The 57671-nt window shown below is 38.6% G+C and carries 45 protein-coding genes and 15 pseudogenes (1 of these 60 running past the window's edge); 50 read left to right on the top strand and 10 right to left on the bottom strand.

All coding sequences use genetic code 11. The features are described from left to right. Nucleotides 1-412: 412 nt before the first annotated feature. Entirely contained in the window at nucleotides 413-1483 is a 1071-nt protein-coding gene (locus JCM21531_RS03670) for a branched-chain amino acid aminotransferase (RefSeq protein WP_038287485.1), read from the bottom strand. A 297-nt stretch (nucleotides 1484-1780) separates the two neighbouring features. Between JCM21531_RS03670 and JCM21531_RS03675 the strand changes: the two genes are divergently transcribed. The 31 genes and pseudogenes from JCM21531_RS03675 (at nucleotide 1781) to JCM21531_RS03830 (ending at nucleotide 28310) form a co-directional block, all read left to right on the top strand. Further along, nucleotides 1781-2227 carry a YqeG family HAD IIIA-type phosphatase gene (locus JCM21531_RS03675; RefSeq protein WP_243467158.1) on the top strand — a complete coding sequence of 149 codons (447 nt, stop codon included), beginning with the start codon at nucleotides 1781-1783 and terminating at the stop codon, nucleotides 2225-2227. A 107-nt stretch (nucleotides 2228-2334) separates the two neighbouring features. After that, nucleotides 2335-3231, top strand: a complete 897-nt coding sequence (locus JCM21531_RS03680) for a shikimate dehydrogenase (RefSeq protein ID WP_038287488.1) — start codon at nucleotides 2335-2337, stop codon at nucleotides 3229-3231. A gap of 50 nt (nucleotides 3232-3281) precedes the next feature. Continuing rightward, nucleotides 3282-4817: a GspE/PulE family protein gene (locus tag JCM21531_RS03685; RefSeq protein ID WP_243467159.1), complete on the top strand. Its 1536-nt coding sequence runs from the start codon at nucleotides 3282-3284 to the stop codon at nucleotides 4815-4817. Nucleotides 4818-5041: 224 nt separating this feature from the next. After that, nucleotides 5042-5893, top strand: coding sequence for a prepilin peptidase (locus tag JCM21531_RS03690; RefSeq protein ID WP_054846989.1), 852 nt, complete (start codon nucleotides 5042-5044; stop codon nucleotides 5891-5893). An 85-nt stretch (nucleotides 5894-5978) separates the two neighbouring features. Beyond that, nucleotides 5979-6244 (top strand): annotated as a pseudogene (locus tag JCM21531_RS03695) (late competence development ComFB family protein). Nucleotides 6245-6402: 158 nt separating this feature from the next. Further along, nucleotides 6403-7260, top strand: a complete 858-nt coding sequence (locus tag JCM21531_RS03700; protein ID WP_038287492.1) for a TIM barrel protein — start codon at nucleotides 6403-6405, stop codon at nucleotides 7258-7260. 1 nt (nucleotide 7261) lies between these two features. Next, a pseudogene (locus tag JCM21531_RS03705) lies at nucleotides 7262-7617 on the top strand (type II 3-dehydroquinate dehydratase); the annotation flags it as partial. Nucleotides 7618-7735: 118 nt separating this feature from the next. After that, nucleotides 7736-8815 carry an aminopeptidase P family protein gene (locus tag JCM21531_RS03710; RefSeq protein WP_038287584.1) on the top strand — a complete coding sequence of 360 codons (1080 nt, stop codon included), beginning with the start codon at nucleotides 7736-7738 and terminating at the stop codon, nucleotides 8813-8815. Between the two features lie 213 nt (nucleotides 8816-9028). Beyond that, the gene (efp, locus tag JCM21531_RS03715) at nucleotides 9029-9586 is read left to right on the top strand and encodes an elongation factor P (RefSeq protein WP_038287495.1); all 558 of its coding nucleotides are present in this window, start codon (nucleotides 9029-9031) and stop codon (nucleotides 9584-9586) included. Nucleotides 9587-9721: 135 nt separating this feature from the next. Beyond that, nucleotides 9722-10138, top strand: a complete 417-nt coding sequence (locus JCM21531_RS03720; protein WP_038287498.1) for a CD1247 N-terminal domain-containing protein — start codon at nucleotides 9722-9724, stop codon at nucleotides 10136-10138. Between the two features lie 212 nt (nucleotides 10139-10350). After that, entirely contained in the window at nucleotides 10351-11361 is a 1011-nt protein-coding gene (spoIIIAA, locus tag JCM21531_RS03725) for a stage III sporulation protein AA (RefSeq protein ID WP_038287502.1), read from the top strand. Between the two features lie 2 nt (nucleotides 11362-11363). Beyond that, nucleotides 11364-11885 carry a stage III sporulation protein SpoIIIAB gene (gene spoIIIAB / locus JCM21531_RS03730; RefSeq protein WP_038287504.1) on the top strand — a complete coding sequence of 174 codons (522 nt, stop codon included), beginning with the start codon at nucleotides 11364-11366 and terminating at the stop codon, nucleotides 11883-11885. 106 nt (nucleotides 11886-11991) lie between these two features. Continuing rightward, on the top strand, nucleotides 11992-12186 hold the full coding sequence (spoIIIAC, locus tag JCM21531_RS03735) for a stage III sporulation protein AC (RefSeq protein WP_003518775.1): 195 nt from the start codon (nucleotides 11992-11994) through the stop codon (nucleotides 12184-12186). A 24-nt stretch (nucleotides 12187-12210) separates the two neighbouring features. Beyond that, the gene (spoIIIAD, locus tag JCM21531_RS03740; protein WP_038287509.1) at nucleotides 12211-12597 is read left to right on the top strand and encodes a stage III sporulation protein AD; all 387 of its coding nucleotides are present in this window, start codon (nucleotides 12211-12213) and stop codon (nucleotides 12595-12597) included. A gap of 203 nt (nucleotides 12598-12800) precedes the next feature. After that, nucleotides 12801-13881: pseudogene (spoIIIAE, locus tag JCM21531_RS03745) on the top strand (stage III sporulation protein AE). Nucleotides 13882-13903: 22 nt separating this feature from the next. Then, nucleotides 13904-14530 (top strand): stage III sporulation protein AF, encoded by a 627-nt coding sequence (gene spoIIIAF / locus JCM21531_RS03750; RefSeq protein ID WP_038287512.1) that lies wholly within the window; start codon nucleotides 13904-13906, stop codon nucleotides 14528-14530. A 10-nt stretch (nucleotides 14531-14540) separates the two neighbouring features. Further along, the gene (locus JCM21531_RS03755) at nucleotides 14541-15164 is read left to right on the top strand and encodes a SpoIIIAG-related protein (protein ID WP_038287515.1); all 624 of its coding nucleotides are present in this window, start codon (nucleotides 14541-14543) and stop codon (nucleotides 15162-15164) included. A gap of 106 nt (nucleotides 15165-15270) precedes the next feature. After that, complete coding sequence (locus tag JCM21531_RS03760; RefSeq protein ID WP_038287518.1) at nucleotides 15271-15918, top strand: SpoIIIAH-like family protein; 648 nt, start codon at nucleotides 15271-15273, stop codon at nucleotides 15916-15918. A gap of 102 nt (nucleotides 15919-16020) precedes the next feature. After that, nucleotides 16021-16424, top strand: a pseudogene (locus JCM21531_RS03765) (Asp23/Gls24 family envelope stress response protein). A 180-nt stretch (nucleotides 16425-16604) separates the two neighbouring features. Next, nucleotides 16605-17151 (top strand): annotated as a pseudogene (gene amaP, locus JCM21531_RS24760) (alkaline shock response membrane anchor protein AmaP). Nucleotides 17152-17164: 13 nt separating this feature from the next. Next, nucleotides 17165-17398 carry a DUF2273 domain-containing protein gene (locus JCM21531_RS03775; protein WP_038287521.1) on the top strand — a complete coding sequence of 78 codons (234 nt, stop codon included), beginning with the start codon at nucleotides 17165-17167 and terminating at the stop codon, nucleotides 17396-17398. A gap of 43 nt (nucleotides 17399-17441) precedes the next feature. Next, nucleotides 17442-17873, top strand: coding sequence for a transcription antitermination factor NusB (gene nusB, locus JCM21531_RS03780; protein ID WP_038287524.1), 432 nt, complete (start codon nucleotides 17442-17444; stop codon nucleotides 17871-17873). A 45-nt stretch (nucleotides 17874-17918) separates the two neighbouring features. Continuing rightward, complete coding sequence (gene xseA, locus JCM21531_RS03785; RefSeq protein WP_038287527.1) at nucleotides 17919-19151, top strand: exodeoxyribonuclease VII large subunit; 1233 nt, start codon at nucleotides 17919-17921, stop codon at nucleotides 19149-19151. 32 nt (nucleotides 19152-19183) lie between these two features. Continuing rightward, nucleotides 19184-19426 (top strand): exodeoxyribonuclease VII small subunit, encoded by a 243-nt coding sequence (locus JCM21531_RS03790; protein WP_038287531.1) that lies wholly within the window; start codon nucleotides 19184-19186, stop codon nucleotides 19424-19426. Then, on the top strand, nucleotides 19407-20303 hold the full coding sequence (locus JCM21531_RS03795; protein WP_038287534.1) for a polyprenyl synthetase family protein: 897 nt from the start codon (nucleotides 19407-19409) through the stop codon (nucleotides 20301-20303). Before JCM21531_RS03790 ends, JCM21531_RS03795 begins: the two co-directional genes overlap by 20 nt. 37 nt (nucleotides 20304-20340) lie before the next feature. After that, nucleotides 20341-20787: a divergent PAP2 family protein gene (locus JCM21531_RS03800; RefSeq protein ID WP_038287537.1), complete on the top strand. Its 447-nt coding sequence runs from the start codon at nucleotides 20341-20343 to the stop codon at nucleotides 20785-20787. An 877-nt stretch (nucleotides 20788-21664) separates the two neighbouring features. Further along, complete coding sequence (locus JCM21531_RS03805; RefSeq protein WP_054846990.1) at nucleotides 21665-22342, top strand: hypothetical protein; 678 nt, start codon at nucleotides 21665-21667, stop codon at nucleotides 22340-22342. A gap of 92 nt (nucleotides 22343-22434) precedes the next feature. Then, nucleotides 22435-24297, top strand: coding sequence for a 1-deoxy-D-xylulose-5-phosphate synthase (dxs, locus tag JCM21531_RS03810; protein ID WP_054846993.1), 1863 nt, complete (start codon nucleotides 22435-22437; stop codon nucleotides 24295-24297). A gap of 52 nt (nucleotides 24298-24349) precedes the next feature. After that, nucleotides 24350-25160: pseudogene (locus JCM21531_RS03815) on the top strand (TlyA family RNA methyltransferase). 56 nt (nucleotides 25161-25216) lie between these two features. Continuing rightward, nucleotides 25217-26002, top strand: a complete 786-nt coding sequence (locus JCM21531_RS03825; RefSeq protein WP_038287542.1) for a hypothetical protein — start codon at nucleotides 25217-25219, stop codon at nucleotides 26000-26002. A gap of 365 nt (nucleotides 26003-26367) precedes the next feature. Then, a pseudogene (locus tag JCM21531_RS03830) lies at nucleotides 26368-28310 on the top strand (glycoside hydrolase family 9 protein). 168 nt (nucleotides 28311-28478) lie between these two features. Here the strand turns inward: JCM21531_RS03830 and JCM21531_RS20380 are convergent. Together JCM21531_RS20380 and JCM21531_RS03835 are read right to left on the bottom strand one after the other, a co-directional pair. Further along, on the bottom strand, nucleotides 28479-28871 hold the full coding sequence (locus JCM21531_RS20380; RefSeq protein ID WP_243467162.1) for a hypothetical protein: 393 nt from the start codon (nucleotides 28869-28871) through the stop codon (nucleotides 28479-28481). 149 nt (nucleotides 28872-29020) lie between these two features. After that, nucleotides 29021-30244 carry a copper amine oxidase N-terminal domain-containing protein gene (locus JCM21531_RS03835; RefSeq protein WP_243467163.1) on the bottom strand — a complete coding sequence of 408 codons (1224 nt, stop codon included), beginning with the start codon at nucleotides 30242-30244 and terminating at the stop codon, nucleotides 29021-29023. Between the two features lie 487 nt (nucleotides 30245-30731). On the opposite strand from JCM21531_RS03835, the gene JCM21531_RS20385 reads away from it, so the two are divergent. Genes JCM21531_RS20385 through JCM21531_RS20400 form a run of 4 tightly spaced genes read left to right on the top strand, consistent with a single transcriptional unit; the run spans nucleotide 30732 to nucleotide 32405 of the window. Further along, complete coding sequence (locus JCM21531_RS20385) at nucleotides 30732-31418, top strand: cellulase family glycosylhydrolase (protein WP_243467164.1); 687 nt, start codon at nucleotides 30732-30734, stop codon at nucleotides 31416-31418. Further along, complete coding sequence (locus JCM21531_RS20390) at nucleotides 31376-32071, top strand: discoidin domain-containing protein (RefSeq protein ID WP_243467165.1); 696 nt, start codon at nucleotides 31376-31378, stop codon at nucleotides 32069-32071. Before JCM21531_RS20385 ends, JCM21531_RS20390 begins: the two co-directional genes overlap by 43 nt. Next, a complete protein-coding gene (locus JCM21531_RS23505) occupies nucleotides 31993-32316 on the top strand; it encodes a dockerin type I repeat-containing protein (protein WP_279378973.1) in 324 nt (107 codons plus the stop codon). The genes JCM21531_RS20390 and JCM21531_RS23505 overlap by 79 nt, the downstream gene beginning before the upstream one ends. Further along, nucleotides 32280-32405, top strand: coding sequence for a dockerin type I domain-containing protein (locus JCM21531_RS20400; protein WP_243467180.1), 126 nt, complete (start codon nucleotides 32280-32282; stop codon nucleotides 32403-32405). Before JCM21531_RS23505 ends, JCM21531_RS20400 begins: the two co-directional genes overlap by 37 nt. Before the next feature lie 91 nt (nucleotides 32406-32496). Here JCM21531_RS20400 and JCM21531_RS20405 read toward each other — a convergent pair whose 3' ends face one another. The 4 genes and pseudogenes from JCM21531_RS20405 to JCM21531_RS20420 form a co-directional block, all read right to left on the bottom strand. Further along, nucleotides 32497-35151, bottom strand: coding sequence for a GGDEF domain-containing protein (locus JCM21531_RS20405; RefSeq protein WP_243467166.1), 2655 nt, complete (start codon nucleotides 35149-35151; stop codon nucleotides 32497-32499). Nucleotides 35152-35226: 75 nt separating this feature from the next. Then, nucleotides 35227-35346: pseudogene (locus JCM21531_RS20410) on the bottom strand (hypothetical protein); the annotation flags it as partial. Then, on the bottom strand, nucleotides 35328-35936 hold the full coding sequence (locus JCM21531_RS20415; protein ID WP_243467167.1) for a tetratricopeptide repeat protein: 609 nt from the start codon (nucleotides 35934-35936) through the stop codon (nucleotides 35328-35330). The gene JCM21531_RS20415 and the pseudogene JCM21531_RS20410, both read right to left, overlap by 19 nt. Further along, nucleotides 35912-37870 (bottom strand): AAA family ATPase, encoded by a 1959-nt coding sequence (locus JCM21531_RS20420; protein ID WP_243467168.1) that lies wholly within the window; start codon nucleotides 37868-37870, stop codon nucleotides 35912-35914. The genes JCM21531_RS20415 and JCM21531_RS20420 overlap by 25 nt, the downstream gene beginning before the upstream one ends. 459 nt (nucleotides 37871-38329) lie before the next feature. Between JCM21531_RS20420 and JCM21531_RS03850 the strand changes: the two are divergent. The 6 genes and pseudogenes from JCM21531_RS03850 to spo0A all read left to right on the top strand — a co-directional run bounded on the left by JCM21531_RS03850 (nucleotide 38330) and on the right by spo0A (nucleotide 44299). Continuing rightward, nucleotides 38330-39198 (top strand): annotated as a pseudogene (locus JCM21531_RS03850) (NAD(+)/NADH kinase). Between the two features lies 1 nt (nucleotide 39199). Beyond that, nucleotides 39200-39660 (top strand): annotated as a pseudogene (locus JCM21531_RS03855) (arginine repressor). A gap of 58 nt (nucleotides 39661-39718) precedes the next feature. Beyond that, nucleotides 39719-41430 (top strand): annotated as a pseudogene (recN, locus tag JCM21531_RS03860) (DNA repair protein RecN). Between the two features lie 369 nt (nucleotides 41431-41799). Then, nucleotides 41800-43139: pseudogene (spoIVB, locus tag JCM21531_RS03865) on the top strand (SpoIVB peptidase). 351 nt (nucleotides 43140-43490) lie between these two features. Next, on the top strand, nucleotides 43491-43631 hold the full coding sequence (locus JCM21531_RS24765; protein ID WP_439644276.1) for a hypothetical protein: 141 nt from the start codon (nucleotides 43491-43493) through the stop codon (nucleotides 43629-43631). A 23-nt stretch (nucleotides 43632-43654) separates the two neighbouring features. Continuing rightward, nucleotides 43655-44299 (top strand): sporulation transcription factor Spo0A, encoded by a 645-nt coding sequence (spo0A, locus tag JCM21531_RS03870; protein WP_439644277.1) that lies wholly within the window; start codon nucleotides 43655-43657, stop codon nucleotides 44297-44299. 66 nt (nucleotides 44300-44365) lie between these two features. On the opposite strand, the gene JCM21531_RS03875 is transcribed toward spo0A, so the two are convergent. Next, nucleotides 44366-45070: an MBL fold metallo-hydrolase gene (locus JCM21531_RS03875; RefSeq protein WP_038287544.1), complete on the bottom strand. Its 705-nt coding sequence runs from the start codon at nucleotides 45068-45070 to the stop codon at nucleotides 44366-44368. Nucleotides 45071-45372: 302 nt separating this feature from the next. Here JCM21531_RS03875 and JCM21531_RS03880 point away from each other — a divergent pair, with 302 nt between their 5' ends. The 7 genes and pseudogenes from JCM21531_RS03880 to JCM21531_RS03910 all read left to right on the top strand — a co-directional run bounded on the left by JCM21531_RS03880 (nucleotide 45373) and on the right by JCM21531_RS03910 (nucleotide 53477). After that, complete coding sequence (locus JCM21531_RS03880; protein WP_038287547.1) at nucleotides 45373-45726, top strand: response regulator; 354 nt, start codon at nucleotides 45373-45375, stop codon at nucleotides 45724-45726. Between the two features lie 44 nt (nucleotides 45727-45770). Further along, nucleotides 45771-47910 (top strand): annotated as a pseudogene (locus tag JCM21531_RS03885) (chemotaxis protein CheW). 14 nt (nucleotides 47911-47924) lie between these two features. Next, on the top strand, nucleotides 47925-48416 hold the full coding sequence (locus JCM21531_RS03890; RefSeq protein WP_038287550.1) for a chemotaxis protein CheW: 492 nt from the start codon (nucleotides 47925-47927) through the stop codon (nucleotides 48414-48416). Between the two features lie 25 nt (nucleotides 48417-48441). Beyond that, a complete protein-coding gene (locus tag JCM21531_RS03895; protein WP_038287552.1) occupies nucleotides 48442-49260 on the top strand; it encodes a CheR family methyltransferase in 819 nt (272 codons plus the stop codon). Nucleotides 49261-49276: 16 nt separating this feature from the next. Then, entirely contained in the window at nucleotides 49277-50308 is a 1032-nt protein-coding gene (locus JCM21531_RS03900; RefSeq protein WP_038287589.1) for a protein-glutamate methylesterase/protein-glutamine glutaminase, read from the top strand. 51 nt (nucleotides 50309-50359) lie between these two features. After that, entirely contained in the window at nucleotides 50360-53020 is a 2661-nt protein-coding gene (locus tag JCM21531_RS03905; protein WP_243467169.1) for a PAS domain S-box protein, read from the top strand. A 46-nt stretch (nucleotides 53021-53066) separates the two neighbouring features. Further along, nucleotides 53067-53477 carry a response regulator gene (locus tag JCM21531_RS03910; RefSeq protein WP_038287554.1) on the top strand — a complete coding sequence of 137 codons (411 nt, stop codon included), beginning with the start codon at nucleotides 53067-53069 and terminating at the stop codon, nucleotides 53475-53477. A 128-nt stretch (nucleotides 53478-53605) separates the two neighbouring features. Here JCM21531_RS03910 and JCM21531_RS24280 read toward each other — a convergent pair. Both JCM21531_RS24280 and JCM21531_RS24770 read right to left on the bottom strand, forming a co-directional pair. After that, nucleotides 53606-54180: pseudogene (locus JCM21531_RS24280) on the bottom strand (MerR family transcriptional regulator). Between the two features lie 206 nt (nucleotides 54181-54386). Next, nucleotides 54387-55339 (bottom strand): annotated as a pseudogene (locus tag JCM21531_RS24770) (RluA family pseudouridine synthase). Between the two features lie 156 nt (nucleotides 55340-55495). On the opposite strand from JCM21531_RS24770, the gene JCM21531_RS03925 reads away from it, so the two are divergent. Together JCM21531_RS03925 and JCM21531_RS03930 are read left to right on the top strand one after the other, a co-directional pair. Continuing rightward, nucleotides 55496-56971: an extracellular solute-binding protein gene (locus JCM21531_RS03925; protein ID WP_054846991.1), complete on the top strand. Its 1476-nt coding sequence runs from the start codon at nucleotides 55496-55498 to the stop codon at nucleotides 56969-56971. Nucleotides 56972-57002: 31 nt separating this feature from the next. After that, a protein-coding gene (locus JCM21531_RS03930) for a cache domain-containing protein (protein ID WP_038287557.1) crosses the window boundary here: on the top strand, nucleotides 57003-57671 show its 5' portion. 171 nt of this gene lie beyond the right edge of the window; 669 of the gene's 840 nt are visible here — the first part of the coding sequence; its start codon is at nucleotides 57003-57005; its stop codon lies beyond the right edge, outside the window.

The following is a 57671-nucleotide window of genomic DNA, read 5'->3' on the forward strand; positions in this document are numbered from 1 at the left end:
TCAGCTTATGCTTTTGCTTTGCTATTTTATTGGTAATACAATTTATTACTTTTTAATGCACAACACTAATATTACTAGTCTGTACATATTATCACGTTATCACGCGCTGTCAAAGCATTGCTGGTTTTGCCGCAGTGTGTCCCATAATATAAAATAAGGGTTCCCCATTACTGATTCTTTCTTCTCATGAAAACAAGCGATGTTTCCCGTATCGCGGAACCCTCGTTTTCAGCTTTTCAAGCAAAGAAAACTTTAATTCTTGCGGAACTCTTGCTGGCAAGTACGGCCAAGCTTCGTCTGGTGCACTGAATAGCAAACAACTTTCCCAATACAACAAAAGCTTGAATATAGAGAACCAAAACTAAAAAGCAGATGAGAAAATCACCTGCTTTTGAAAAATTTTATATGGTTGTTATTTTACTTCCTCAATCCATCCGAAGGTGTCTTCTTTCTTTCCGCTTTGAATACCCGTGATAGTATCGTAAACGAACGTAGATGTTTCTCCGATTTTTCCGTCATTTATTTTTATTATATTACCGTTCCAGTTTAGTTCACCGATAGGAGAAATTACTGCTGCAGTTCCGGTACCGAAAGCTTCCTGAAGAGTTCCTGCGGCGTGGGCATCGTATATTTCCTGTATGCTTATTTTTCTTTCGGTTACTTTTACTCCTGATGCTCTAAGAAGCTCAATTGTAGATTGGCGGGTTATTCCTGCGAGGATACTGCCTTCGAGGGAAGGTGTGATAACTTCATCGTTAATTTTGAAGAATACATTCATGGTACCGACTTCTTCAATGTACTTTTTCTCAACTCCGTCAAGCCAGAGAACCTGTGTATAACCCAGTTCCTTTGCTTTAACCTGTGCAATAAGGCTTGCGGCATAGTTGCCGGGAGTTTTTGAATAACCTATACCACCCTTTACGGCGCGGACATATTCGGTTTCAACATATATTTTTACAGGATTGATTCCTTCTTTATAGTAAGCACCTACCGGTGAAAGAATGATCATGAATTTGTAAGTCCATGAAGGTCTGACTCCAAGGTATGGGTCAGTTGCGATTATAAACGGACGGATATAAAGAGAAGTACCTTCAGCTTCGGGAATCCAGTCCCTTTCGACATTTACAAGAGTTTTGCATGCTTCTACGGCAAAATCAACGTCTATATGAGGTATACACATCCTGTCGTTCGAAACATTGATTCTCTCCATGTTCTTTTTAGGTCTGAAAAGAAGGATTCTTCCTTCAGGTGTTTTGTAAGCTTTTAAGCCTTCAAAGACTGCTTGGCCATAATGGAATACCATTGTACTGGGATCTAAAGAAAGAGGGCCGTACGGAACAATTCTCGGATCGTGCCAGCCTTTCCCTTCAGTATAATCCATTATAAACATATGGTCTGTGAAGATCTGGCCAAAGCCCAAATTATTTTGGTCAGGTTTGCTTTTAGGATTTTGTGTTTTTTGAATACTGATTTGGTAGGACATATTTATTTAACCCCTTTCAATAATAACATTTAACTAAAAATTTTCGGAATATGAATATTCCTGTATTTCTTTGTACATATGATATAATGAATTGATTCTTTAACCAGGAATCTTATATTCTATTATGCTACTTTTTTTTAAAAATCCAGTACTTTTAAATGTTGAGAAAAAAATAATTCGCCATAACTCAACGTTTTTATTGCTATGCTGTTACATTATTGCTATTATAGTTATAGCTTGTTGAATAATATATGAATAATATATATGAATTGTATTATAGTGACTTGGAGGAGTAAAATGCTGGAAAAATTTTATCCGGATTTGCAAGCAGACAGAGTACAGGATATTGATCTGGATTTTTTGGTTAAAAACAATATAAAAGGTCTCATTCTTGACATAGACAATACACTTGTACCTGAACATGTAGAAGAGGCAGATGAAAATACAATAGCTTGGATTGACAAGGTTAGAAAAATGGGGTTTAGGGTTTGCATTGTGTCAAATGCTTCGGAAAAACGTGTGATTAAATTTAATAACAAGCTCAATGTTGATTTCATCCACAGGGCTTCAAAGCCCAGTTGCAAGTCATTTGTCAAGGCTATGGAAATAATGAATACCAAAGCTTCGGAAACAGCTGTAATTGGAGATCAGATTTTTACCGATATATATGGGGGAAACAAGGTTGATATGTTTACGATACTGGTTACTCCCATAGACAAAAGAGAGTATTTTTTGTCAGATTGAAAAGAATAGCTGAAAAGTTTGTCCTTGCAAAAATGAAAAATAAAAGATAGTCATAGATAGACATAGATAATAAAAAAATAAGCTGAATGATGGAGAGAGGAAAAACTATGGATATTGATGTTAGGGTAACAGGAAAGACAAGGTTGTTGGGGCTTGTTGGAAATCCGGTTGAGCATTCCATATCACCCGAGCTTCATAATTCATTGAGTACGCTCCTTGGGCTAGATATAGTTTATGTTCCTCTGGCGGTTAGGAAAGAGGATCTTGAGGCAGTGGTAAAAGGCCTCAAGTCTTTGGATTTTATAGGTTTCAACGTTACAATTCCTTACAAGAGGGATATAATGAAGTATCTTGATGAAAACTCGAAGGAAGCAATACTGATGGGAGCTGTAAATACGGTAAAAAAGATTGAGGGCCGCCTATATGGCTATAATACCGATGCGGAAGGTTTTTTGAGGTCATTTAGGGAAGAAGCGGGAGTGGGCTTTAAAGGCAAAAAGGTTGTGATTATTGGAGCCGGAGGAGTGGCTCGTGCAATTGCCGTTAAGATTGCCGGCGAGAATGCGGAAAAAATCAGTCTTGTAAACCGTACCCCCGAGAGATCCATTGAGCTTGCCGATGTTGTAAATGAAAATGTAAAAGAGATAGTTCAGGTGTACAATTTTGAAGACAGGATTTTCAGGATGGCTTTTGAGGAAAGTGACATTATTATTAACACTACGTCGGTGGGTATGTCTCCTAAAACTCGGGAAACTCCGATTAAATTTACTGAATGTTTTAACAAAAATCAGATCGTGTATGATGTAATTTACAATCCTGAGAAGACGAAATTTTTAAAAGATGCCGAAAAAATGGGGGCAAAGACCGTTAACGGACTTGGAATGCTCTTTTATCAAGGAATAAGCGCCTATGAAATTTGGACAGGTGTCAAGTTTACTGAGGATAAATTAAAGGATATCTATGATTCTTTCAAGAAATATTTAAAAGTAAAGTCGTCGAAATAATTTACATAAAATCTCGAAGTCTCGGGAATTAAAGTCCAGGGAGTGAGTTTATGTACAAGCAGAGGAGAAAGAGGCTTGGCGACCTTTTAATGGAAGCCGGGCTTATTTCAAAAGAACAACTGGATAAAGCTCTAGAGCTTCAAAAAACTACCGGCAAGAAGCTTGGAGTTTTGCTGGCTTCTGAAGGAATTGTAGCCCAGGAAGATATAGTGCGGGTTTTGGAGGGTATGATGGGTATTTCTCATGTGGCACTGGAGGAATACAACATTGATCCTGCTATTTGCAATTTAATTCCCGAAAAACTTGCCAGAAGATATGAGTTGATTCCTATAGACCAAAAAGACGGTGTGCTTACAGTTGCCATGAGCGATCCTTTAAATGTGTTTGCAATTGATGATGTTGAAGTTTATACAGGTATGGAGGTTTTGCCTGTAATTGCTTTCTCCCCGTCAATAAAAAATGCCATAGAAAAGTACTTCAAAACACAACATATTTTGGTTGAGCCGGTTAAGGAAAAGGGGATTTTATTTAAAATTGATGAGGAAACTATAGAGCTTGAAAGCATTGAGGCTGACGATGAACCGGCTTCAATGCTTGTAAATTCCATAATAGAGCAGGCCATAAGAAGTCAAGCGAGCGATATACATATAGAACCTTTCCAAAATGTATTGAAAATAAGGTTTAGAACCGATGGACAGATGCACGAGGTCATGAGAACGGGAGTGGATATGCTAAAGGGCGTAGCATCAAGGGTAAAGGCCATATGCGGTATGAATATAAACGAAAAGGCGGCGCCGCAAGATGGCAGAGTTGTTGTAAGCGCTGATGAAAGAGATTATTATCTCAAAGTATCTATTCTTCCCACCGTTTTCGGTGAGAAAATAGCAATCCATATTGTGGATAAAAAGACTTCCGTCATTCCTAAAGACCGGCTGGGAATGACTAAGGAAGACCTTGTGAAATTTGATAAAATAATAAGAAGTCCGCAGGGCATGGTTTTGGTAACAGGGCCGGCAGGAAGCGGAAAAACCACGACTCTTTACACCGCCATAAATGAGATTAACAGTCCGAATATCCATATAATTACTATCGAAGACCCTGTTGAATACGTTATTGAAGGAGTAAACCATGTTCAGGTGAACAGCAAGACGGGCTTAACTTATGAAAAGGGTCTTGTTTCGATTTTAGAACAAGGACCGGATGTAATCATGATTGGTGATATAAAAGATGCAAAAATTGCTGAGATAGCTGTAAAAGCCGCTATCGAGGGACAGCTTGTTCTGGGAGCTTTTCATGCCAATGATGCCTTGGACGCGATCATAAGGCTTGTAGAAATGGGAATAGAGCCGTTTTTTATTGCATCATCTCTGGTGGGAGTAATCTCCCAAAGGCTTGTACGCAGAATTTGCCCAAAATGCAGGAAAAAGCGTGCTGCAACGGGTGAAGAGCTTTCGCTTCTTGAGTTGGATGCTCCTGTGAAGCTGTATTCGGGAAGAGGATGTGAGGAGTGCTCGGGTACCGGATACAAAGGAAGATTGGGAGTCTTTGAAGTAATGGATGTGGCAAAAGCCTTAAAGAGCTCATAAAGGAGAGCAGAACGAAGGAAGAATTGAAGAAACTTGCTGTTTTAAAGGGCATGAAAACTCTGAAGGAGAATTTAAAACAGCTTGTTCTTGAAGGAAAAACCACTGCTTCCGAGATGTCAAGAATACTGTTTTTTACAGAAGAATTATAAAATACTTTAAAATTGTCTTATCTTGCTATATAATAATTATATTAAAATTTTACAAATGCAGAAGAGGTATAGAAAATGGGGACTTCATTGAATCTTGGACAGTTGTCTGAAACCGGTTTTATGATTTTTTGCTACCTTTCAGTGGCTCTTCTTGGGCTGTTTGTCGGTTCGTTTTTAAATGTTTGCATTTACAGGATACCAAACAATGAATCTATCGTAAGGCCTCGATCCCACTGTATGAAATGCGGGCACAAACTTGGTGTGCCGGACCTTGTACCTGTTTTCAGCTATGTATTTTTAAGGGGCAAGTGCAGATACTGCGGTCAAAAGATTTCTCCGAGATATGCTCTAGTTGAGCTGCTGACAGCCGTTGTTTATTTGCTTTTGCTTTACAAGTACGGGTTGTCTGTGGATTTTTTGGCATCGGCTTATCTTATGGCCATACTCATAGCCGTGTTCTTTATTGATCTGGATCATATGATAATTCCCAATGGGCTTGTAATAGCGGCTTTGATTGGAGGAGCTCTGCCTTTTGTTTATAATATTTTCAGACCTATGGATATTTATGCGGACCGTAAATGGTGGAATCCTTTATTGGGTGCTTTTATAGGATTTGGCTTCCTGTTATTGGTGGCAATTTTGGGTTATGTAGTTTACAAGACCGACGAGGCGATGGGTGGCGGTGATATCAAGCTGTTTGCTCCGATAGGCCTTTTCCTCGGATGGAAGATGACTATAATGACGCTGTTTATATCCTTTGTGTCAGCAGGAGTTATCAGCATTATACTGCTTTTGCTTAAAAAGAAGGATAGAAAGAGTACTTTCGTTTTTGGCCCCTTTATTGTAATCGGTACTTTTTGCACCTACCTTTTCGGATGGGAACTTTTGAATTGGTACTTGGGTACTTTGGCTATATACCAGGGATAAATGGACTAAAGTAATTGTTCGTATGTCCGATATTTATTGTGATATAAAGCTTAAAAAAGTGTAATTATTGAGGGAGGAAATCAAAATGAGTCAAATAAAAAACTATATGGAAGAGGTAGTTTTTCGCTGATGAAGGAAGTACTTTGTGATATTAACGTATGCAGCTGTGAAAAATGTAAAATGGATATAGCAGCCATAGCGCTCAATGATTTGCCTCCAAAATATATTGTGACCGATAAAGGGGAGCTGTATTCAAAAGTAAATTCTTTGAAGCAGCAGTTTGAAGTTGATGTTATATCTGCTTTGACCAAGGCTGCGGTGATGGTAAAGAGAAATCCAAGGCATGATTGAAATAGACCGCTATATTAATATAAGTTGTGTCATATATTATTATAAAATAATCGATGATAGAATGAATATTGGTTTTAAAACGGTTAATCATTAGTTATAATAATATTATGCTTTAATCTTTTTGATTGGAGCATAATATTTTTTATGGGTGATTATTCTTGGTAAGATTTGGACCTTCGGGTAATTCCGAAAACTTTTATAAAGAAGGGCGCAAATCCTCTGTTGAAATGCCGGCATGGCTTTCTAAGATGGGTCTTGATGCTTACGAGTATCAGTGCAACAGAGGCGTTAATATTGGCAAGGATATGGCGAATAAAATAGGAGAAGAGGCTGAAAAAAACAATATATTTATGAGCATTCATGCGCCCTATTATATAAATATGGCAAGCCCTGAGGAGGAAAAAAGAATAAAGTCCAAAGGATATATAATCGAGTGCATGACGGTAGCAAAATGGATGGGAGCAAAGAGGATAGTAGTCCACACAGGCTCGTACAGCAAGGTTGATAAAAAGTGGGCACTTGAGACATCAGCCCGGCTGTTTGGTGAGGTACTGAAAGAAGCAGACAGCCTTGGACTTGGAGATATAATGATTTGTCCGGAGGTTTTGGGAAAGAATAACCAGATTGGATCTTTGGATGAAATAATTGAAATGTGCAGAACTAATGAAAGGCTTTCTCCCACAATTGATTTTGCCCATATCCATGCAAGAGGACAGGGAAGTCTCAATTCTGTTGAGGATTTTGAAAGGGTAATAAATATGCTTGAAAACTCTTTGGGGACAGATAGAGTAAGGGAGCTTCACTGCCACTTCAGCAGGGTTGAATTTACCAAAGGTGGCGAGAAGAAGCACTGGAATATCGATGACACACAGTTTGGACCTGAATTTGAATATTTGGCCGAGGTGATTATAAAAAAGAAAATAAATCCGGTCATTATTTGTGAATCAAGGGCCAATATGGCTGAAGATGCTTTGAAGCTGAAGAAAATATATAATAAAATGGTAAAGGGGATGTAAAATGAAAAAAGTACTTGTGATTAACGGTCCTAACTTAAATCTTTTGGGGACCAGGGAAAAGGATATTTACGGTGAGGAGACTCTTGAGGACATAGCCAGAAAAATGAATGCCGAAGCAATTAAGTTAAATGTCGATTTAAGCTTCATTCAATCAAATCACGAAGGGAGATAATCGACAAGATACATGAGTCAAGGGGAAAAATTGATGTTATAATAATCAATCCCGGAGCATATACCCACTACAGCATTGCCATAAGAGATGCCATAAAAGCTGTTGAAATTCCGACAATTGAGCTTCATCTGTCAAACATACATGCCAGGGAAGAGTTTAGAAGCAAGTCGGTAATCGCTCCTGTGTGTGTAGGTCAAATCTGCGGATTTGGAAGTTTGGGGTACATACTCGCACTTAATGCCGCCCTGATGATATAGCAGGCTTTTTTAAAAGTTTGTGAACTCTATGAGGAAAGGTGATTTAATGGAAAATCTGACAGGAAAGAGACTTGATACTTTTAGATTGAAGTTGAAAGAAAAGGGAATTGATGCCGCAATAATCGCAAAAAATGCAAATTATTTTTATCTTTCGGGATTTACAGGTAGCTTTGCGTATCTTGTAATTACCCAAAACGATGCTGTGTTGGTGACGGATTTTAGATACAGGGAACAGGCAAGGGTTCAGGCTCCTCTTTTTCAAATAGTGGAGTATAACGACAATATTTATTCTTTCCTAAATGAGATTGTAAAGTCAAAGGGTATCGAAATTCTTGGATTTGAGGAAGATTATATAACATATAGAAAGTTCAAAGAATTTGAGAATAAATTTTCGGTCAAAGAGCTAAAGCCTCTTGAAGGCATAGCTGAAGTAATGAGGATGAAAAAGGACCAAAGGGAGCTGGAAATTATTAAAAAAGCCGTGAAAATTGCCGACGATGCTTTCAACCATATACTAGGGTTTATAAAGCCCGGGGTAAAAGAGGTAGAAATTGCTGCGGAGCTGGAGTATTTTATGAAAAAGCAAGGGGCAAAAGGCACATCTTTTGAGACGATAGTTGCGTCAGGAGTGCGTTCGGCACTTCCCCATGGAGTAGCCTCGGAAAAGGTAATTGAGATGGGGGATGTTGTAACGATGGATTTCGGAGCGGTATTTGAAGGTTATTGCTCAGATATGACAAGAACGGTTTTTGTAGGAAAGCCGAAAGAGGAGCTTTTAAAGATTTACAATACTGTTCTTACTGCTCAAAAAACTGCCTTGGAAGGTGCTGTAAAGGGCTTGAAAGGCAAAAAAATTGATGCTATAGCAAGAGAAATAATTTATAACGAAGGTTTTGGATTTAACTTCGGCCATGGATTGGGACACGGTGTGGGGATTGAAATCCATGAAGAGCCGAGACTTTCACCTTCGGGGGAGATAATAATGGATGACGGTATGGTTGTTACTGTGGAGCCCGGTATTTATGTCAATGGTCTTGGCGGTGTGAGAATTGAGGATATGATAGTAATTAATGGAAACAATCCTGATGTTTTGACATCGTCGAAAAAGGACATGATAGTATTGTAGGGATATAAAGCTTATATTTTTACTATAAAAGAAAATTTTATCTTGAAATAGTTGCGATTTTAATTTAATATTAACTATAGGTTTATTATACAGATTATATGTGATAACGGTAAAGATATGCATAAGTTGGAGTATAGCTCAATTGTACTGGTACAAGTATTTATAGGGCCTGTGACTTATGTTATTCAAGAAATATTTTTGGAGGGATTTTAAATGATTTCAGCTGGTGATTTTAGAAATGGAGCGACTTTTGAGCTCGATGGTCAGATATTTCAGGTTGTTGAGTTCCAGCACGTTAAACCGGGTAAAGGAGCTGCTTTTGTTAGGACTAAATTAAAAAATATAGTAACAGGTGCTACTGTTGAAAGAACTTTTAACCCGACTGACAAGATGCCAAAGGCCCATATTGAAAGAAAGGACATGCAGTATTTATATAATGACGGTGATCTTTATTATTTCATGGATGTTGAAACCTTTGAGCAGCTGCCGCTGGGTAAGGATAAAATCGGTGACTCTCTTAAGTTTGTAAAAGAGAATGTTGTTGTAAAGATTCTTTCTCATAAAGGCAATGTTTTCGGAATAGAGCCTCCTAACTTTGTTGAGCTTGAAGTAACCGAAACGGAACCCGGTTTCAAGGGCGATACGGCTACGGGTGCAACCAAGCCGGCTACTGTTGAGACAGGAGCTTCTATTAAGGTTCCGTTGTTTGTCAACATAGGAGATATTATAAGAATAGATACCAGAACCGGAGAGTATATGGAAAGAGTATAATGGTTATAATATACTTGGGTTGGAAGTAATAACAATGCAAAAGTTCGCTTCCAACTTAATTTGTATTATAACAAGACTTCTTTTGTTATTAAAGTATAGAGAGGTTAATCAAATATAACATACGGGAGGTATTTTATGAGCTTTATAAAAGAAAGGGTCTCATATTTAAGGGGACTTGCAGAGGGCATGAAAATCGATGAATCCACTAATGAAGGAAAGCTTTTAAAGGCAATGATTGAAGTGCTTGATGACATTGCGCTGGCTGTGGAAGATATTGAAGAGGTTCAGGAGCAGTTGGAAGAACAGGTTGACAGCATTGATGAGGATTTGGAAGAGTTTGCTAGAATTTTGTTTGATGATGAAGAAGAAGATGATGATGACGATGTTATTGCACAGATAGAGTGTCCTCATTGCAACAAAGTCTTTGACCTTACCGAGGATATGATAGACTGTGACAGCGATTCTTTTGAGTGTCCTCATTGCAATGAAGAAATAGCATTCGAATGGGATTGTGACTGTGAAGACTGCAATCATGAGGAAGAGAATAATTAATAGATTTTAATATACTTATAATAAAGGATGGACGTGGAAAGTGTTTTTCCATGTCCATTCTTTTTTGCCTCTAAGATTGAAATGAAATATGCAAAAGACCATTCCTTCTGTCGAGATTTTATTGTCATAAAATCGGACAAATCCAAATATTAATTAATATCGAATAAAACAAGCTTTAGCCGGAGGATAAGCGGAAAACAGGGAGGGCTTTTATGGTTACAAAAGAAGATTGCATTTTTAGTGTTGAAAAATTGCAGTGCTTTGAGAAGGACATTTTAAGAATGATATGCTCGCCGATAAGAGATGTCATAAAAAAAGTTCCGGTGACGGAGCTAATGACCACAGAAGAGATAAGACTTCGGGCAAACAAGCCTTTGATGATTCAAAACGAAAAGGGGAGTTTTTTTGTTAATTTAGACGGCAGACTTACGACAAACAGGCTGAATTTATTTTATGTCAGCCAGGAGCAGATAGCAAAAACGCTGGAGCTTATAAGCGAGAACTCCATTTATGCTTTTCAGGATGAAATAAGGAACGGTTTTTTGACCATAAGGGGAGGCCATAGAGTAGGTATTGTGGGACGAGTTGTTTTAAATGGAGATACCGTAAAAAACATTAAGGATGTTTCAGGGCTCAATATAAGAATATCGAAAGAAGTTGCCGGGTGCTCCTCAAAAGTTTTAAAGTACATAATTACTAGTGAAAAACATGTTTACAATACTTTAATCGTATCTCCTCCCCAATGCGGAAAAACAACTTTGCTAAGGGATATAACACGAGCTATTAGCGATGGCATTGAAGAAATGGGGTTTAGAGGACTTAAGGTGGGATTAATAGATGAACGCTCGGAGATTGCAGCCTGTTACAAGGGGGTACCCCAAAACAGAGTCGGGACGAGAACCGATGTACTTGATGCATGTCCCAAGCAAATTGGCATGATAATGATGCTTAGAGCTATGTCGCCGGATGTTATTGTGACGGATGAAATAGGAAACAAGGGCGACGAAGATGCTCTTATTCAGGTGCTGAATGCAGGGGTAAAAATAATATCTACGGCGCACGGATACAATGTTTCGGAATTAAAAAGCAGGAAAGAGGTCTTGAACCTGATAGAAGAAAAAATGTTTGAAAGATATATAGTTTTGAGCGCAAGAAAGGGGCCCGGCACAGTTGAAGAGATAATTGACGGGACCAATATGAGTATTTTGTACAAAGGAGAATGAGTATGCTGCTTAAGATTATCGGAAGCTTGATTGTATTTGTATCGAGCAGTCTTTTGGGATACATGTACTCGAGGCGGTGTTCGAAAAGGCCTGGGGAGCTGAGAACTCTGCAAGGGTATCTTCAGATATTTGAAAATGAAATAAGCTTTATGTCCAATGTTTTGAAAGATGCTTTTTCAAAAATATACATGCATGATGACAGCGGTGTTGCGGCTTTTTTCAAGGGAACGGTGGATGCCCTTGAAAACGATTCGGGACTTAATGCCAGTGAAGCATGGACCAAAGCCGTAAAGGAAAATATAAAAAACACATCTCTAAACAGTGAAGACGAGGAAATAATTATTTCCTTCGGAAAAATGCTGGGAAGCTCAGATGTTGAGGGACAAATAAAAAACATCCGGCTTACTGTTAATCAGCTAAAGCTTCAGGAAGAAAAGGCAGAAGAGCTGAGGGCAAAGAATGAAGCTATGTACAGAAATTTGGGAATACTTGGCGGTTTGGCAATAATCATTATATTGTTCTAATTTTGAATCGGTTGTGAATATACTTGTACTAATAAGGGGCAAACTTGATTCCAATTTTGGGGAAGGGTCGCTTATAAAAAGAAAAACACGGAGGAGAAAAACAGATATGAATATAGATTTGATTTTTAGAATAGCGGCGATAGGAATTCTGGTATCTGTTTTGAACGCATTGCTGAACAAGTCCGGAAGAGAAGAACAGGCCATGATGACCACATTGGCAGGGTTGGTTGTGGTATTGATGATGATAGTTAAGGAAATAGCAAACCTGTTTGATGCAGTTAAAACACTGTTTCAGTTTTAAGATTTTAAGAGGCGGATGATAAAAATGGAAATATTTCAGATTATCGGATTGGCTTTGGTTGCTACAGTAATTGCTTTGCTTCTTAAAGCGCACAGACCCGAACTGGCATTGCAAATCAGTCTGGTTACCGGAATAATCATATTTCTGGTTATACTGGGGAAGATTACAGCAGTCGTGGACTTGTTAAACAGTTATGCACAAAGAGTGAACATTGATATGGTTTATATAAATACCCTTTTAAAAATTGTGGGTATTGCCTATATCGCTGAATTTGGTGCCGAGGTATGCAGGGATGCGGGAGAAGGAGCAATTGCATCAAAAGTGGAGCTTGCTGGAAAAGTAATTATTGTTGTGATGGCAGTACCAATAATAACCTCGCTGCTGGATCTCATAATCAGTGTTATGCCTTAAAAAAGGAAAGTGCCAAAATATTATTTATTAAAATTGCTTGAATGGGGAAAAGGTGTATGAAAAGCAAAAGATATTTTGCCAAATGTATTTTAGTATTTATCCTTATTATGGTATTGACATGCCTGTGTCTTGTCTCTTTGCCGGTATATGCCGGCAGCAGTGATGAAATATCTCTTACGGACAAGAGTATAGAGGAGAAAATTATGGAAGAACAGATTGAGACGGACGAGGTGGATTCTATTGAAAAGGAGCTCGAAAAGTACAAGGATGAAAAAATTGATGAAATTTTGCCCGGCTATGATCCGGAGAAGATAATCCGGGATGTGGCAAAAGGACAGTTTGGTTTTGATGCTCCGGATATAATAAACAGGATTTTGAGCTATCTTTTTAAAGAGATCTATTTGAATATGGACGTATTGATAAAACTTATTGTATTGGTAGCGCTATGTGCAGTCCTCAATAATCTTCAGACATCTTTTTTAAACAAGAGTGTTGGAGAACTTGCTTTTTATGTGTGTTATATAGTATTGGTGTCCGTACTGTTGGTAAGTTTCAGCTCAGTGGTAAGAGCGGGAACGGAAATAATAGATCGAATGGTAAACTTTATGTATTCATCGATACCTGCCTGGTGACGCTGATTATATCGTCCGGGAACATTTCATCGGGAGGTGTATTGCAGCCATTGCTCATAATGGTGGTGCAAGTTAGTGCCACGATAATAAAGAATATACTCATACCCCTTATCGTACTGTCCACTATCATATCCATAGTGGATAATATATCCGATAAAATTCAGATATCAAGACTTTCCGGTTTCTTAAAACATGTAACTCAGTGGACATTAGGCTTATTCTTACGGTCTTTGTGGCAATAGTTTCGCTTCAGGGGTCTTTGGGAGCGGTTGTTGACGGAGTAACAAGCAAAACTGCCAAATTTGCCATAAGTGCATTTATTCCTGTGGCGGGAAAATACTTGGCAGATGCTGCCGATGCAGTAATTGGCTGTACTCTTCTGATTAAAAATGCCGTGGGAGTGGCTATTATGATAGGAATTTTAGTTATATGCCTTCTTCCTTTGCTGAAAATGCTTGCAGTCATTCTCTTGTACAGAATGAGCTGTGTTCTTTTGGAACCTTTGGCAGAAGGGCGAATTATAAAGTGTATAAGCGATGTTGCAAATTCCATGACCTATATTTTGGGGATTGCAGCTGCAGTGGCATTTATGTTTCTAATGACAATTACAGCACTGATATTGGCCAGCAACATCAGCACAATGATAAGATGAATTTCAATAAACGGAGGAGAAAATGATAGAGTTTTTAAAAAATTGGGTTTTAAATATTGTCACTCTTGTCGTGTTTATTATGCTGATAGAAATGCTGATACCTTCGGGTAAGTTAAAAAAGATTGTAAATTTGGTTACCGGTTTTATTCTGGTAATTGGACTTATAAATCCGCTTTTGGAATTGATTGGAAGAAGAATCGATCTTACTGAATTTCAAATGGCAGGCAGTAATTACATAGATAAGAAGGAGGTGAAGATAAACAGTGAGGTTTTAGAGGAAAGACAAATAAGGCAGATAACAAATGTATATAGAGAAAAGATTATATCTCAACTCAAGTCAATAACACAGGACATAGAAGGAATTAGAGAAGCAGAGGCCGATGTCATAATCAATGAAGACTATACATCGGAAAGATTTGGAGAAGTAAAAAAGGTTTATTTGTATCTGTCTTTGGAAAATGCGAGCGAGGAAATAAAGCATGTTTTAAGCGTAAAGAAGGTGGAAATCGACCTTGGACAATCGGAGGATGTTACTACTTCCCACGAAAAACAGCTTGACGAAAAAATAAGAGTTGAGCTGGAGGATAGAGTGACAAGGCTCTTAAATGTACCGAAAGATAATATAGTGATTTCTCTTGTAGAGGATTAAGGAGGATAAAATGGGCAAAATAAAAGAAACTATAAAGCGTCTTAAGAGCATGCTGGATAAGGATAAAAACAACAAATGGGGTGAAAATCTGGTCATACTTATTATAATCGGCATGATTGTAATAATCGCCGGAGGAACTCTGTTTGGCGGTAATGAAAAGAAAAAAGACGAGAGCAAAAACATAAGCAGTGAAAACTTGGGAGATACCCGGGAAGTTTTAAATGTCGATGTTGACGACGAAAAATCCCAGTTGGAAAAAGACATAGAAAATATACTGGGAAAGATTCAGGGAGCGGGAAAAGTTACTGTGATGATTACTTATGCCTCGGGAAAAGAGATAGTTCCCTATGCGGATGTAAAGAGAAGCGACAACAGCACCAATGAAAAGGACAGCTCCGGAGGTACGCGAATGATCGTTCAAAGCAACTATGAAAGCAGCGTAGTGTATGAGGAAAATGACAAGGGAGTGAAAAAGCCCATTATAGCAAAGGAGCTTATGCCGGAGATAAAGGGTGTTCTGGTGGTTGCGGAGGGTGCATCTGAGGCAACAGTAAGAGAAAATCTCATTAATTCGGTCAAGGTTTTGCTGGATATTCCCGTCCACAAGATACAAGTAGTGGAAGGAGGAAAATAAAATTTATTAAATGTAATTTATATAGATATAAAATGTCCGGAAATATAATATATATTTACTGAAAAACAGTTTACTATAAATAATGTGTCATAAAGGGGGATTATTAATGATGGTTTTAAAGAGAAAACAAATTGTTGTATTGTCATTGATTCTAATGATTGTTGTAGCAGGATATTTGCAGTACAGCTACAATAACAGCGGTATGTCCGTAAATGATTCGGATGACATATCGGTAAGTCAATTTGATGAAGAAACCGAACGCTTGGGCGAAGCATTGTATGTTGACAACACAATGGTTTTGGAAGATGAAAAGAAAGATGACAAGAAGGAAGAAAAGAGAGAGGAAGGCGACAAGGAAAAGAGCAAGCAGGACACCAAGGCTATTCAAGCTTCTAAAGAAGCAAATGAATTTTTTGCCCAGGCTAAAATGGATAAGGACGTGACAAGGGCAAGGGATAAGGAAGAGTTGGAGAAGATTACCAACGATGCGAATGCCACAGAAGATCAAAAAACCCAGGCCTATGAGCAAATGTTAAAGCTTTTGGACAATTCCGACAAAGAAATGAGAATTGAAACGCTGATAAAAAACAAAGGTTTTAGCGATGTAGTGGTATTCTTTGGAGATGACGGAAGTGTGGATGTCATAGTAAAAGCTCCGAGTATTTCCTCGGTGGAAGTGGCACAGATTGCAGAAATAGCTTCTAGGCAAGCAGGAGTGGATATATCCAATGTTCATGTATCCAATAAATTCTAATAATTTGTGTTTCCCAAAGTTGATAATATAATCTCAAGGTGTTATAATATTTGGTGTTGGCAAAACCTAACGGTTAAATTGCAGCAAAGGAGGTATTTCTAAGTGGGAGATGTAAGTCAGGGAAGCCCGGGTGACAGAGGAACATTAAAAATTTCAGAAGAGGTTGTTGCTATTATTGCCGGAATTGCTGCAATGGAGGTTCCGGGAGTAGCGGCATGAGCGGCGGAATTGCCGGTGGGATTGCTGAAATGCTGGGGAGGAAAAACCTTTCCAAAGGAGTAAAGGTTGAAGTTGGAGATAAGGAAGCTGCAATAGATTTATATATAATTGTTGAATACGGGTGCAGAATACCGGAGGTATCCTGGAACATACAGGAGAAAGTCAAAAAGGCTATTGAGACTATGACGGGCCTTAATGTGGTTGAGGTGAATATCCACATTCAAGGCGTAAATATTGAAAAGGAACATAAGAAGGATTCGGACGAAGAACAGGTTAGGGTAAGATAAGTATATTGGAAATATGTATTGGAAAAAAATTAAATTAATAACCCGTTAGGGTTTATTTTTTGGTAAAATGAAATATAATGTATATGTAATTTTGTATTTGGATAAGCATATAAGTAAATTGTGTAATTTGAGTTGCCGATATGTAACAGAAGATAAAACAAAAGAGGTGATTTTTGATATATGAACATTTTTTTCAGGAGTTTATTGGCCTTCTATGCATTTTGCCTTACGGTCATTTCTCTTATAACCATGGTTGTCACTTTAAGGCCGGAAATGCTTGACGGTGCATTGAAGTTTCTTATGACAAATGTTTTGGCCGACCGGGGTTTAACCGTTTTACTTTTTATCATTGAGCTTATCTTTTTTGGCTTAAGCCTCATGTTCCTATTATCGGGAGTAAAAAGTGACAAGGATAAAATCTATCAGCAAATATAATAATGTTGGAGAGGTAAGGATATCGTTAAATACAATCGAAAGCATCGCCCTTGCTGCTTCAAGAAAACTTGGAGGTGTTAAAGACAACAAGGCGTATGTGACAAAGCAAGGCGATAATGTTGTGATAAGTATAAAGACAATAGTAATGCCTGATATAAATATTCCTGCTCTTCTGGAGGATATTCAGATGAAGGTTAAGAAGTCTGTGGAAGAAACTACAGGTATTGGAGTAAATGAAGTAAAGGTATCGGTGGAAAATATATATACCGGTTATAGGTCCAGAGTTGAGTGATGGAGGTTTTACTATGACAAATAAAGAGAAATTGATTGAATTTTACAAATCTCATTATGGAGAGATAAATGGAGCACTCACTGGCTTTATTTTCGCCGTTTGTATTCTGATAATAGGTTTCTTCCAGACGGTATTTATTGCAATATGTGTTGCAATAGGTTATTATATTGGGAAAAAGATTTCTAAGGATAAGGATTATTTGAAAAATCTCTTAGACAGGATTTTACCGCCGGGTACATATAGATAATTTTTGAAATAAACTGGAAAGGATTTTTAGGAGGAAAGGGTTAATGGGAAGAAGAGCATCCAGGGAAATTGCCATGAAGCTTTTATATCAGCTTGAAATTCAGAAAGACTCAAAGGAGGAGCAAGTAAATAACACCCTGGAACAATACGATTTAAATGATAATGACAGGGAATATATTCTTGATATTGTAAAAGGAGTTTTTGACCATAAAGAGGAGATAGACAGGGCCATTGAAAAGTATTCGAAAGGATGGAAACTGTCGAGGATTTCCAAGGTTGACCTTGCAATTTTGAGGCTTGCTGTATATGAAATATGTTATAGAGAGGACATACCGTTTACCGTGTCCATCAACGAGGCTGTAGAGCTTGCGAAAAATTACAGCGGAGAAGAAAGCGGTTCTTTTATAAACGGAATTTTAGGAAAAGTTGCTAAATTAAAATTATTGCCTGTGGACGGAAATGAAAATGACGGGTGATAATATAAAGAAGGGTATCTAGAATAATATTTAAGGTGGAAATCCATGGGGGAACTTCCGGGCAACAATTGCGACAATATATTAACAGTTTCAGAAGTTAATAAGTATATCAAGGAGATCATGTCAAGGGATCTGATCCTGTCAAATCTTTGGGTTAGAGGAGAAATATCGAATCTTAAAAATCATTCTTCGGGACATATGTATTTTACCCTTAAGGATGAGAACAGCTTGCTTAAATGTGTAATGTTCAGAACGCATAACTTACGCCTTAAATTTATGCCCGAAAACGGCATGAAGGTAATAATAAGGGGCTATGTTTCGGTATTTGAAAGGGACGGACAGTATCAGCTTTATGCAGAGGAAATGCAAAACGACGGTATAGGCAATCTCTATATTGCTTTTGAACAGCTAAAGAAGAAGCTTTTAGAGGAAGGTCTCTTTGATTCGGCTCATAAAAAAAAGATTCCGTTTATGCCAAAATCAATAGGAGTGGTTACGTCAGCTACCGGATCGGTTATTAGAGATATTATGAATATTTTGGACAGACGGTTCTATAATTCATATATAAAGATATTTCCTGTCAGGGTTCAGGGTGAAACCGCTTCTTTTGAAATAAGTTATGCAATAAACAAATTAAATGAAATCGGCGGTGTGGATGTTATTATCCTTGCCAGAGGCGGCGGGTCTTTGGAGGAATTGTGGCCGTTTAACGAAGAAATAGTGGCAAGAAGCATATTTAATTCCGCCATACCGGTAATATCTGCCGTGGGGCATGAGACGGATTATACAATAGCGGATTTTGTTGCAGATTTGAGGGCGCCTACTCCTTCAGTTGCTGCAGAGCTGGTAATGCCCGAAAAACCGGTCATTATAAACAGGATAAGGGAGCTTAATCTGAGGCTCGTAAACGCCCTTATTAGAAATGTAAAGCAAAAAAGGGAAAAACTCACAAGGCTAACCGGTTCTTCGGTTTTCAGGCAGCCTTATGACAGGATATATCAGGAGAGAATGAAGCTGGATATTTTAAGCAGGGATTTGAAAAAGAGCATGCTTGCAGTTCATGAGAGGACAAAAGCAAAGCTTGGATTTTTAATTGGAAAGCTTGACGCATTAAGTCCCCTTACTATATTATCAAGAGGGTATGGCATTATAAAATCCGAAGAGGAAGGCACCCTTGTAAAATCCGTTAACGATGTTGACATTGGAGACGGAATAGAGGTAAGTGTTGAAGACGGCAGGATTTACTGCACGGTTAAGGGGAAGACATTGAATAATTAAATTTTCGCCTGATAGAAAGGCAGGTAGAGGTAATGAAAAAAAGTTTTGAAGAATCCTTGAAAGAGCTGGAGGAAATAGTAAGACAGCTAGAAAAAGGCGAGCTGTCTTTGGACGAATCTATTGAAATGTTTCAAAAAGGGATGGTACTGTCGAAAGACCTTAGCAAAATGCTTGATGATATGGAAAAGAAAGTGTCTATCCTGATAGAAGATGAAGATGGAAACATAAGGGAAGAAAATTTTGTTAGGACAGGTGATGATAAGGGTGGACTTTAAACAACAGCTTGATAACTATGTTAATACAATAAACGAATATATTGATAAATGTGTTATTGAAAAGGAACTTCCCGAGAAGTCTTTGTACAGTGCAATGAGATACAGTCTTACGGCAGGGGGAAAAAGGCTGCGGCCGGTTCTTTCCCTTGCGGTCTGCGATATGCTGGGGGGAAATGCACAAGAAGTGCTTCCTTTTGCATGTGCTGTTGAGATGATTCATACATATTCTCTGATACATGATGACCTTCCGGCTATGGATAATGACGATTTCAGGAGGGGCAGACCTACAAACCACAAAGTGTATGGAGAGGCATTGGCAATACTTGCCGGTGACGGACTTTTGAATTTGGCATTTGAGACTATGTTGGAGAGTATAATAAAAAACGGTGACAGCGAGAGAAAGGCAAAAGCAGCGGCGGTAATTGCAAAAGCTTCGGGAGCAAACGGCATGATTTCAGGCCAGGTTATTGATCTTGAGTCTGAAGGAAAGCAGGTGGATAAAGATATTCTTAACCGTATGCATAGATTGAAAACCGGCGCACTGATAAAAGCGCCGGTGGTTTCTGCGGCGATTTTGTGCGGTGCTTGTGAAGATGATATAGAAAAACTGGATGAATTTGCCGAAAATCTTGGTCTAGCTTTTCAGATAAAGGATGACATACTGGATGTGGAAGGCAGTACCGAAAAGCTTGGTAAGAAGGTTGGCAGCGATGCCGGCAATAATAAATCCACATATGTCAGCCTTTACGGTTTGGAAAAATCAAAGGAAATATTGTCCGATGTTACCCATAAAGCTGTACGTTGTCTTGAAAAATTCGGAGATAAAGCAGCTTTTTTAAAGAGTCTTGCGGGTTATCTTTTGGAGAGAGAAAATTGATACCATTATCAGTTATTTGGTTGTCGGGGGTGTGCCGGTGAAAGTATTGTATAGTATATTGTCTAACAAGACGATTACTGTGCCTGTGATTGCATGGTTTATAGCACAATTTCTCAAGGTAATTAATGTTATTGTTGTTGAAAGAAAACTGGATTTTACCAGGTTTGTCGGTTCCGGCGGTATGCCGAGTTCCCATTCATCGTTTATTGTTTCCTTAGCAACAGTTGTTGGTAAAATGAAGGGATTAGGTTCGGTGGAATTCGGGATATCGGCGGCAGTGGCTGCAATTGTTATGTATGACGCTGCCGGAGTGAGAAGAGCTGCCGGAAAGCAGGCAAAAGTGTTGAACAAACTTATATTTTCCCAGAAAGAAGAAGACAGGCAGAATTTTGATGAAAACTTAAAAGAGCTTATAGGGCATTCCCCGTTTGAGGTCTTTATAGGGGCTATGCTGGGTATGCTGATGGGGCTTTGTTTTGCATAAGCTAGCATAAGCAAAATATTTGACGTATAAGTTAGATATGAGTGAAGTAAAAGCTTTTATTAGTGCTTATTGCAGTTTTTTTCACTGAATGTCATTCTTTAAACGTTTGTTTTTATATGATATAATTTTAAGCCATGGGAGCAGTTCGGCTGCATCCATGGAAAACGAATTGGAAAACAAATTAATACCAAAATGCTAATAACGCAGGGTGGTGCAGTATTCTAGTCAGTACTTCCGATTCTGAAGACGGGCCTAAAAATCCGTTAAAGGGCACATCGATGAAGTTCCTTGTGCTGGCTTGTTACGCCCAGTAGTGGGCTGGTGCTGGGAGTTAAGGTTTAGGGGCGATCCGCAATGGCATGCGGGCGTTGACCCCTCTACCGTGGAGACCCGAACTTGTGGAAGTAAAGTACACTATAGGCTTAAAATCAGCTTATGTGTCAGCTCTTCTACGAGCCGGGAGTAAACCTGTTATGCGATGCCGGTTTAGGTGTTGTGAACAGAGTAGCCTGCCTTGAGTGAAATTGGTGGATAATGGTCAGGTGTAGAAGTATTGGCCGATACATATACACTATAGCAGTTTGAAACCAATTTTGCAAAAGAGGCTAAGAATCGGATAGACTGTCGGGGAAAGCCCCTAGACTGTTCGGTAACGAGTTATGCTGGGGATTGTAGTGTGGACTAAGTGGTAATCAGGCCCCGCTTCCTTTGAAGGAGCGGCTGAGGGTTTAAAGGGAAACCGCTGAACTGGCGACATTCAGTACCTTCTGTGGAAATCATGCCTGACCTAAGCCGCAAAATTTACTCAGCATATATCCACCCTGTATTATGGTATTTTGAGAGATTTGTATTTTTTGCCTTGGGAGGAAAGCATTAAGTGGATGACAATCATAAACATCCTTCGAATGAGAAAAAGATGAAGTTTCGTCTAAATCTTTTAGGCGCAAAAAACGGAAATACCCGATGGGTTGTACTTATAACAATATTGGCTTTTATATTGTCCTCAAGTCTTTCGATTATATCGTCAAGTTTGCTTGAGGATGTTAATATTTTTTTTTCGATTTTAATAGTACTTATTATCGTTTTAGTTGGAATTGTTTTTGATATTATCGGAATTGCAGTGACATCAGCGGATGAATCTCCTTTTCATGCTATGGCATCAAGGAAATATTATGGTGCAAAGCAGGCTATAAGGCTGATAAGAAATGCAAACAAGGTATCGAGTGTTTGTAATGATGTGGTAGGAGATATATGCGGAGTAATAAGCGGTACTGCAAGTGCGTTTATAGTTTTCAAAATCTCGCAGTCGGCCAGCGGGATTGTTGCCTCCTTGGTGGAATTGAGCTTTGCAGGCTTTGTTGCAGCTTTGACTATCGGGGGAAAAGCCATTGGAAAAACCATTGCCATGGAAAATTGCAATTATATTGTTTATAAAGTCGGTGTTGTAGCAAAGTTTGTAATGGGTAGAATCGGTTTTGGGAAAAAGAAGAAAAAAGAAATCCTAAAAAAAATACTGTTAATAAGTAAAGAGCTAAGGAAAATGGCAAAAATGTAATAGCCGAAATAAAATGGACAAAGAATAAAATTACGGCAAAAAGAAATAAAGAAATAGATTGAAAGAGAGATGATACCAGGTTGGAATATATATTGGACAATATTAATTCACCTGATGACATAAAAAAACTAAATTTGGAGCAGTTAAGGGGACTCGCAAGTGAGATTAGGTCTTTTCTTATTGAAAAGGTCTCAAAAACAGGTGGACATCTTGCTTCCAACTTGGGAGTTGTAGAGTTGACACTTGCGCTTCACAGGGTATTTAACACGCCGGAGGATAGAATTATATGGGATGTAGGTCATCAATCCTATGTTCATAAGATTATTACAGGAAGAAAAGATAAATTTGATACCATAAGAAAGCTTGGAGGGCTTTCGGGTTTTCCAAAGTCGGCGGAAAGTGAGCACGATGCTTTTAATACGGGCCACAGCAGTACTTCCATATCTGCTGCTTTGGGTATTGCAAAAGCAAGGGACCTTAAGAAAGAAAAGTATTCGGTTATTGCAGTCATCGGGGACGGTGCTCTTACTGGAGGTATGGCTTTTGAGGCATTAAATGATGCGGGAAGATCACCGAATAATCTTATTGTGATATTGAATGATAATGAAATGTCAATTTCCAAGAATGTAGGAGGGCTTTCAGCTTATTTAAGCAAGATCCGAACAGAACCCTTCTATTTTAAAGTTAAGGAAGATATAGACATTATATTGAACAAGATACCGGCAATCGGAAAAAGCGCTGTCAAAGCTCTTGACAGGGTCAAAGGAACGATAAAATACATGATTATGCCGGGAATAGTGTTTGAAGAACTCGGATTTAAGTATCTAGGACCAATTGACGGACACAATATTGCGGAGCTGGAAAATGTTTTAACAAGGGCCAAAAACACCAAAGGTCCTGTGCTGGTGCATGTGTGTACCCAAAAAGGGAGAGGTTATACCTATGCTGAAGAAAACCCTGCTGTTTTTCACGGTATATCACCCTTTGAGATTGAGACGGGAGAGGTCATTGCCCACAAGGTGCCGGGTTATTCTGACGTCTTTGGAAGGGAAATTGTCAGAATTGCCGAGAAAGAAGAAAGGGTTGTTGCGCTTACAGCTGCAATGCCCCATGGGACAGGTCTTGACAAGTTTTCCAAGAGATTTCCGGAAAGGTTTTTTGATGTGGGCATAGCAGAGCAGCATGCGGTAACCTTTGGCGCCGGGCTTGCCAAAAACGGAATGATTCCGGTCATAGCTCTTTATTCCTCTTTTCTCCAGAGGGCTTATGACCAGGTGGTGCATGATGTGGCTCTTCAGAATCTGCATGTGGTTTTTGCTATAGACAGAGCCGGAATAGTAGGTGAGGACGGGGAGACCCATCAAGGAATTTATGACATATCTTTCTTGAGGCATATCCCCAATATGGCAATTCTTGCGCCCTGTGATTATAGTGAGCTTACCAAGATGCTTGAGTATGCTGTGCTGGAGCACGACGGTCCCATAGCGATTAGGTATCCGAGGGGCGCGGGGGCAGAAAAGCTTTTTGATACTCCGGATGTAAAACTCGGACAATCCCTCCTTCTGAGAGAAGGAAGAGATGTTACCATTGCGGCTGTGGGCAATAAGGTAGATGTGGCTCTGGAAGTTGCCCAAAAGCTTAAAAATGTGGATTTGGATGCAGATGTGATTTACTGCAGGTTTATAAAGCCTCTTGATTCAAATACCATTATAAGCTCCGTACTTAAGACAAAAAGACTTGTAACAATAGAGGATAATACCGTTGAGGGCGGATTTGGAAGCAGGGTTTTGGAAACAATAAACCAAAAAGGTATAAATGCTGCGGTAAAGATGTTTGGATATCCCGATGCTTTTATACCTCACGGCTCCACTAAAGAACTTGCACATATGTACAGGCTTGATCCGGATTCTATTTTTAATGATATTTTAAAACTGATAAACAAAAGCAGAGTATAAAAATCGGATTGTAAATAGGATGAATTCATAATAAATTTCGGAGGAAGGTTTTTTGAAGAAGGAAAGACTGGATGTCCTTTTGGTAAGCAAAGGACTTTTTGAAAGCAGGGAAAAGGCTAAGAGCTCCATAATGGCGGGAGTGGTTTTTGTAAACGATAAAAAAGAAGACAAGCCGGGCGTAAAGGTAGATGTTGATTCTGTCATCAAGATAAAGGAGAACATCCATCCTATGTCAGCCGAGGTGGACTAAAGCTTGAAAAAGCAATAAAAGTCTTTGATATTGTCCTTAAAGATAAGACGGCAATCGATATTGGAGCATCAACAGGCGGTTTTACCGATTGCATGCTGAAAAACGGGGCCCAAAAGGTTTTTGCCATTGATGTGGGTTACGGACAGCTGGCATGGGAGCTTAGGAATGATGAACGCGTTGTATGCATGGAGAGAACCAATATAAGATATGTAAAACCGGAAGACCTTGGTATTCTTGCGGATTTTTCATCGATTGATGTTTCTTTTATATCCCTTAAAAAGGTTATTCCCGTTGCAGTTAATCTGATAAAAGATGATGGAGAGCTTTTGTGCCTTATTAAGCCCCAGTTTGAAGCCGGACGAGAAAAGGTTGGAAAACATGGAGTCGTTCGGGATAAAAAGGTGCATGAGGAAGTAATAAAAGATATTATAGCTTTTTGCTTAGAGTTAGGGCTTAAAATTCGAGGACTTGACTTTTCACCTATTAAAGGTCCGGAAGGTAACATTGAATATCTTATTTATGTGTCAAAAAAGAGGGCAGTATAAGTGAAGAGGAACTCTTTAGGCTTGCGGACAAAGTTGTTGACAATTCCCACAATGAGCTGTCCTTATAAAAATAAGATTTTTATCCAATTTGGTATTTTATTAAATGCGGGAGGCTTGGAACTCAATGAAAAAAGGCTTGTTAAGGCAATTTCCGAAGCAAATCAGAGAAAAAATCCTTGACCATACTATTGAAAGCTATGAATTAAGAAATGTGATACTTAAGCTTATTGACAGCAACCCTAAATTCATAATAAGAATATATCTAAATGACGAGGCTCTTCGGGATTTGCTGGAAGAGAAAGATTTAGAAATGATTGAGAACAGGCTGAAGTCCGCTTTAACCTATGAATGGTTTTATTTTGAGTTTAAGAAAGCTGTCAAAGAGAACATGAATGTGTTTGTCCGAGACATAGCGGAGAGCTTTGCTTTTTCAATACTGTATGAGAACAAGTATGAATATGATGAAGCCAGCGGCAAAATAAAGGATTGCGGTAAATTCAATATTGAGGATTATGACAAACTCGGGGATTTTATGTGCGATTATGGGCTTATGACTCCTGATAACGATAATTTTCTTGATATTGACCCGGATAACAGCACTTCACATTTTGATGAAATTGCTCTGAACTATTTGCACAAAACACTAAAACAACTCTTAATTGATGTATATAATAAGCGCCCGGAGGAATTTCACAAGTTCTTTGGAATTGAACGGGATTATATACTCAGTGACATGGATTTTGAAGAATTTGAATATGAGCTTTTTGAATTCTTTGATACGGATTTTCCGATGCCCGATTTCAACAATCCCGTAGGCATTGCGGCAGAATTGGTATCTAAAGTTGAGGAAATGGATGCAAAAATGTTGTTTGACATGGGAAAAGACTTGGTAATTTCAAAGGAAAAGTAGCAAGAATTGCAATACTCAAGATGTATTGGATTGGTTATTGAACTATTTGACATTTACAGGTATAATATAATTAATCCAATAGATGCCTTTTTGCATACGATTTATTTTTATCCCTTGTTGTTAGTTTTTTTACAAGGTAAGAAGCAATTAACGAATTCTTATTTCAAACTAAAACTCCTATCTAATATTTTAGCTAAGTATCAGCTTATATCTTGTATTTAAGATACCCAAATTTTATAGAAAGATTTATAATACCTGAAACAAATAATAATTAAACCTGTGTAGGAAGGGAGGCAGAACAGTTTAAATTATATTGATTTCGGGTATTCTTTATAATTTAATAAAAGAGGAGATGAAGGTAAAAAATGAGTAGAATTGCGCTGAAAAGAAGTATGAGAAACCGTATTTTGTCCTTGGTCATTGCTGTGGCAATGCTAAGCTTGACCGGAATAATGCCTTTGGGGTTAGTTGAAGTGTCGGCTGCAAAAGTGACGGAGAGTTATCAATTGGATTCACGGGTTCGCATAAACTCAATAGGTTTTATACCGAATCAGAGTAAAAAGGCGACTGTTGCAGCAAATTGTTCAACCTTCTATATTGTTAAAGAAGATGGAACGATAGTATATACCGGAACAACGACTTCGATGTTTGACAATGACACAAACGAAACTGTTTACATAGCTGATTTTTCATCTGTCACTGAAGAAGGAACCTATTACCTGGCAGTACCGGGAGTGGGAAAAAGTGTAAACTTCAAAATCGCAAAGGACGTATATGAAAACCCCTTTAAAACTGCAATGCTGGGAATGTATTTACTGCGCTGCGGTACCAGCGTATCTGCCACTTACAATGGAATACACTATTCCCACGGACCTTGCCACACCAATGACGCATATCTTGACCACATAACAGGACAGCATACAATCAAGAACAGCACAAAAGGCTGGCATGATGCGGGCGATTACAACAAATATGTGGTAAACGCCGGTATAACTGTCGGTTCAATGTTTTTGGCATGGGAACATTTTAAAGACCAATTGGAATCTGTGACTTTGGAAATTCCGGAAAAAAACAATTCAATGCCGGATTTTCTTGATGAATTAAAATTCGAGATAGATTGGCTTTTAACCATGCAATACCCTGACGGAAGCGGAAAAGTGCACATAAAGTTTCCACAAGGAACTTTGGCGGCTTTATTATGCCTGAGAATGAGCATGACGAAAGATTTTTCGTGCCGAGGAGCAGTGCCGCAACTGCAGACTTTGTTGCAATGACGGCCATGGCCTCAAGAATATTCAGGCCCTATGACCCCGAATATGCGGATAAATGTATAAATGCGGCAAAAGTGAGCTATGAGTTCCTAAAAGCAAATCCGGCGAATGTCCTTGCGAACCAAAACGGATTTTCAACGGGAGAATATGCCACTGTCAGCGATGCCGATGACAGATTGTGGGCTGCGGCAGAAATGTGGCAGACCTTGGGAGATGAAGAATACCTTAGGGATTTTGAAACCCGGGCAGCTCAGTTCTCAAAAAAGATTGAAGCTGACTTTGACTGGGATAATGTTGGAAACCTGGGTATGTTCACATATCTTTTATCAAAAAGACCCGGCAAGAATTCTTCATTGGAGCAGTCAATAAGAAACAGTCTCATTACGACTGCAGATTCCATTGTTCAAACCAGCCGTCAGCATGGATACGGCAGAACCCTCGGAAGAACATACTATTGGGGGTGCAACGGTACGGTTGTAAGACAGACCATGATACTGCAAGTGGCGAATAAAATTTCTCCAAGCAGCGATTATGTAAATGCAGCTCTTGATGCTATTTCGCATGTATTTGGAAGAAACTATTACAATAGATCTTACGTAACGGGACTTGGTATAAATCCTCCTATGAACCCGCATGACAGACGTTCCGGCGCAGACGGAATATGGGAACCGTGGCCGGGTTACCTTGTAGGAGGAGGATGGCCCGGACCTAGGGATTGGGTAGATATTCAGGACAGCTATGAAACCAATGAAGTTGCTATAAACTGGAATGCTGCGCTGATTTATGCTCTTGCCGGATTTGTTAACTATGACTCTGCTCAAGATGATGTATTGTATGGAGATGTAAATGATGATGGAAAAGTAAATTCTACCGATTTGACTTTACTGAAAAGATATTTACTTAAATCTGTTTCAAACCTGCCTTCAGCTAAAGCTGAAAAAAATGCAGATGTGAACCGTGACGGAAAAATTAATTCCAGTGATGTTACAGTACTCTCAAGATATTTATTAAAAGTAATTATCGAATTACCGGTATAGATATGAATTCAAATAAAAAGCTTGGGGCATCGAGTCCCTGAGCTTTTTCCTCTTTTGTTTCGCTTAAAAAGAGGACGAATAGTGAAAAGCCCTGTAGCAAAAGCTGCTGCAGGGCTTTTATCAACTGCTTTTATATGGAATTTGCTTTATATTTAATTACTGAAAATATCAATTTCTGAAAAAATCCAGTATCAGTTCCTGTACGGAATTTTCTACGTCTTTTGCATATCTGAAACCGCACAGCATCTGAGAGGTGTCTTTGATTTTGAATACTGAATCAAAGTCCGTTACTTCCGCAACATTAGAGTCATAGTCATAAATTCCAAACTCGTTTATGGATGAACGGCCTACTTCGGAAATAGTGTTGGATTTTACGTTGTTTTTATAGGCTTCTGTTTTGGTTTTTCTCAATATGTATTTGAGTTCTTCTTCACTTAGCAGCCTGAATCCGCCGTTATGTTCAAAAATGGTTGAAGTACCGTAGCCGGTTTTTCGGAAGGAATAATACTCATCTATTCCATGACTTTTGCTTTTTTCGTTGCAGAACATGTAAAGGTCCAAACTGTTCTTTATTGTGATTGTTCCGTATTTTTCTTCTGTTTCAAATACTGCCGGATAATCTTCGGATTTGATATTTAAATTGTATTTTGAGTTATATTCTTTGATGTTGATTTTATTCTTCGAGAGGCTGTTCCACTCCCGGATTGTTACTAGATTTTTGCTGACATAGAAGGCTTTACGGTAACTTTTCTGCCGTCATCGTCAATGAAGGTGCCGCCTTCGATTTTGACCATGTCAGAAAGGTCCAATCCTTGGGGAAAGTACTTTTTCTTGAGACGTGCTTCATTTTCTTTTACAGTCATTTTACTTGTATAATTTGCCTTTGAAAGCAAAATATCTTCAACTTCGCCGTTTTTGCCTGGGACAGTTGATTTTTTTAGGCTGATTTTAGTGCCGTTTATTTCAATGGAATCAATAATGCTGTCCATAATAGCATTACTAAGATATTTTTGCTCTAATGGGTCGTAAATGAATGAAAAAACATAGAGATTTTTGTCATTGTATATAAAGAGTTTCTTACTCATTAGATTATAACCGGTTTCTTTGATTTCAAAAGGCGTAAATCCCTTTGTGGTGACAAAAGTAAAGCCGCTTTTCTCGATAACCATAAGATTCTCGGGTTTTAAGTCCGAGAAATATATGTATTGACCGATAAGCTGTTTGTTTGTCCTTGGCACATTTTTGAAAATCTGTACAGTGAATGAATCCACTGTCGAAAGATCGCTTGGAGCAAAAACAACTCCGCCCTTTGACAATTCAAGAGGCTGCCCTTTGAATATTTTTTCTTCAGTAAAGTTGAGGTCTCTGACGGTACCGTCTTCTTTAAAGGTATAATAAACGAACTGTTCTATATTAGAGCCTTTCATGCCTTTCGGAACTAAGGTAAAAAGATTGTAAAGCTCATTGTAATAGCTGGACTCGGGCATTTGTCCAATTTCATTTTGGGATTGAGTTGTGATTGTGACAACTTTGTTTTTACCGTCCCATTCTACTGCAGCACCAAAAGCTTCTGAGATAAACCTTACCGGAACAAAGGTCCTTCCTCCCACAATAACTGAGGAGGTATCAAGCTTAATTTCTTTATTGTTGACCTTGGCGGTTTTCATGCCTACAACCAATGAAATCTCTGTTTCTTGCTTTTTTATTACTACCGTACGGTCTTTTTCGATCCAATCCACTTGGGCATTAAGGGACTCGGAAATGAATCGAATGGGCACCATTGTTCTTGAGTTGCTGTCAATAAAGGGCTTTTGATCCGCAAAATTGATTTTTTCGCCGTTCACAATGACTGAGATATTTGAACTTGCGTGGACAGCCAGCGGAAAACATAAAGCAAGAATACACATCACTATGAATAACAGTTTTTTTGCCATTCAATCAGCTCCTTTCAATCAGAATGTATATATATTCTTATATATTTTTGGATATGAAATATAAGCAGCTTTTGGAAATGGGCTACTAAACAGAATTATACTACAAATAAAGAAAAATTAATACAAGCATGGTCTATTTTTAATATATTTTTCTTGGAACTTTATATATTTTTTATTACAAATCAAAAAAATAATGTTACAAATCAGATTATTTTCTCTTTCATTTGAAAGAAATATGTGGTAATATAAATTTGGAAATAATAATTTCCTAATAATTTCATCCAATAAAGCAGTATCGCAGGTTATTTTCAATAAAGCCATATTTACTACAGAGCAGCTCTTCGTAGAATGGAATTTGAGCATATCCGGTAATCAAAAAAGTAATATTACTAATTGTGTAAAGTCAAAAAGACATAATTCCACCGGCAAGCAAATTGCGGAGGAATTAAAAGAAATAATAAATGAATTTACAAAGGGAGGAATGGTAATGAAAAAAAGGATGTGTATGCTTTTGGCAGTTGTAATTATAATGGCTGCCGGCCTGCCGCTGATAACACAGGGGGCAGATGACATTTATCCGGGATTTAGAGTAGAGGGGAGATTTTTGTACGACAAAAACGGAGAAAAAGTAGTGCTGTATGGCGTAAACGAAATGTCGATCTGGGGCGACATTGACGGTGATGTGGCACTTCCTGAAATCAGGAAAACCGGAGCTAACGCAGTAAGGCTTGTATGGTCGGTTTCCGGACCTGCAAGAAAACTTGATATCCTGCTTTATAATTGTCGTTTGAACAATATGATTCCGATTATTGAGGTTCATGATGCAACCGGTGAGTGGCAGAAACTTCCGATGCTTGTTGACTATTGGACAAGACCTGATGTGGTTGAAGTTTTGAAAAAGCATCAGGAATATCTAATTATAAACATTGGTAATGAAGTTGGGGCACAGGTTTCGGAGTCTGACTTTAAAACAGGATATGAAACTGCGATAAAGAGAATGAGAGAAGCAGGAATTCACGTTCCTCTTATGATTGACGGCGCTGACTGGGGTAAGGATATTGATATTCTTCAGGCAACCGGTCCATATCTTATAAATGCTGACCCCGATAAAACCTTTTATTCTCCGTACATATGTGGTGGCCGTATATGTGGGGCTATAGCGATCAAAAGGTAATTGATGAAATAAAAGAATCCGTTGAAATGGGTTTGCCCCTTGTTGTAGGAGAGTTCGGACACCAATGGGAAGAACATGATAACGGTAAAATTCCTTATAAAACTATATTGGAACAATGTTATAAAAATGAAGTGGGTTACTTGGCATGGTCATGGGGACCGGGTAACCAGCCGCAGACTTTTCTGGATATGACTACCGACGGGACTTTTGATACATTAAGAGGATGGGGATTGGAGGTTTGTGTAACAGACCCTTACAGTATAAAGAATATAGCAGTCCGTCCTGCTTCAATGCTTACAGAGCCTACAACAGAGCCTCCGGTAACAAATATTCCAAAAGGCAGTATTGCACAAAACAAACCTGTATTTGCATCTTCTACAGAGCCGGGGTTAGGTAACACACCGGAAAAAGCAGTTGACGGAAATATAGCAACCAGATGGTCATCGGAGTACAGCGATCCTCAGTACATATATGTAGACCTTGAAGATGAGTATGAAATCGAAAGGGTATATATTGAATGGGAAACTGCATACGCTCGCCAGTATAAAATCCAGGTATCCGATGATGCAGTCGTATGGACGATGTATATACCGAGTACAACGGAGACGGAGATATTGACGATATTTACCTTGACGCAAAAGGAAGATATGTAAGAATCTATTGTCAGCAAAGAGCAACGCAGTACGGAAACTCCATATTCGAGCTGGGGGTTTATCCGAAGGGAGGAATTCCTGAGCCCACTCCTGCAGAGGTTGAAATCTTGGTAGGAGATATCAATGGGGACGGCAAAGTCAATTCAACGGATCTGTCAATGTTAAACAGACATATATTGAGGCTTGTGAGCTTGATGGAAATTTGCAGTTGGCTGCAGCTGACGCTGACGGAAACGGAAATGTAAATTCTACTGATTATTCACTGATAAAGAGATATATATTGAAAGCAATTCTTGAATTTCCGGGTGGAAATACAAGGATACTAACGCCATGAGAAGATGTAATTAAAAGTTTGGGGGGGATTTAGCCCCCCCTTGTTTATTTTTCTCCTTGATTGGGGCTCAATTCCTAAAGCTTTTATAGGTTTATGACATTGATAAAATGCCGGATATAATGTTTCCCAATGTACCGAGAAAGTTCAGTTCGTTAAAACCGTACTCTTTTCGACTGATGGGGCAGGAAAGATAGAGAGCTCCTTTGACATCTTTTCCTCTTAATATGGGTTCAACTACTATTGAGTTAAGTATGGGCTCACCGGTTTGCGAATCAAGCACGTTAACATTGTCCCAATCCACCAGATAAGCTCCGGTCTTTTGCTTTAATACCTTATCTACGATTTTTTTGTTGTAGCACTCTTCCTCAACCCATCCCGGTACTGTACTTTTTCTTGCATATACCTTTAGAATCCTGCAGCTTTGCTCCTGACAGGTTACGAGAACTCCATATTCCGAATCAAAAGTGTCTATTATTGATCCAAGCACTCGGTATATTTTATCTTCGAAGGACATTATTTCGTTGGACAATCTCACAATTTCCAGCAAAGCAAGAACATTTCTTTGGTCGTGCATGACATTGCCGGATATGATGCCGGCAAGCTTATCCATTCTTTTAGAGAGTTTTCTCATCTTTGTATTCCAGAGTGAGAAGCGGTTTCGTCCCGACTCTTTTGCATGATAAAGGGCTTGATCGGCTTTCTCGACTAGCTCGTTGCGGATGCTCCCATGCTTGGGATAGCAGGATATACCCAGGCTGATGGTGAGACTGTTTCCTTGTCCCATTAAGCGTGCTTTTTCTACGGTGCTTCTCAGTCTTTCAGCCAGGGATTCGGCCTCTGAGGGGCCGGTATCCGGAAGTATGATTACAAATTCTTCTCCTCCGTATCTACAGCAAATATCTGTCGGCCTTATACTTTTGATTAAAATATTGCCCACTTTTGAGAGGATTTCATCTCCCTTTTGATGTCCGTAGTTGTCATTTACACTTTTAAACTTGTCTATATCAATCATAATTATTGACAGCTGGCTTTTTTCTCTGCTGGCCTTTTTAAGCTGTGTCTCAATGGCATTTTCGAAGAATTTTCTTGTATATGCCCCAGTCAACCTGTCAATGGATGAAATTATTTTCAGGTCGTAATTCTCTATTTGAATAGCGGCAATTTTTGAAAGAAGCTTAACCATGCCAAAGCTCTGCCATGAAAACTTATTGAATACATTTTGGGTTGAAAGATAAATATAACCTTTAATGTCATAATCGTTGGATTCCCGGCGTTTTCTTTTTGCTTGTTTTACAGGGGAAAATTTGTCGCCAGGAACATGGTTGTATAAGGGGATACACATAACGGCCTTGATTTGTCCCGGAAGGAATATGTCGATATTGCCCGTTTTTTTATTAAAATTATTGGCCGTAAATATTCCGTCAATATTTTCGTTAGTGCGTTCGATTATATAGTTGTAATAATCGCACTCTGGGTTTTCATTATGGACAACAAAAGCATTCAGCTCGTTTTTATCATTGTAGCGGAGTATATAGCCTGTCTCTGCCGAAGTCAGGTTGCATGCGGCTTCAAGGATCATCTTTAGGTTGCTAAGATAATCTGACGTAGATTTCATAAGCAAACTTTCTATAATTTCAATTTTTTCTCCACTTAATTCTGAAGTATGGTTTTCGCCGGCATCCGAAGCCATACTGCTTCCGGGCTCCTTAAATATCAATTCGTAATTTATTCCGTCAAAGAAATGTTGCGCGATATTTTTACCGTTATTAATTTTATTGCTCATCTGCCTTTTGAGTACAAGTTCCTGTTCGCGTAAATTGTCGGCTTTAAGGGAAAGGAGCCTGGTCCTGGGTTCCTCACGGTTATGGGAATACAGGAATGAACTGTGAAATTCAACGGGAACTTTTTGCGCAAGATGATACAGTGTATCCAAGGCTTTTATATAGTTTGTGCCGGACAACTGTTTTTCCTTCATGGAATAATAAATATCTCCAATTGCTCTATAACCTTTCCATTTCAAACGGAGACTTTTGTATTCTTCATTTAATTCCAAAGCCCTGTTAATGATTTCAATTCCATATCTTCCGCCCTCACAGGTGCCGTAAAGAATAAGGTACTCTATTTCCAGCTTTTTTGTATTAACGGTTGTGCTAAGTTCCAAGCTTTTTTTCAATAGACTTTGGGCAGCCTCTATGTTACCGAAAGCAATTAGTGTTTCGGCAAGTTGGTGGAGCATATCTCTTTGTTCCTTGACGGTGGAGCTGAATTCGTGGTTTTTCAGTAAAGTCAGAGCATTTTGGAAAAGAAGCTCTGAATCCTTGCGGTTTGAGACATAATGCTCGGACAGAAGGACAATGCAATTTAAAGTCAGGCTCTCGTTGGTGCTTGACTTTTTGCATGTGCTTATTCCTTTTAATGCAGTGTTTTTTGCTTCTTCAAAACATCCTATTTCGAAATAAAATCTTGCTGCGTATTCATAGAAAATCTGAAGGTCATGTCCGCGATCTGAATTTTTTTCCATTTCCCGTTTTACCTTAAGAAGATATTCGTAGGATTTTTGGTATTCGTCCAGTTCCAGATAAGCAAGCATAATATTTTTATTGACCGTAAACAGCAGGGAATTAAGCTCGCTTTCCCTTGCTTGTTCTTCGCATTTAAAGTAGTATTCCAGTGCCTGGGTATAATTGTCTTCTAACCGGTGGGTTTCGCCGAGGTTGTCATAACAGCTGGATATCCCTTCAACCATATTGTTGGCAATGTTTATCTGAAGGGATTTCTCAAAATATTCCCGGGCTTTTGCATTATCGTTTAAAAATTCGGCAAATACAGTGGCAATGTTGTTTAGGGGATAGGCTATTTCAACTTTTTCATTGTTTTTTTCGTAAAGCTCTATGCTTTTGTTGTAGCATCTTAACGCCCCGTCTATATTTGACTGTTCCAGATAATGGGTGCCGAGAACATTGTAAAGAGAGGATGATAGAGGGAGTACTTTTCGTCACCGTACTCAGAAAGAACATTGTTAATCATATCTATTGCTTCTTCATTTTTACGCTTAAATATATATACCCAGCATATACGACGAACGGCTTCAAGATAGCCTTCCACATATCCGATTTCTTTGGACAGCATCAAAGAATCGTTTAAGGATAAAAGCGCGCGGTCAAAATCATTCTTCCTTGTATGGAGGGCCCCAATTACTTCCTTGACTTTTGCAATTGTAACTTTGTCATCAAACTCCACTGCATATTTCAAAGCCTCATTGTAACACTCAAAGGCTTTACGGTTTTCTCCTTTTTTGCGGTGGAGCTCACCCATCATAAGAAGAATCTTTATAGTGTCATTTGTGGAGGAAATCTCTTTGGCTATCTGACGTCCTTTTTTCAGATAGACCATGGTCTGGGCATTGATGTGAAGTTTTAACATTCTGTCCGCCGATTCTATAATAAGCTTTAGAGCCTTTTGCTTTTCACCGGTTTTGATGTAATGATATATAAGCTCATCCTTATTTACTCTGTTATCGTCTTTATACATTTCCTCCAGGATTTCGGAGCATTTTTTATGAAGCGCTTTTTTCTGGAGGGTTCAATCTTTTTGTATATCTCATTTTTTATTTTTTTCGAGTGATAATCGTAAGTGTATCCCCAGTCTGCCAGCCGCTGTTCTATTATCTGGTGGGAAATGAGTTCTGCAAGTATATCCCTTATTTCATTGCTGGATGTCTCTAATATTGACACGATTATCTCAAAGGACACAGGCATATTGAAGGCTGAGATTGTTTCTAAAGCCCTATATGAAATCTCGTCCAAAGTATTTATATGCTTCCACACAGCTTCGTGCATGCTCGGCGGAATATAGAGCCTGGAGTAATCCGCATCATCGTCAAATTCGGTACTCCATTGACCGTTGTCGTCAATATAGAGTTTTCCTTCTTTGAACAATGCCGTAATAGCGTCTATTATAAATCCCGGGATTCCTTCGGTATAACGGAACATTTCCGTACAGAAGGCAACTGGAGAACTTGTTATTGCAAGAACATTTTTTATAAATTCGCAGGTCTCTTCAAAATCAAACCGGGTAAGAGTTATTTCATTGGCAATAGATGAGGTTAGCCATTTGTCAATATATTTTTGGCCTGCTTTGTTTTTGTGCATCGATTCTTTCCGGTAGGAGAGAATTATGCAAAGGGGAAGCTTTTTTGAGGTTGCAAGATAGTCAATAAGCTCTAAAGAGGCTTCATCCAGCCATTGTGCATTGTCAAATATTAAAATGGATACTTCTTTTTCCAAAATATTGGATATAAAGTTGGCAACTCTTACCTTAAGCCTTAGCTTTTCTTTTTCGTCGGGCAGAGCAGGGCTTGGAATTGCCCCTTTCAAGCTTTTTTCATCGGGCAGAATTTTAACAAGCTCGGATTTGAAGCTTTCCAATATTTCAGCCGGTGAGAGGGGCATTAGTTGTTCCAGTATTTGCTTTACCGGTTCATAGGTATTTTCTTCGTTTTCGGAGGACACACCGTGCAATACCCTTATTTTTTCAAGACTCATTGAGAACAGAAATTCACTTAAAAGTCTTGTTTTACCAATACCGGCTTCGCCGGTTATACAGGTAATTTTTTGATTGCAACTATTGATTGAAACCTCGTTTACCCATGAATTCAACTGATTTATGTTTTCATTTCTTCCTATGAGCTTGGTTTTGGTTATGATTTTTTCAAAATATTTCTTTTGAAAATGGGTTTCCTTGATATTGCATATTTCTTCAATTTCTTTAATTACGGAGTATATATCCTTGTATTGATCGGCAGGATTTGTGGATGTAAGTCTATTGATAACATCCAATATTCTTTTCCTGTCTATATTGCCCGGGACCGATTTTAAGACGGAAGGATTGTTTCGGTACTGTTCCCGGAGGTTTAAAAAGTTGTTTCTGTTGGGATTTTTGCCTGTCAGGAGATAGAAAATCAAAACCCCTAGAGAATAGAGGTCAAGAAGATTATTATTGCTTATAGTCCTTAAATCTTCGGGCAGCTTAAACTGATTGGATATTTTCTTTAGGCGAAAGACCACTTTTTCCAATTCTTCGTTACCGGGCATTCCAATTAGTTTTGCACAAGGTTTGCCATTGATTTCGGTTATGATAACACTTTTATGGTCAAGATTTTTAAAGTAAAACCCTCTCCTGTGTAAGTAAGCCAGAGCATTGCATATTTGCAGAATAATGGCGATTTTCTTTTCAAAACTCATGTTTGAAACGGCATTAATTATATTTTTGCCCTTAATATATTCATAGGAGCAGTAGTATTGTTTGGATGAAGTCAGGCTGCCGTCAATGGAATGTATTGCTCCAAACCCATAAGTTTGCATAAGGTTGGGATGGGACAGAGAAGAAAGAGTGACAAACTCTGTCTTCAAATTTTCCATGGCTTTTAAAGGTATTGATTCTGGATTGATGATTTTAAAAGCCATTTTTTATTGTCATTTATCATATCTGAAACAAGATATAATGTATTCGATAAGTCTTCCTTGATAATTGTGATTACCTTATATCTGTTGTTAAGTATGTTCATATTTGTTATCAACTCCTGAAATTATACAATCTGCATAAAAGATGTATACTAAATGCAACACAGTACAAAAATTCCAACGAGTAATTTCTATAATTAAAATATGGAAATGCAATGGGTACAACTCAAAGAACCGCATTGTACCGCTTATTATTAAATATCGAAAAAAACTTAAGAAATAATTATAATAATATAATTAAAGTATTATTAAATGTTGTGCTTTTACAATTTATTTTATATAATTATTGCAAAAAGACCATTTTATATTTATACAATAAATGTATGGAATTAATTGGGGATGACTATAATACAGAAGATTGGCTATAAGATATTGTTACTTTTTTAGGACAAGAGGGATATAATGTTGAAAATAGGAATAATACCTAACGAAGATAAAGATGAGGATCTTAAATATACGAGGACCCTTATTGACAGCATAAGAAAATGCGGCGGAACAGCCCTTGTATGCGACGAAATCGCATCAAAGATCGGGGATAAAGAGTTAAATATCAATGAGGACAAAGTAGTTGACATGTCGGACATTATTGTGTGTCTTGGAGGTGACGGTACTTTTCTTAAGGCCGCCAGGACAATTGTGGCAAAAGCCAAGCCCCTTTTGGGGGTTAATCTTGGAAAGCTGGGCTTTTTGGCCGATGTCGACAAAAACGACATTGAAAATGCGGTAAAGCATCTTATTAAAGGTGAATTCACCATTGATGAAAGAATGATGCTTGATACCGAAATTGTGAGGGATGGCAAGGTTGTTGCGAAAGATATTGTGCTCAATGACGTTGTTATTTCCCGGGGAGCTATATCTAGGATTTTACACCTGAAAACATATATTAACGATGCTTTTATGGACCTATATCCGGGGGATGGTCTGATTATTTCAACCCCTACGGCTCAACAGCTTATTCTCTATCGGCAGGAGGACCTTTGGTAGAGCCGGACGTAGATTTGATTATTTGTACACCGATATGTCCGCACCTTTTGTATTCAAGAGCTTTTATAGCTACGGCCGACAGGGTGATAAAAGTGGTGGTTTCCGAGAGCAGCAGCCACGAAGCAATGGTCACCGTTGATGGCCAGAATGGCTATGAGGTCAGAGGTGGGGACGTAATTATAACGAAAAAATCCAGGATAAGGATGCCTATGGTAAGGCTTAATGAGAGAAACTTTTTCGATGTGTTAAGGGGTAAAATTTATGACAGAGGAGAGAGTATGAAGTAATATGAAATACAACAGGCAGGCAAAAATACTGGAGATTATTGACAAAGAGGTTATCGAGACCCAGGAAGAGATTGCGGACAGGCTGAAAAAGGCAGGTATGGAAGTCACTCAAGCTACAATATCAAGGGACATAAAAGAGCTAAGGCTCATAAAAGTTATGACAGAGGACGGAAGGTATAAGTATGCACCTCTTACCAACACGGACAATACTGTATATAACAGGCTTATGACAATATTTTCAGAGTCTTATGTTTCAAGTGATTATGCAAACAATATCGTAGTGGTAAAAACCTTCCGGGCATGGCACCGGCATCGGCATCGGCAATTGACTCCATGAACAATACGGAGATAGTCGGCTCGATAGCCGGAGATGATACTGTACTTATTGTTTGCAGAACCGAAAAGATTGCCAAGGAGTTTGTTGAAAAGCTGAGCAAGCTCGTAAAATCCGATGACAGATAATTGGATGTGGAGTTAATTTTATAAAATCATTTATCCTTAAAGAAATGAGGGTTTGGTCATGCTTCAACGGTTGGAAATTCAGAATGTGGCTATAATTGACAGGGTTGAAATTGAGCTGGGAGACGGGCTTAATGTATTGACCGGCGAAACGGGAGCGGGCAAGTCCATCATAATTGACTCAATAAATGCAATTCTTGGGCAAAGGCTGTCCAAAGACCTTATAAGGACAGGCAGGGACAAGGCTGTTGTTGAAGCTGTTTTTCACGTGGATAAAAAAAGGGTTGAGGATCTTTTGGAAAGTTTTGGAATAGAAGGGGAAGAGGACGGCACTTTGGTTATATCAAGGGAGTTTACCGTCACAGGAAAGAATACCTGCAGGATTAACGGCAGAATTGCAACTGTTTCAATGCTCAAGCAATTGGGAGAAAGACTCATTGATGTCCATGGACAGCATGACAACCAATCCCTCCTTCGAACCGAAAGCCACATTGATCTTCTGGATTCTTTTGCATCTTCCGGGCTGCAGAGCTTGAAAGATGAGTATTTGAAGCATCTTGAGACATACCGTGGGATTAAAAGCAAATTAAAAGAATTGACCGGCGACAGGAATGAAAGGGAGCGTAAAATAGATATTCTCAAATATCAGATTGATGAAATAAAAAAGGCAAAGCTAAAGATTGGCGAAGAAGAGGAGCTTGCAAGGCAGAGGGGACTTTTGGCAAATTCCGAGAAAATTACAAACGCACTTTCCAACGCTTATGAACTTTTGGGCACAGGGAGCAAATTCGGAGAATCCGCGCTGGATATAGTAAATAAAGCAGTGTCGGATTTTGACAGTATAGAGGAGTTTGATGTAAAGTACGGTGAGATTAGAAAGAGAATAGAGGCAGTTGCTATTGAACTTGACGATATTGTTTCGGAAATTCGCAGCTTGCGGGACAATGTGGAATATGACCCAAGTCTTCTTATGCAAATTGAAGACAGGCTCGATGTATTGTACAGGCTTAAAAAGAAGTATGGGGATTCGGTGGAAGAAATTTTAGAATATAAGGCCGGAATTCAAAAGGAATTGGACGAGATTATAAATAATGAAGACATGGTGAATAAGCTAAATGAAGAGCTTCTTGAAGAGGATAAGGAGCTATACCGTTTGGCAAAGGAAATAAACAGCGAGAGGGTGAAGGCCTCAAAGCTTCTTGAAGATAGGATAGGAGAGGAGCTTAAGGACCTAGAAATGAAAAGCACCAGCCTTAAGGTGGAAATAGATTTTGACGATTCCATGGACAAGGGTGAAAGAAAGTACAATCACAACGGACTTGACCGGGTTGAGTTTATGATATCCACCAATGTGGGTGAGCCTTTAAAACCTTTGGCAAAGATAGCCTCCGGCGGTGAAATGTCAAGGGTTATGCTTGCCATAAAGACAATTCTTGCTAAAGTAGATAAAATACCCACAATGATATTCGATGAGATTGACATCGGAATAAGCGGTATTGCCGCTCAAAAGGTGGGAGAGAAGCTTTGCTACATCTCGAAAACCCATCAGGTTATATCTGTTACCCATCTGGCACAAATAGCTGTATGGCAGACAATAACTATTATATTGACAAGGTAACCGAGGACGGCAATACAAAGACAGTAGTTAAAAAGCTTGATGAAAAAGGCAAGAGGGATGAGATAGCAAGGATTATCGGAGGAGCAAGTATTACCGATATTACATTAAAGCATGCTGAAGAAATGCTTGTCAAAGCAAGGGAATTTAAAAAATAGGTTTTTGAATAAACTTGTAAAAAGCTTGGGAGAACGACAATCCCAAGCTTTTTATTTTGCCTCTTGGAATGAAATGAAAGAGGCAAAAGCGAAGTGACTCTCGATGTCCCGGGCTTTTTTTGCCTCTTGGAATAAAATGAAAGAGGCAAAAGCGAAGGGACTCGATGTCCCGAGCTTTTGTTTTATAAAAACTAAGCCGCTATTTTTTAACATTATTTCAGAACTGTTTTTGGTGAATAATTAAGGTTGTTATAGGTTAATTTAATGTTAGTAATCGAGGGGAAAAACAATCAATACCAGAATATTTATGTTAACAAATTTTTAGGAGAATTTCTATTTTCAAGAACTAGACAACAGGAGGTGAGCCGTTTGAAGTTTATAAAACCTACTAAAAGAAAACTAATAGTTTTTTTTAGTGCTTTTGCCGCAATTTTGAGTATTGCATATATAAGATTAATTTATATCTTTCCCAACCAGTTAACATTATTTGAAAACCAGGAATATATTTATAAATTCAAGAATCCGCTTCTTGTAAACCTTGTAAATTTCAAATCAGATAACAATGATATATTAATATTTGACAGTGAAGACATAAAAGTTAATAATGAAGATTATAAGGGTACCGGAAACAGAGTGATGTTCAAAGCCAGCAAACTGGGAAGAACAAGCTTGAGTTTGAAGCTTTTAGGGCTTATTCCCTTAAAGACGATGTATGTTGACGTTGTTCCGTATAAAGAGGTTGTTGCCTGCGGAAATACTGTAGGAGTAAAAATTAAAGTAGACGGAATATTGGTTATTGGATTGTCGGATGTTGAAACCCCCGATGGAAAGAAGCTTCTTCCGGCCAGGGATTCCGGGCTCAAACCCGGGGATCTCATAGTTGAAGTGAACAACAACCGTGTTGATACTGCCTATGATTTGATAAATGAAGTGGAAAAAAGCATGGGGGGAACATATGGGTAAAATATAAAAGGGGAAACAGCTATAACAATGCAAAAATGACGCCGGTTAAATCGGTTGAAGATAATAAGTACCATGTAGGGATGTGGGTCAGAGACAGCACGGCAGGTATTGGAACGCTTACATTTTACGACCCGGTGACTAAAGGTTTCGGAGCCTTAGGACACGGTATTACGGATATTGATACGGGAGCAATTATGCCCGTTGAAAGAGGGGAACTCATAGAATCAAATATTCTTACTATAAAAAAGGGCACTAAAGGCAACCCGGGAGAGCTTAAGGGTGTATTGATAGAAGACGGTGGTGCCTTGGGAAAAATAATAAAAAACAGTCATTATGGCATATACGGTACTTTGAATGATACGGCTTTGGATAAGTTTTCAAACGTAAGATATCCTATAGCTTTGAGAAATGATATAAAGGTAGGGCCTGCCACTATACTCGCCAATATTGACGGAAAAAATGTTGAAGAATACAGTATTGAAATTGAAAAGGTTTCAAGGAAAAGTGCCAATGGTTTGAAAGGAATGATTATAAGGGTAACTGACCAAAGACTTCTTGAAGCAACGGGAGGTATTGTTCAGGGAATGTCAGGCAGTCCCATTTTACAGGACGGCAAACTGGTAGGAGCTGTAACCCACGTACTGGTGAATGATCCGGCAAGGGGATATGGTATATTGATCGAGTGGATGGTAAAAAATATGGCGGATGCAAATTTACAAAGTGTTGAAATGGCCAATGCTTCTTAAAATAAATATTTACTTCAAACATAATTTGTAACAAACATTAAAATATGTGTATTTTCGTAGGGAGGATACACATATTTTACATAAATTGCATATTTCCCGGAATTTTGCATATTTCCGAGTTTTTTAAAATATTCTTTTTAGATTAAAAAATATCATAAAAGGTTTTATTGTGCCGGAAAATCCACAAATACCAGTACTTACAGTAAATGAATATGCAGTATTATATATGTAAATATAGTTATATAAAGATTAATTTCATTACCCAGTATATTGAAATTTTGTCGAATAGACAATATAATAATGCTATAAATTTACTAACAGTCTTTTACAAAAAATTAAGGGGGAGTCAATTTGACGTCAAATAAGATTCGGGTTGTAATCGCAGATGATAATAGGGAGTTTGGTGATATTTTATATGAATACCTCAATAATCAGGAAGATATTGAAGTAGTCGGCGTAGCAGAGACGGTATCGAAGCTTATGATCTTATAGTTGAAAAACTTCCTGACATTGCGATACTTGATATCATTATGCCCCATTTAGACGGATTGGGAGTTTTGGAAAAAATAGGGGCAACTGCAATCAGTAAGAGACCGCTGTTTATTATTCTTTCCGCGGTAGGCCAGGACAAGATAACACAAAGAGCACTGGCACTGGGAGCGGAATACTATGTTGTAAAACCTTTTGATATGGAAGTTTTGATTTCAAGAATAAGGCAACTGAAGAATGTAGGCCAATCCAATGTTATAAGGCAGGAGAATATCGCAAGCGAAATCAAAGCATCCTATCACCTGCCACAGCCAAAGAATCTTGAAGCTGAAGTAACGAATATTATGCATGAAATAGGCGTGCCGGCACATATAAAAGGTTATCAGTATCTAAGGGATGCCATCATAATGGTTGTCAAGGACCTTGACGTGATAAATTCAATTACAAAGCAGTTATATCCTTCGATAGCAAAGGAATACAATACGACGCCCAGCAGGGTTGAAAGGGCAATAAGGCATGCAATCGAAGTTGCATGGAGCAGAGGACAGATTGATACAATAGATTCCCTGTTTGGCTATACGATAAATATCGGAAAGGGTAAGCCCACAAACTCCGAATTTATAGCTATGGTAGCCGATAAGCTGAGATTGGAAATGAAGATGGCGACATAAAAAACATGGAATAGGCATGGGGCGGTAATAAATTTTAAGACAAAATCTTAGAATTTATTACTGCTTTTATTTTACTGCTTCCACTACATTAAAGCCAAGCTCTAATGCCTCGTCCCTGTTGAATTCCGGGTCAATATGCATGCAATACACTTTATGCCTAAGCTCCGGCTTTATCAGTTTTGCAAGTCTCCCGAGGTAAAAATGGGGATTTTCGCTGTAGTCGATTCCGCAGGTATCTTGATACAAGAAATCAATACTGCCTTTTTCCAGACCTTCCAGCACAAAATTGCTGATGGAATTGGAATCTCCGCTGTAATATAATGTAGAGCCGTCCAATTTAAAGAGTACTCCATAGGATGGAATTGAATCCACATGGGAACATTTCCTAAAAGAAACTTCCATATTAAAATCATTATTTTTAATTACTGTATCCACAGAGCTCAGAACTTCATAGAAATTGGTTCTTACACCCATGCTGCCCAAAATCACGTCTATAAGATTCTTATCGGGAAAAAGAATTTTTGGTCTCAAATTTTTGATATAGTAAGAATAAAAAACCAATTCACCGAGGCTTCCTATATGATCGGGGTGAGTATGGGTTATAATGATATACAGTTCCGAAACGTCGTCTATAAGATTTAGGCTGCGGAGCCTACCGAATACGGTACTGCCGCAGTCGAACAAAATAAAATATTTCTCTTTTTTTATATATGCACTGTTATTGCCCAATTGGGTGTTAAAAGCACTGCCAATACCAAGAAAATTTATCATTCATCCAACCTCGACTCAGCTTAAGTATTTAAAAAAATAAAAATTAACTGTTAATAATAGTATAATAGAATTCGATATAAACATCAAACACATATTTTTTTACTTGATTTTGTGGAAAAATAATGCAATAATATTTATACAATGTATTTTATGGTTTTTTAATACATATCTTGACTTGATCATCATATAAGGAAACACCAATCTTTGATTAATCTAAAGTTCCAAGATGCTAGGGGAAGTAACAAACTCTAATCCATGGTATTGTGTATGCAACAAACTAAAAAACGTGGGAGTGTGAAGAAATGAAGAGAATCTTAATAGTCGACGATGCTGGATTTATGAGGGCATCACTCAAAATGATGCTGGAAAGACATGGACATGAGGTGGTTGGAGAAGCAGAAAACGGCCTGGTTGCTGTCACCAAGTATAAGGAAATCAAGCCGGATATAGTTACGATGGATATAACTATGCCTGTATGTGACGGGATAAAGGCGGTCAAAATGATTAAAGAGTTTGACCCCGATGCAAAAGTTATAATGATTTCCTCAATGGGCCAGGAGTGTTTTGTAAAGGATGCAATTTTAGCAGGCGCAAAAGGATTCATTGTAAAGCCATTCAAAGAAGATTATGTTATACAAGCCATTGAAAAATTGTAATAGCTGGGAAGTAGCAATAAATACACACACGGAGGTGGTAGAAGTTGGCTGATAACGTTAGTCGTGAGCCTATGCTGGATATGTTTATATTTGAAACACTCCAGTTATTGGATCAATTAGAGCAATCCCTAATTAGCAGTGAAAAGGAAAGCGGTTTTGAATCTTCGATAGATGAGATTTTCAGAATCATGCACACAATAAAGGGCTCAGCAGCTATGATGCTCTTTGATGATATATCAAAACTTGCCCATTCTATTGAAGACTTGTTTTTTTATCTGCGTGAGGAAAAGCCCGAAAATATTAATTCGACAGAAATTACAGATATTGTGCTAAACGGAGTTGACTTTATTAAGAACGAGACTGCCAAGATTGAAAACGGGCAGAAACCCGATGGTGATGCCACTGACCTTATAAAAGAAATAAGGGACTACTTAAGCAATTTGAAAAGTGTGAACAGTGGCGACAGCAATTCCACTGATTCTGAATCATCTGGTACTTTGGAGGTTGAGAAAGATCAGAAGTACTATATCAGCTCAAATAGATCGGTATCGACCCCAAAGAGTCATAAATACGAGGCTGTTCTTAAATTTGAGGATCAGTGCGGCATGGAAAACATCAGGCATTTTCTGTAATTCACGATTTAAAGGAAATAGCCGATGTAAATTATTTCTATCCTGAGGATGTTATTGAGGGCGGCGGAGACAGTGAGATCATTCAAAAGGAAGGCTTTAGGGTAGTATTCAGTACTGATTTGGGACTTGACGAGGTAAAAGAAAGGTTATCCCATACCCTGCTTCTTAAGAGTCTTGATGTATATGTAATAAATGAAGATCTTGAAGATGTAATAGGAGATATGGAAGGTACTGGGGAAGACGAACCGAAAGAAGAGAATAGACAGTCCCGAAAAGATATTGTTTTGAACGATACTTTGCAAGCTTCCGAGCAAAACGGGAATTCTTCCGACAGGCAGCCTTTACAAGAGAAAAAAGCAAGTCCGTCGGGTGAGAATGTTGCAGCTTCAAGCAAGCAAAGTGTTATAAGTGTCAACATAGCAAAACTTGACAAGCTAATGGATCTGGTTGGGGAAATAGTTATTTCCGAAGCATGGTAACGCAGAATCCCGACCTTGAAGGACTTCAACTCGACAATTTTCACAAGGCCGCAAGACAGCTCAACAAGTTGACAAATGAACTGCAGGATGTGGTGATGTCAATCCGTATGGTTCCTCTATCAATGACTTTCCAAAAGATGAACAGGATAGTCAGGGATATGGGCAAAAAATTGAATAAGTCAATAGAGCTGGAGATAATAGGAGAGGAAACCGAAGTTGACAAAAATATTATTGAACGGATATCCGACCCGCTTATTCACCTTATAAGAAATGCTGTAGACCACGGACTTGAAGATGCGGAGGAAAGAGTGGCAAAGGGAAAACCTCCGGCAGGAAAGATTACTCTTGAAGCTAAAAATGCGGGAGGAGATGTATGGATATTCGTAAAGGATGACGGAAGAGGACTCAACCGGGAAAAAATACTTAAAAAAGCGAGAGTGGCAGGTCTTATACACAAGCCTGAAAACGAGCTTACGGATAAAGAAATATATTCATTTATTTTCACGCCGGGTTTCTCTACAAAGGATAATGTCACTGAATTCTCCGGGCGCGGTGTGGGAATGGATATCGTAAGCAACAACATTTCCATGGTGGGCGGAACGATTTTTGTTGACAGTGTACCGGATAACGGAACGATAATCTCTATAAAATTGCCTTTGACCTTGGCAATTATCAACGGTATGAGTATTAAAGTCGGAAAATCCAGATATACAATACCGACTATATCAATCAAGGAATCCTTTAAAGTAAAAAATGAAGCAATCATCACAGACTCCGAAGGAAATGAAATGATTATGGTAAGAGGTGAAGTTTATCCTATAGTAAGACTTCACAGGTTCTACAAAATCGATACCGCAGTTACGGATATAAATGACGGAATAATTGTTATGGTTGAAAATGACTCCAAAGTAATATGCATATTTGCGGATGAGCTTTTGGGCGAACAACAGGTAGTAGTCAAGGCACTGCCCAAGTATATTAAGAAGGTAAAGGGCATAGGAGGCTGTACGCTTTTAGGTGACGGAAGCATAAGTCTAATATTGGATATTGCTGGATTAGTAGATATAAATTAGGAGGGTTTTTAATTATGAGTGAAGCATTGGAAAATGTTTTAGAATACGAAGAAGATACTCAAAAAGGCAAATACCTCACGTTTCTTATCGGAAAAGAGGTATACGGCATAGAGATTAAGTACGTTACCGAGATAATCGGCATACAGCAGATAACTGAAGTTCCCGAGTTGCCGGAATATATCAAAGGAATAATAAACTTAAGAGGTAAGATTATACCTGTTTTGGATGTAAGGCTTAGATTTAAAAAAGAGCCAATGGAGTACAATGACAGGACATGCATTGTGGTTGTTGATATTAATGATGTTTCTGTTGGGCTTATTGTGGATAGTGTTGCAGAAGTAATATCCATTCCGGAAGAGAATATAGTACCTCCTCCGGAAGCGAATACCGGTTTTAGCAACCGTTACATTAAGGAAATCGGCAAGGTCGGAGATGAAGTTAAGCTGCTGCTTGACTGCAATAAGCTGTTGAACGATGAAGAGTGTGAAAATTTACTCAACATTTAAAAAATATGTTTGATTGGTGAGATTGATGTTGAACATTACCAAAAAAGAGTTTGACAAGCTTGCAGCATATGTTAAAAGCAACTATGGTATAAACTTAACGGAAAAGAAAAAGACATTAGTTGTGGGAAGGCTCCATAATATTCTGCAACAGATGAATTTCAAAAGTTTTTCGGATTACTATGATTATGTGATATCCGATACAACCGGCGAAGCACTGACAACCCTTATAAACAAGATAACCACAAATCATACTTTCTTTATGAGGGAGCCAGATCACTTTGAGTTTTTTGCTTCAACTGTTTTACCGTACCTTACTGCAACGATAAAAGGCTCCATGGATCTTAGAATATGGAGCGCAGGCTGTTCAAGCGGTGAGGAACCCTATACTCTGGCGATGATAATCGCAGACTTTTTCGGTGCGCAAAAAGCGTTCTGGGACACGAGAATTTTGGCAACAGATATCTCAATGAATGTGATCCAAAAAGCCAAACGGGGCATTTATTCAAGTGAACGTATTGAAGGGGTTCCCGATTCATGGAGAAGAAAGTATTTTAGAAAGATTGATGAGAGTAACTGGGCTGTGGCGGACAGTATTCGAAATGAGGTTATATTCAGGATTTTCAATCTTATGAATACTGCCTTTCCCTTCAAAAAAAAGTTTCATGTTATATTTTGCAGAAATGTAATGATATATTTTGATCAACAGACAAAAATGGAACTGGTAAACAGGTTCTACGAATTTACTGAGCCGGGAGGATATTTGTTTATTGGACATTCGGAGTCTTTAAACCGCGAAGAAACCGGATACAAATATATAATGCCGGCAGTATACAGAAAGGAATAGATAGAGCTTGAATACTATAAGAACCAGCATTAGAAAAAAAATCAGAGTCTTGGTAGTTGATGACTCTCTTTTGTTCAGGGAAAAAATTTCAAAGGGAATAGCACAAGATTCAGCAATTGAGGTAGTCGCAACGGCATCGGACCCTTATGAGGCCAGAGACAAGATTATTGAGTTTAAACCGGATGTTATGACTCTGGATGTTGAAATGCCGAGAATGAACGGAATTGAGTTCTTAAGGCGGCTGATGCCTCAATATCCTATTCCTGTTGTGGTGGTAAGTGCTGTAAGCAATAATGTATTTGATGCTCTAAATGCCGGTGCTGTGGATTTCGTAACAAAACCGGATTTATCGAGCCAAAGAGGATTTGACTTTTTAATAAATGAATTGATTATAAAGATAAAAATTGCTTCAACGGCAAAAGTGGGGCACTGGAAAAGAGAATATGCCGATTCAAAAAACGTGGGAAGCATAAATACCAGAACCTCAAATAAAATCATTGCTATTGGTGCATCTACCGGAGGTACTGAAGCGATATTCAACCTTTTAAAATCATTTCCGAGGGATATACCGGGAACGGTTATTGTTCAGCATATGCCACCGGTATTTACCAGAATGTATGCGGAGAGGCTCAATAACTCGTGTCTTATGGAAGTCAGAGAAGCTAAAAACGGAGACAGGGTTTGTCAGGGAACGGTATTGATTGCACCAGGGGATTATCATATGACACTTAAAAGAAGCGGAGCAGGTTATATAGTGGAGTGCACAAAAGGAGAAAAGGTCAGTGGACATTGTCCGTCGGTGGATGTGCTTTTTAATTCCGTTGCCCAGGTAGCCGGCAAAAATGCCATAGGGATAATACTTACAGGAATGGGCCGAGACGGTGCAAAAGGGCTTTTGGCTATGAGGCAAAAAGGAGCCCGAACGTTGGGACAGGATGAAAAATCCTGCGTTGTATACGGAATGCCGAAAGTTGCCTTTGAAATCGGTGCCGTTGAAAAGCAGGCATCTTTAGAAGCTATACCGCAATTGGTATATTCAATGCTGTAAAAAGCTACAGGCGTATACCGATTAACAAGATAAAAACGAGGTGGGGACGATTTGAATGAGGACCTCGAAGTACTGGTAGCAGGAGATGACATAGAGCATATAGCAACCATAGAAAATATACTTTCGGATATGGGGTACAAGTATTTCATTAGAAATGTCAGGACACTTAGTGAATTCAAATATAATTTGATGAAGAATACCTTTCACATCGTGTTTTTTGACTATTGTTCGGATATTTCTTTTACCGATGCGATTGAGCCGCTTAAAGGACTTAAAGAAGAAGCTCCGGTTGTTGTGCTTTTGGAAGACGGTGACAATGGACAAGGTCTTGAAATGATAAAATTAGGAGCTTACGATTATTGCGAAAAGAAAGATATTGTAAGGCTGAAATCCATTATATTTAAAAAATGCCGGGATCTCGAGCAAAAAAGAGAGCAGAAAAGATTTGAAAAGGAGTTAGTCGAGGAAAACGAAAAACTGGTAGTAACTTTGGAGAGTATAGGAGACGGGGTAATTGTTACCGATGAAAAGGGATGTGTAATTATGATGAACAAAGCAGCTCAAGAGCTGACAGGCTATTTGACTTGCTGCTCAATAGGAAAACCGCTCTCTGAAGTTTTTGTGATAATAAACGGCTTGAGCAATGAGCCTGAGCCGAGTCCCTATGAAAGGGTATTGACGGAGCGCAAATCCGTAGGGCTTAGAAAAGATACCGTGTTGGTGTCAAAAGACGGGACTTTAAGATATGTTTCGGCAAGCACTGCCCCCATAAAAAACTCTGACCAAAAAATAATGGGTGTGGTTGTGGTTTTCAGGGATATAACAAGAATTAAAAAGGCGGAAGAAAAACTTCAGAAGCTGTCCCAGGCGGTCGAACAAAGTCCCGGTATTATTGTAATATCAGATACCAATGGAAATATTGAATATGTAAATCCCCAGTTCACTCAGGTGACTGGTTACAGCATTGATGAAGTAATTGGAAAAAGCCTTTTCTTCATGGAGATGCAGGAAGACAACAAAGAAAAATACAGTGAAATGATTGAGGCAATGGCTTCAGGTAAAGAATGGAGGGGAGAAATCAGGCATAAATCAAAAAACAATGTGGTATTTTGGGAATATGTATGCTATTCTCCCATAATAAACTCAGAGGGGGTCATAACCAATTATCTGAGAGTTTCAGAAGACATTACCGAAAGAAAGTTAATGTCGGAAAATCTTTTTAGGGCAAAGGAGGCAGCTGAGGCTGCAAACCGGGCAAAGAGCGAATTTCTTGCAAATATGAGTCATGAAATTAGAACTCCTTTAAATGGAATAATCGGAATGACCAATCTTACTTTACAGACGGAATTGACCGAAGATCAGAGGGAAAATCTCAATATTATAAACTCGTGCGCAGAACTTTTACTCAGGGTTATAAACGATATTCTGGACTATTCGAAGATAGAAGCCGGAAAAATGATTTTGGAAAATGTCAAGTTTGACTTTTTGAACCTTTTGGAAAAGACATACAAATCCCATGTTGTACATGCAGATGAAAAAGGGCTGAGACTTAGCTATACTGTACAAAAAGGCATACCGAGAATTCTGGTGGGGGATCCCGGACGGCTTCAGCAGGTTTTAAACAACCTTATTTCCAATGCCATAAAATTTACTGATGTTGGCGAGGTAAAGATAACTGCGGATATTGTTGAAATAAGAGATGATTCAGTGAAGTTAAAATTCAGCGTGTCGGACACGGGAATAGGCATAGACAGGGAAAAAATCGGCTTGCTGTTTAAAAGCTTCAGCCAGGTCGACAGTTCCATTACCAGAAGGTATGGAGGCACAGGTCTTGGACTTGCGATTTCAAGGCAGCTTGTGGAGATGATGGGGGGTGAAATCTGGGTCCAGAGCAAAAAGGAAAAAGGAAGCACTTTCTATTTTACGGCAAGTTTTAAGAGGAAGGATAAAGATGGCGTTAGGGCAGAATGTTTTTCAAACGTGAGAGGGAAATTGCCCGGTCGAAGTCTTAGAATACTGCTTGCCGAGGATGACAAGGTCAATCAGCAGGTTATAGCCGGTATGCTGAAAAATGAACAGTATTCTCTCGTAATTGCTGAGAATGGTTTTGAGGCAATTAAGCTATTCGAGGAGAATGAGTTTGACCTTATACTGATGGATATTCAGATGCCTAAGCTAGATGGTATTGAGGCGACGAAGAGAATAAGAAAGATGGAGGAAGGAACCTTCAGGCACATTCCCATTATTGCAGTTACTGCATATGCTTTTCAGAATGAGAGGGAAAAGTTTTTAGAAGCGGGAATGGATGATTATATTTCCAAGCCCTTTTCCTTTGACGACATTTATGCAGCAATAAACAGGGCGTTGTACCGAGATGAGCAACCCAGTGATAAAATGCAGGAAAGAAAAGAAGATGATGGGGTAAATTTGGAACCGGGTAAAAAAATCGATGAGTCTTTATCTGTAAATGAAACCGGGCCGGATATTAGCTTGGAAGAAATAATGAAAAGACTGAATCTTTCCGTATTGAATGAAAACTTAGCGGCAATTGACAAAAGTGCTCTTATAGTAAAAGAGTTTGCACAGAGCAAGGGATATGACAAAGTAAAAAGTCTTGCTTTTAAGATACAGCTTTTAGCAAGGAAAAATCAGCTGCAGGATGTTAAAAAGCTTTATGAGGAGCTAAAGCGGGAGGTCAAAGAACTTCATTAAGAAAAATTAAACATATACAATAATATCTATGGAAAGGGGTTTTAAAATGAGGATACTAATTGCAGAAGACGATTATGCAAGCAGGAAGTTTTTGTACAAGTTTCTTTCTTGCTATGGGGAATGCGACATTACTATAGACGGAATTGAAGCAGTCGACGCATTTATGATTGCTCTTGACGAAGGAAAACCCTATGACTTGGTATGCCTCGATATCATGATGCCGAAGCTCGACGGAACAAAGGCTTTAAAGGCAATAAGAGATGTGGAAAAGCAAAAGGGAATTGAAGGAGACAATCGGGTGAAGGTCATAATGACAACAGCTTTAAACGATACAACCAATGTCTACACCGCCTTTGAATCGGGATGCGAAGCTTATGCGGCAAAGCCCATAGATACGGAGAAGTTTGCCGAAGTTTTGAAAAAAATAGGGTTAATCAGCAGCGTTGAAGTAAAATAGTACAAAAAAATAGCACTTGAAAGCAAAAGGGGCAGTAAGTCCCTTTTTGCTTGATTTGGCCTCTTGGAATGAAATGAAAGAGGCAAAAGCGAAGGGACTCGATGTCCCGAGCTTTTAGTGCTTATTTTTCATAATCTGAAAACCTTTTTCCTGAGACGTTTAAACAGACCGTCTTTGTTTTTTTCTCTCCACATTCCTATGGAACGGTCGACATTTTCAAAATGCTTGTCCAGCTTGCTTTCAAGTCTTCTTACATTATTTTCAAAACAGGCACCAAGCTCAAGCTTTGTCTTGTTGAGTTCGTTGGTCATATGCTCTTTTGCCAATTCCACCTCTTGAGAAAAGCTGTTGGTCAGTTGCTTCTCAAACTCCTGGAAGAATGTTTTTATATCAAGGATGCTTTCGCTGTGATTTCGTTTTGGGACAGGCACACTAATATCCCCGGTTACAACCGGAGGAGGCTCTGTTATAATATTTTCCGACTGGAGAATTTTTTTATGGCTTTTATCTCAAGTCCATCATCCCTCATGGCCTTAATCTTGTACATAATATTGGCAAGTTCCGGAGTGTAGCATCTCCTGCCCCTTTTGTCCTTTGGGACATACAGATTGAACTCTCTTTCATAATATCTTAAAGTATGATCGGTTACATTGAGATATTCGCTAAGTTCTGTGATAGAATAACGGTCTTTCATAACTTCCACGTAAATACCTCCATTTCTTTTTGAAGCATATTTAAAGCAGGTTAGAATTACACATTCCAGAAATAAACGGTTCAACACTCTTTGATATATAGCCAATGAGGTTTTAGGACAAAAAGGCTAAAAACCGATGCCTTTGCCTTACACCTTTGCAATGAAGGCAAGTACTATAATAACATCAATAGTTTATTGTGTAAATGTTTGGATGATTATTTTCTCAATATTTCCAAAACGGATTTCATGTCATCGGGTATCGGCGCAGTAATTTCAAGGGTTTTTTCGTGAAAGGATGCACAAAGACAGCTCTTTGGGAGTGGAGGGCTTGTCTTCCAAGAATTTCGCAAGTTACAGGAGGAATATTGCTTTGGGGAATACGGGATTTATTGCCCAAAAGAGAGTAGGGAGTGTCGGTAAAAGGGTATAGGGTATCCCCGACAAGAGGATGACCGATTGCTTGGCAATGCACTCTTATCTGATGGGTTCTTCCGGTCTCTAACCGGAATTTTACCAAGGTGGCGTTATTTAGACGCTCAAGTACCGTGTAATGCGTCACGGCATTATCCCCATCAGGGGAAATGTGCCTTAGCATAATGCTCCCGGGTTTCGGGCTATGGGAAGGTCTATAGTTCCGTTGTCATTTTCCAATACATTGTGCACAATGCCGATGTATTCTTTGAGAAAGGTTTTGTCATTCATCTGCTGAATAAGAATTTCTTGAGTATAAGGATTTTTTGCAAATATAATAATGCCGGAGGTATCTCTGTCCAGTCTTATAACCGGGCGAACCTTTTTTACAATTCCCTTTTTCTGAAGATGAAACGATACGGCATTGGCAAGGGTACCGCTGGGGTGTGAGCATGTAGGATGAACCACGATGCCGGGCTGTTTGTTTAAAGCAATAAGAAATTCATCTTCATAGATTATGTCTATGGGTATGTCTTCGGGTTCAAGAAAGATACCTGACTCATCAAAGTCGAGATCTGCTTCGATTATGTCGTTTTCGCACACAAGGCATTTACATAAACAGGATGGCCGTTGCACAGAATTTTGCCTGGTGCTTTAACTTTTTAATAAGCCTTTCTGAAAGATTAAGCTGTTTTTTCAATATATATTTTACGGTTTTGCCCGTAGTTTCCTTATCAACTGTATATTTTAAATTCAAATGTTATCACCATATAAATATTATTACAGCATCCTCAAAAATTCAAGGCCCTTGAGACGGAGAAAACTTAAGTGCTTTATCAATGGTTTTGCATAAAAACCGTTTTTCATATAAAATAAAAATAAGGGGAAAAAACGATTAAAAAGGGGGCAAAAAATGTATTTTAATAAAAGGCTCTCTGTGTTGTTGCTCTGTTTGGTGATGTCAGTTTTTATGTTTACCGGATGTCAAAAAGATATAAAGACTGGTGACAATACCTCGGATAAAAGGGTAAAGCTCACATTCTGCATGTCCCAGACAGGCTGGGGAGGAGAAGCAGTCGATCCGGAATTAATGAAAGAAGTTGAGAAGTATATTGAAGAGAAGACAAATACTGATTTGGAAATTATTGCACCGCCTCAGAGCAGTTATAATGACAGGCTGAATGTCATGCTTACCACAGGTGAGATACCGGATATATTTGTTGTAAGAAAAGCAATGGATAATCTTCAGGTTATAGCTTCAAGGGGCTATACAATACCTATGGATAATCTTATTGAAAATGTTCCGGAGATTACATCATTGGTTGACCCTGAGTATCTGGATTATCTTAGAGTAAATGGAAGCCTTCACGCTGTGCCTATGTATGTGCCGCTTTCAAAAATCCTTTGGATTAGGAAAGACTATATGGATAAATATGAGTTAAACTTGTCCGAAATTCCTACCACCGAAGAGTTTTACAATGAAATGAAGAAATTGAGCGGCAAGGGAATTATACCTTTCACTTTCCCGAAGTTCCTTGACAATCTGCCGTTTTTCTTTAATCCTTTCGGTGCTTATTATGGAATCGGAATAGATGAAAATGGTAAATACTATGATGGATTTAATACGCCTGAGGCGAGAGAGGCACTTTTATATGTTGCAAAGCTTTATCAGGAGAAGATTTTGGATCAGGAATTTCTGACAAATGAAAATGCAACTATTCGGGAAAAATTGATTTCGGGAAAAGCGGCGTCCGCTATAGATTATTTCAACAGGTACATATATTTTGTTAATGAGAGCGGAAAGGTTAATGAATCTACGGATTTTATCCCCATATACGAGCTGAAAGGTCCTAATGGACATGGCGGAAATCTCAATGAAGCCATTCAGGATGTTATCTGTATTTCTTCAAAGACAAAATATCCTGAGAAGGCAATGGAGGTAATCAAGTTTTATTTCTACTCCCAGGAAGGGGTCAAATTGAGATGCCTTGGAGTAGAGGACAAGCATTACACTATTGAGGACGGCTTTATCAAGCCCACAGAAAAGGCTAAAAATTCAGGTTATAAATATGACATATATCAGTTTATGTTTTATTATCCCCAAATTTCAGATTTTGAATTCAGGTGGGATGAAAAAACGGAAAGCTTGCTGCCAAGTCAGCTAAAATTTGCACAAGAGGCAAACAAACATCTAGGTCCAAAGTATTTGGTGCCCGGAGGAAAATCCGAGCTATATGATAAAAACATATCTACGTACAAGAAAAAAATTGATGAGATTTCATCAAAGATTATATTGGGAACAGTTACTGTGGATGAGGGTTATAAAGAGTATGAAGAATTTTGGAGAAGCATAAAAGGAGATAAAATGCTTGAGGAATTAAACAATTAGACTTTTATTATGGGGTTGGGGTATTTGATTTATGAAACATAGTAGTCGTGAGGTTAATCAAATCAAATCTAACTATAGAATATACACAACGAAGAAAAAGGTTTTCTTATATTTTTTTATTGCTGCTATCGCTATTTTTCTTGTTTTCAACTGGCTGTTTTACAGGCTGTACTCAGCGAATATCGAACAAATTTTAATCACGGAAAGCAAAAACGGATTAAGCAAGACAATGGAATACGTGGACATGATTTTAAGCAACATGGAATATACTGCCGATGTGGTGCAAAGCAATCTTCAAATACAAAGCAAACTTGAGTTTGGGGACTTTAGCGAACCCAATGACTATATTGTTGACAGGGAAATCGTGGACACCCTTAAAAGTATCATTACATATTCTTCAAACAGTGCCGCTTCCATTGACTTGTATCTATATAAAAACAAGAAATTGTATACCAGCGATTACGGAGTGTATTCAAATCAGCCGGGGGGAGTTTCTGATTATTATTATGAGATTGGAAAAGAAGACAAAAAATTTGCTTTAACAGACGAGTACAGAAAAAAGCTTAGCTTTTTGCTCGACAGAAACTATGAGCAGATTACAATGGTAAGGCCCTTATATGTATTGTCTACTGGCGTAAAATCCGGAGTACTTGCTGTAAATTTTGATAAGTATTATATCCAAAACATCATTCAGGGAAAA

Source organism: Acetivibrio straminisolvens JCM 21531, assembly GCF_000521465.1.
Classification (GTDB): Bacteria; Bacillota; Clostridia; order Acetivibrionales; family Acetivibrionaceae; genus Hungateiclostridium; species Hungateiclostridium straminisolvens.

What these genes read in the sequence shown, in the direction of transcription:
- spoIIIAC (WP_003518775.1), top strand. Translation starts at nt 11,992, where the DNA reads ATGAATATAGATTTGATTTTTAGAATAGCGGCGATAGGAATTCTGGTA.
- spoIIIAF (WP_038287512.1), top strand. Translation starts at nt 13,904, where the DNA reads ATGATAGAGTTTTTAAAAAATTGGGTTTTAAATATTGTCACTCTTGTC.
- JCM21531_RS03710 (WP_038287584.1), top strand. Translation starts at nt 7,736, where the DNA reads ATGGAAAATCTGACAGGAAAGAGACTTGATACTTTTAGATTGAAGTTG.
- JCM21531_RS03670 (WP_038287485.1), bottom strand. Translation starts at nt 1,483, where the DNA reads ATGTCCTACCAAATCAGTATTCAAAAAACACAAAATCCTAAAAGCAAA.
- JCM21531_RS20385 (WP_243467164.1), top strand. Translation starts at nt 30,732, where the DNA reads ATGAAAAAAAGGATGTGTATGCTTTTGGCAGTTGTAATTATAATGGCT.
- JCM21531_RS03775 (WP_038287521.1), top strand. Translation starts at nt 17,165, where the DNA reads ATGACAAATAAAGAGAAATTGATTGAATTTTACAAATCTCATTATGGA.
- spoIIIAA (WP_038287502.1), top strand. Translation starts at nt 10,351, where the DNA reads ATGGTTACAAAAGAAGATTGCATTTTTAGTGTTGAAAAATTGCAGTGC.
- JCM21531_RS03910 (WP_038287554.1), top strand. Translation starts at nt 53,067, where the DNA reads ATGAGGATACTAATTGCAGAAGACGATTATGCAAGCAGGAAGTTTTTG.
- JCM21531_RS20405 (WP_243467166.1), bottom strand. Translation starts at nt 35,151, where the DNA reads ATGGTTGAAGGGATATCCAGCTGTTATGACAACCTCGGCGAAACCCAC.
- nusB (WP_038287524.1), top strand. Translation starts at nt 17,442, where the DNA reads ATGGGAAGAAGAGCATCCAGGGAAATTGCCATGAAGCTTTTATATCAG.
- JCM21531_RS03685 (WP_243467159.1), top strand. Translation starts at nt 3,282, where the DNA reads ATGTACAAGCAGAGGAGAAAGAGGCTTGGCGACCTTTTAATGGAAGCC.
- JCM21531_RS03925 (WP_054846991.1), top strand. Translation starts at nt 55,496, where the DNA reads ATGTATTTTAATAAAAGGCTCTCTGTGTTGTTGCTCTGTTTGGTGATG.
- JCM21531_RS03890 (WP_038287550.1), top strand. Translation starts at nt 47,925, where the DNA reads ATGAGTGAAGCATTGGAAAATGTTTTAGAATACGAAGAAGATACTCAA.
- JCM21531_RS03790 (WP_038287531.1), top strand. Translation starts at nt 19,184, where the DNA reads ATGAAAAAAAGTTTTGAAGAATCCTTGAAAGAGCTGGAGGAAATAGTA.
- JCM21531_RS23505 (WP_279378973.1), top strand. Translation starts at nt 31,993, where the DNA reads ATGGACGATGTATATACCGAGTACAACGGAGACGGAGATATTGACGAT.
- JCM21531_RS03675 (WP_243467158.1), top strand. Translation starts at nt 1,781, where the DNA reads ATGCTGGAAAAATTTTATCCGGATTTGCAAGCAGACAGAGTACAGGAT.
- JCM21531_RS03720 (WP_038287498.1), top strand. Translation starts at nt 9,722, where the DNA reads ATGAGCTTTATAAAAGAAAGGGTCTCATATTTAAGGGGACTTGCAGAG.
- JCM21531_RS03795 (WP_038287534.1), top strand. Translation starts at nt 19,407, where the DNA reads ATGATAAGGGTGGACTTTAAACAACAGCTTGATAACTATGTTAATACA.
- JCM21531_RS20420 (WP_243467168.1), bottom strand. Translation starts at nt 37,870, where the DNA reads ATGGCTTTTAAAATCATCAATCCAGAATCAATACCTTTAAAAGCCATG.
- JCM21531_RS03690 (WP_054846989.1), top strand. Translation starts at nt 5,042, where the DNA reads ATGGGGACTTCATTGAATCTTGGACAGTTGTCTGAAACCGGTTTTATG.
- JCM21531_RS03895 (WP_038287552.1), top strand. Translation starts at nt 48,442, where the DNA reads ATGTTGAACATTACCAAAAAAGAGTTTGACAAGCTTGCAGCATATGTT.
- JCM21531_RS03835 (WP_243467163.1), bottom strand. Translation starts at nt 30,244, where the DNA reads ATGGCAAAAAAACTGTTATTCATAGTGATGTGTATTCTTGCTTTATGT.
- spoIIIAD (WP_038287509.1), top strand. Translation starts at nt 12,211, where the DNA reads ATGGAAATATTTCAGATTATCGGATTGGCTTTGGTTGCTACAGTAATT.
- JCM21531_RS03825 (WP_038287542.1), top strand. Translation starts at nt 25,217, where the DNA reads ATGAAAAAAGGCTTGTTAAGGCAATTTCCGAAGCAAATCAGAGAAAAA.
- xseA (WP_038287527.1), top strand. Translation starts at nt 17,919, where the DNA reads ATGGGGGAACTTCCGGGCAACAATTGCGACAATATATTAACAGTTTCA.
- JCM21531_RS03755 (WP_038287515.1), top strand. Translation starts at nt 14,541, where the DNA reads ATGGGCAAAATAAAAGAAACTATAAAGCGTCTTAAGAGCATGCTGGAT.
- JCM21531_RS03760 (WP_038287518.1), top strand. Translation starts at nt 15,271, where the DNA reads ATGATGGTTTTAAAGAGAAAACAAATTGTTGTATTGTCATTGATTCTA.
- JCM21531_RS20415 (WP_243467167.1), bottom strand. Translation starts at nt 35,936, where the DNA reads ATGTATAAAGACGATAACAGAGTAAATAAGGATGAGCTTATATATCAT.
- efp (WP_038287495.1), top strand. Translation starts at nt 9,029, where the DNA reads ATGATTTCAGCTGGTGATTTTAGAAATGGAGCGACTTTTGAGCTCGAT.
- JCM21531_RS20390 (WP_243467165.1), top strand. Translation starts at nt 31,376, where the DNA reads ATGTGGTGGCCGTATATGTGGGGCTATAGCGATCAAAAGGTAATTGAT.
- JCM21531_RS03880 (WP_038287547.1), top strand. Translation starts at nt 45,373, where the DNA reads ATGAAGAGAATCTTAATAGTCGACGATGCTGGATTTATGAGGGCATCA.
- JCM21531_RS03875 (WP_038287544.1), bottom strand. Translation starts at nt 45,070, where the DNA reads ATGATAAATTTTCTTGGTATTGGCAGTGCTTTTAACACCCAATTGGGC.
- JCM21531_RS03680 (WP_038287488.1), top strand. Translation starts at nt 2,335, where the DNA reads ATGGATATTGATGTTAGGGTAACAGGAAAGACAAGGTTGTTGGGGCTT.
- spoIIIAB (WP_038287504.1), top strand. Translation starts at nt 11,364, where the DNA reads ATGCTGCTTAAGATTATCGGAAGCTTGATTGTATTTGTATCGAGCAGT.